The following is a 57,671-nucleotide window of genomic DNA, read 5'->3' on the forward strand; positions in this document are numbered from 1 at the left end:
CGGCTACGACGCCCTCGGCATGCGCGAACACCTGCGCCCAGTCTGCCAGCCGATGCGGCCAGCGCAGCAGGTCCGTCAGCGCCTGTGCGAATGGCAGGTCGGCAGGCGTCATCGGTCTCAGCAGCACGCCGTCGCCGGCGGGTGCATTCGGGGTCTGGTCGGGCATTGAAGGGTCTCGGTAACGAAGAGGATGTTCCTTCCATCTTGGACGACATCGGCGCACGGTGCCATACCGAAATCGACGTTCAACGCAACTTGCAAGCTTCGGCTGCCACGCGCCCGGGTTTTGCAATTCGCTGCGGTGCAGTGCCTGCGTACGCATACAAATGCTGTGCCAACCTGCCTAGGATCGATCGCCGCTCTTGCGGTGTTCTCGCAACCTACGCCCATGCAAGCCTTCGACCCGCGACAGATCCACGTGCCTTCGGGCCATTTCATAGGCGGGCGCCTCGTGCCCGACGCCGGCCGCATCGTGGTGCACAGGCCCTCCGATGCGCAGGCGCATGCCGAGCTTCCGCTGGCCGATGCCGACACGGTGGACGCTGCCGTGCGCGACGCATGGAGCGCCTGGCGCCACAGCGACTGGGCACGCCGCGCGCCGCGTGAACGCGCTCGCGTGATGCGCCGCTGGGCCGAGCTGATCGAGGCCGATGCGGCAAATCTCGGCCCGCTGGAAGCCGTGTGCTCCACGCGGCCGGTGCGTGACGCCATCGCGTGGGACGTTCCCTTCACGGCCGAGGGCCTGCGCTTCTTCGCCGAGTACGCGGACAAGCTCGGCGGCGAAGTCGCGGCAACGCGCCACGACCACCTCGGCATGGTGGTGGCCGAGCCTTATGGCGTCATCGGCGCGATCACGCCGTGGAATTTTCCGCTGGTCATGGTGTCGTGGAAGGTCGGCGCAGCGCTCGCGGCTGGCAACGCGGTGGTGCTCAAGCCATCGGAGCTCACGCCATGGTCGGCGCTGCGGCTGGCCGAGCTGGCCATCGAGGCCGGCGTGCCGCCGGGGCTGTTCAACGTCGTGCAGGGCGACGGCCGCACCACTGGAGACGCGCTTTCGCGCCACCCGCTGATATCGAAGATGACCTTCACCGGCTCCACCCGCACCGGCGCCGCCATCATGGCCGCCTGCGCCATGACCGGCCCCAAGCCGGTGACGCTGGAGCTCGGCGGCAAGAGCCCGCAGCTGGTGTTCGACGATGCGCCCGACGTGGACCGCCTGGCCGGCATGATCGCCGGCGCCATCACCGGCAACGCGGGGCAGGTGTGCGTGGCCGGGTCGCGGCTGATCGTGCAGCGCGGCATCGCAGAGGCGCTGGTGGAGCGCATCGCGGCACGCTTCGCGGCGATGCGTCCGGGTGCGACCTGGGACGACACGGCCACACTGCCGCCCATCATCTCGACGCCGCAGGCCGGCCGCATCCTGGAGATCGTCGATCGCGCGCGCGACGCCGGCGCCACCGTGCGCTGCGGCGGCGGCCTGTTCGACGGCGGCCCCGGCGGCGCCTACTTCCAGCCCACGCTGATCGAGGGCGTGGACGGTGCCAACCCCGCGGTGCGCGAAGAAATCTTCGGCCCGGTGCTCACGGTGCAGACTTTCGCCGACGAAGAAGAAGGCCTGGCGCTCGCTGCCCACGAGCACTACGGGCTGGCCTCCGGCGTGCACACCGCCGACATCGGCCGCGCGCTGCGGGCGATGCGCGGCATCAGCGCCGGCACGGTCTGGATCAACCGCTACGGGCGCAGCGCCGACTTCGTGATCCCCACCGGGGGTTATCACCAATCGGGCATCGGCAAGGACCTGGGGCGCCAGGCGGTCGAGGCCAACCTGCGCTTCAAAAGCGTGCTCATCGACTTCGCCGCGACGCACTGAGGTGCGCCGCCGCACGCATGGGGGGCAGACCGCATGGCATGCCGCCGCGCCCCCTTCAAACCGCAGCTTCATCGCGGCGGGCAACGTTTTTCCCTACAACTCCAGAGCGGCTGCGTGCTGCAATCAATTCGTAATGAGCTTGTCGCAATTGCCGTCCAAAGCAGGCGACCCGACCCGGCCGGCGACCGGTTTGAATGAACCCAAGGATTCGAGACCATGACCTTCAAGCCCAAGTACGTGACCTTCGACTGCTACGGAACGCTGACCCGCTTTCGCATGAAGGAGATGTCGCGTGAGCTCTTTGCCGATCGCATTCCGGCCGAACGCATGGAACAGTTCATCGCCGACTTCGCGGCCTACCGCTTCGACGAGGTGCTGGGCGCCTGGCAGCCCTACCAGGTGGTGCTGAAGAACGCAGTGCGGCGCCTGTGCCGCAAGTGGAAGATCCAGTACTTCGACCTGGACGCGCAGAAGATCTATGACGCGGTGCCCACCTGGGGCCCGCACGCCGACGTGGCCGCCGGCCTGGCCAAGGTGGCAAAAGAAATCCCGCTGGTGATTCTGTCGAACGCATCGGACGACCAGATCCAGAAGAACGTCGCGATGCTCGGCGCGCCCTTCCACCGCGTCTACACCGCGCAACAGGCCCAGGCCTACAAGCCGCGCCTGACGGCTTTCGAATACATGCTCGACTCGCTCGGCTGCAACCCGGAAGACGTGCTGCACGTGTCGTCCAGCCTGCGCTACGACCTGATGTCGGCGGACGACCTGGGCATCGTCAACAAGGTGTTCGTGAATCGCGGCCATGGGCCGGGCAACCCGGCGTACCGCTACACGGAGATTCAAGACATCGGCGGCCTGCCCGGCGTCGTCGGTCTCTGATCTTTCTTCTTTCTTGCAGCACCAGCCCCACGCCATGAAGCTCGACTCCTACTGGACCGATTCGGCGCCAGCCTTCGTCCCCGCGGCACATGAGTTGCCGGCGCAGGTCGATGTCGCGATCGTCGGTGGCGGCTTCACCGGCCTGTCGGCAGCTCTGGCACTGGCGCGGCGCGGCGCCCGTGTCGCGGTGCTGGAAGCCGGCACACGGGTGGCGGCCGAAGCGTCAGGCCGCAACGGCGGGCACGTCAACAACGGGCTGGCCGTCGACTACGCCGATGTGGCGGCCAAGGTCGGCGTCGAGCGCGCTCGCGGCTGGTATCACGCGTATGACGCCGCGGTCGACACGGTGGCACGGCTGGTGCGCGAGGAGGCCATCGACTGCGACTTCATGCGCCACGGCAAGCTCAAGCTCGCCACGCGGGCGAACCAGATGGCCGCGCTCGAGCGCAGCGCGCAACGGCTGGTCGACGACGGCGTGGACTGCGACGTCGAGATCCTCGACGCAGCGCGCGTGCGCGCCGAGGTGCAGAGCGAACGCTTCCACGGCGGCCTGCTCTACAAGCGCAGCGGCCAGATGCACATGGGCCGATTCGCGCACGGCCTGGCGACGGCCGCTCAGCGCAACGGCGCACAGATTCACACCGGCACCGAGGTGAGCCGCATCGAACGCATTGGCCAGGGCCATGCGCACCGGCTGCACACCGGGCGCGGCATGGTCACGGCGCAGCAGGTGCTGCTGGCCACGGGCGCGACGCGCCATGGCGGCTACGGCAGCTTCGGCTGGCTGCGCCGGCGCATCGTGCCGATCGGCAGCTTCATCGTAGTCACCGAGCCGCTGGGCGCCGAGCGTGCGCAGGCATTGCTCGCGGCGCGGCGCACGTACACGACCATCGCGAACATCCACCACTACTTCCGGCTAACGGCCGACCACCGTCTGGTGTTCGGCGGACGCGCGCGCTTCGCGGTCTCCAGCCCGCAGTCGGACGCCGCGAGCGGCGACATCCTGCGCGCGGGGCTGGCCGAAACCTTTCCACAGCTCGGCGCGGTGCGGCTCGACTATTGCTGGGGCGGACTGGTCGACATGACGCAAGACCGCCTGCCGCATGCCGGCGAACGCGACGGCCTCTACTACGCCATGGGCTACAGCGGCCACGGCACGCAGATGTCTGTGCACATGGGCGAACGCATGGCCGCCGTGATGGGCGGCAATGCAGGCGCCAACCCCTGGCAGGGCCGCGAGTGGCCCGCCATTCCCGGCCACTTCGGCCCGCCGTGGTTCCTGCCGGCGGTGGGCTTCTATTACCGGCTCAAGGACAGGCTGGCCTGAGGGCTTGCAGCAGTCATTTCTTTCGTTCGTTTCCGATTTCTTCCACCCCACGGCCTCCCAGGAGCACCCACCATGAGCGACAGCAGCAACAAGAGCTTCGAAAACCTCGTCGGTCCCGACGAAAGCCTTCGCGTGATGGCATCGCTGCGACGCGGCGCCTCGCGGCGCGACATCCTGACGATGCTGATGGCCGGCGGCATGCAGGCCACGCTGGCCGGCAGCCTGGCGGGCATGGCGGTGTCGGCCCACGCGCAGACGCCGCGGCGCGGCGGGCGCATCCGGGTGGCGGGCGCCACCGCCGCGGCAACGGACACACTCGATCCGGCCAAGCAGTCGAACCAGACCGACTACTCGCGCTGCAACATGATCTACAACAGCCTGACCTCGCTGGACGGCAGCCTGACGCCCCAGCCCGCGCTGGCCGAATCGTTCACCACGAAGGACGCCAAGACCTGGGTGTTCACGCTGCGCAAGGGCGTGGTGTTCCACGACGGCAAGCCGCTCTCGCCCGCCGACGTGGTCTTCTCGGTGATGCGCCACAAGGACCCGGCCACCGCCTCCAAGGCCAAGGTGCTCGCCGACCAGATCGAGAGCGTCAAGGCCACGGGCCCGAACGAAGTGACGGTGTTGCTGAGTGCGCCCAATGCCGACCTGCCGGTGATCCTGGGCACCTTCCACTTCCACATCGTCAAGGATGGCACCACCGACTTCAATGCCGGCATCGGCACCGGCCCCTACAAGCTGAAGGAATTCAAGCCCGGCATCCGCTCGCTGGTGGTGCGCAACGAGGCCTACTGGAAGCCCGGCAAGCCGTACCTGGACGAGATCGAGTTCGTCGGCATCGGCGACGAGAGCGCGCGCGTCAACGCGCTGCTGTCGGGCGGCATGGACCTGGTGGGTTCGGTCAACCCGCGCTCGGTGGAACGCGTGAAGGGCACGCCCGGCTTCGGCATCTTCGTGACCCAGTCGGGCCAGTACTCCGACCTGGTGATGCGCAAGGACGTGGGCCCCGGCGCCAACCCGGACTTCGTGCTCGGCATGAAGCACCTGTTCGACCGCGAGCAGATGAAGAAGACCATCGCGCTCGACTACGCAGTGGTCGCCAACGACCAGCCGATCGACCCGACCAACCGCTTCTACTTCGGCGGCCTGCCGCAGCGCCCCTTCGACCTGGACAAGGCGAAATTCCACCTGCAGAAGGCCGGCGTCACCGGCAAGGTGCCGGTGGTGGCGTCTCCCGCGGCGCTCTACTCGGTGGAAATCGCGCTGATGCTGCAGCAGACCGCGCAGCGTGCCGGGCTTGAGCTCGACATCAAGCGCATGCCGGCCGACGGCTACTGGTCGAACCACTGGCTCAACAGCCAGGTGGGCTTCGGCAACGTCAACCCGCGTCCGAGCGCTGACGTGCTGCTCACGCAGTTCTTCCAGTCGGGCGCGGCCTGGAACGAGTCGCGTTGGAAGAGCGAGAAGTTCGACCAGTTGCTGCTCGCCTCGCGCGCCGAGACTGACCTGGCCAAGCGCAAGCAGATGTATGCCGACATGCAGACCATGATCCACCAGGACGCCGGCATCGGCATTCCGCTTTTCCTGGCGAGCATCGACGGCCACACCTCCAAGCTCAAGGGGCTGTCGCCGATTCCGCTCGGCGGCCTCATGGGCTACAACTTCGCCGAGAACGTATGGCTGGAAGGATGAGCTCACCCCCAGGCTGCGCGCACTTCGTGTCGCTACGCCAACCCCCTTGCAGGGGGCAACACCAGCGGCCCGGCAAAGCCGGTTCCGCGGTGTTCCTCGAACGGGCCTGGCTTCGATGGGCGATGGGAGTGCGTGGCGAGCAAATGGATTCGCTGATATGAATCGACAGATCCTCAAGCTGCTCGGCCAGCGCATTGCGCTGGCGCTGCTGTCGCTGCTGGCGGTGTCGGTGATCGTGTTCTCGATCACCGCGGTGCTGCCCGGCGACGCGGCCCAGGAGCAGCTCGGCCAGGACGCCACGCCGGAGGCGCTGGCCGCGCTGCGCACGCAGATGGGCCTGGACGTGCCCGCGCCCAAGCGCTATGCGCAGTGGCTGCTGGGCATCGCGAAGGGCGATCTCGGTCGCTCGGCCACGACGCAGATGCCGGTGTCGGAGCTGGTTGCCAGCCGCCTGCCCAACTCGCTGCTGCTGGCCGCTGTCACGGCCCTGTTCTCGGTGCCGATCGCGCTTGCGCTGGGCATCGCCTCGGCGGTGTGGCGCGGCTCGTGGTTCGATCGCGTGGCCTCGACCTCGGCAGTGGCGGTGGTGTCGGTGCCTGAGTTTCTGGTGGCGACGCTGGCGGTGCTGGTGTTCGCGGTCAAGCTGCGCTGGCTGCCGGCGCTTTCCTTCGTCAGCGACATCGATTCGCTGGGCCAGATGCTGCAGGCCTTCGCGATGCCGGTGCTGGTGCTGTGCTGCGTGATCGTCGCGCAGATGATGCGCATGACGCGCGCCGCCGTCATCGACCAGCTCGAAGCGCCCTACATCGAGATGGTGCGGCTCAAGGGCGCCTCGCCGATGCGCATGGTGCTGGCGCATGCGCTGCCCAACGCGGTGGGCCCGATCGCCAATGCGGTGGCGCTCAGCCTGTCGTACCTGCTCGGCGGCGTGATCATCGTGGAGACCATCTTCAACTACCCGGGCATCGCCAAGCTGATGGTCGACGGCGTCTCGCAGCGCGACATGCCGCTGGTGCAGACCTGCGCCATGATCTTCTGCTGCGCCTACCTGATCTTGGTGACGGCCGCCGACATCTGCGGCATCGTCGCCAACCCGCGGCTGCGGCACCGCTGAGAAGAGGCAGCAAGCATGGAACCGTCCACTTCCCCCTCCTCTTCTCCGGCCGTGAACGCCACGGCCTCCATTGCCGTCGCGCCTCCGCCCGAGCCGAAGCGCGGCCGGCTGCACTGGCTCGCGGGCTTCGGCGTATCCGGCCTGCTCGGCCTCGCGGTGCTGCTCTTCTGGATGCTCGCGGCGGTCTTCGGCCCCTGGCTGCTCTCGTTCGGCACGGACACCACGGGCACCTCGAACGTCTTCATGCCGATCGGCGCGGCGCATTGGCTCGGCACCGACTACCTCGGCCGCGACATGCTGGCGCGCGTGATCGAAGGAGCGCGCTACACGGTCGGCGTCGCGCTGCTCGCCACGCTCGTGGCCAGCGGCACCGGCACCGTGCTGGCACTGCTGGCGGCAGCCAGCGGCCGCTGGATCGACGCAACGCTCAGCCGCTGCCTCGACACCCTCACGGCAATCCCGAGCAAGATGTTCGCGCTCATCATGGTGGCGGGCTTCGGCTCCTCGGTGCCGATGCTGGTGGTTACCGCGGCCATCATCTACGTGCCGGGCGCCTACCGCATCGCGCGCTCGCTGGCCGTGAACATCAATGCGCTCGACTACGTGACCGTGGCGCGCACGCGCGGCGAAGGCACGCTCTACATCATGCTGCGCGAGATCCTGCCCAACATCGTCGGCCCGATGCTGGCCGACCTGGGCTTGCGCTTCGTCTACACCGTGCTGCTGCTGGCGAGCCTGAGCTTCCTCGGCCTTGGCATCCAGCCGCCGGCCGCCGACTGGGGATCTCTGGTGCGCGAGAACATCGGCGCGCTGGCCATGGGCGGTGCTTCGGTGATCGTGCCGGCGCTGGCCATTGCGAGCCTGACCATCGCGGTCAACCTCGTCATCGACAACCTGCCCGGCGGCGCCGCGCGAGAAAGAGGAACACGCTGATGGGAGCACCACTCACTGTCCAGGGCCTGAGCATCTGCGCCGGCGCGAGCACACTGGTCGACAACCTGAGCTTCTCCGTGCAACCCGGCGAAGTGCTGGCGCTGATCGGCGAGTCGGGCTCTGGCAAGACCACCACCGCGCTGGCGCTGATGGGCTATGCGCGCCACGGCTGCCGCATCTCGGCGGGCAGGGTGCAGATCGGCGACACCGACGTGCTCGCGCTCGATGCCCGTGCGCAGCGCGCGCTGCGAGGGCGCACCGTCGCCTACATCGCGCAGAGCGCGGCGGCCTCCTTCAACCCTTCGCGCACGATCATGGACCAGGTGGTCGAGCCGACCGCGATCCACAGCCTGTGCAAGCGGGCCGAGGCGGAGGCAAAGGCAGTGCAGCTGTTCCGCGAGCTGGCGCTGCCCGATCCGGAAAGCATCGGCGCGCGCTATCCGCACCAGGTGTCGGGCGGCCAGCTGCAGCGGCTGATGGCGGCGATGGCGCTGATCGGCGACCCCGACCTCGTGATCCTCGACGAGCCGACCACCGCGCTCGACGTGACCACGCAGATCGAAGTGCTGCGCGCCTTCCGCCGCGTGGTGCGCGAACGCCGCGCCACCGCGGTGTACGTGAGCCACGACCTGGCGGTGGTGGCGCAGATGGCCGACCACATCCTGGTGCTGCGCAACGGCCGCATGCGCGAGCTGAACGCGACCGGGCAGATCCTCGCCGCGCCGGCCGACGAATACACGAAGAGCCTGCTGGCCGCCGCGCGGCCCGTGCCGCGTGCTTCAGCCGGGGCCACCGACGACGGCCGGGAACTGCTGCTCGAAGTGCGCCAGCTCTCGGCCGGCTACGGCCCGGTGGATGCGCAGGGACGCCCGGCCAAGCCGATCCTGCAGGACATCGACCTGAAGCTCTATCGCGGCCAGGCGATCGGCGTGATCGGTGAATCGGGCTCGGGCAAGACCACGCTGGCGCGCGCGGTGGCTGGCCTGCTGAAGCCCAGCCACGGCAGCGTGCTGTTCCACGGCCGCGAACTGAAGCCCACGCTGCAGCAGCGCGAGCGCGACGAGCTGCGCCGCATCCAGATCGTGTTCCAGATGGCCGACACGGCGCTGAACCCGTCGCAGACCATCGAGCGCATCCTGGCGCGGCCGCTGGAGTTCTACAAGGGCCTGCGCGGCGAGCCGCTGCAGCGGCGCATCCGTGAGCTGCTCGATCTGGTGAAGCTGCCCCAGACCGTGGCCGGACGCCTGCCGGGTGGCCTCTCGGGTGGACAGAAGCAGCGCGTGAACCTGGCACGCGCTCTCGCGGCCGACCCCGACCTGATCCTGTGCGACGAAGTGACCTCCGCGCTCGACACGGTGGTTGGCGCAGCGGTGCTGGACCTGATGGCGGAGCTGCGGCGCGAGCTGGGCGTGTCGTACCTCTTCATCAGCCACGACTTGCACACCGTGCGCGCGGTGTGCGACGAAATCGTCGTGATGCAGCACGGCCGCAAGCTCGCGCAGGTAGCGCGCGCCGACTACGACCGTGGCCCGCACCACCCCTACTACGAGCTGCTGGCGCGCTCGGTTCCCGAATTGCGCCAGGGCTGGCTCGACGAGATGGACCGCGCGGATCGCAACGCCGCGCTTGCATCATGAGAAAGACAGAAATGACACCGACCTTCCGCATCGCGCTGATCGCCGGCGACGGCATCGGCAAGGAAGTGATGCCCGAGGGCCTGCGCGTGGTGCAGGCCGCCGCGGCGCGCTTCGGCTTCGAGCTCGACTGCCGCACCATCGACTGGGCCAGCGCCGACTACTACGCCGCGCACGGCCAGATGATGCCGGACGACTGGAAGGAACAACTCAAGGGCGTCGACGCGCTGTACTTCGGTGCCGTCGGCTGGCCCGCGACCGTGCCCGACCACGTGTCGCTCTGGGGATCGCTGCTGAAGTTCCGCCGCGAGTTCGACCAGTACATCAACCTGCGCCCGGTGCGCCTGTTCGAGGGCGTGCCCTGCCCGCTGGCCGGCCGCAAGCCCGGCGACATCGACTACCTCGTGGTGCGCGAGAACACCGAGGGCGAATACACCTCGCTCGGCGGCGTGATGTACGAAGGCACCGAGCGCGAGATCGTGATCCAGGAATCGGTCTTCTCGCGCCACGGCGCCGACCGCGTGCTGAGGTACGCCTACGAGACCGCGCGTGCGCGCAAGCGCAAGCACCTGACCGTGGCCACCAAGAGCAACGGCATCGCGATCAGCATGCCCTGGTGGGACGGACGCGCCGACGCGGTGGGCCTCGACTTTCCTGACGTGACGGTCGACAAGCAGCACATCGACATCCTGTCGGCGCGCTTCGTGCTGCAGCCCACGCGCTTCGACGTGGTGGTGGCGAGCAACCTGTTCGGCGACATCCTCTCCGACCTCGGGCCCGCGACCACCGGCACCATCGGCCTCGCGCCGTCGGCCAACCTGAACCCCGAGCGCAAGTTTCCGTCGCTGTTCGAGCCGGTGCATGGCTCGGCGCCCGACATCTACGGCCAGAACATCGCCAACCCGATCGCGATGATCTGGTCCGGCGCGCTGATGCTGGACTTCCTCACGCAGGGGCAAGGCGCGGGGCGTGCGGCGCACGACGCGATCCTGGCCGCCATCGAAGCAGTGCTGCGCGACGGGCCGCGCACGCGCGATCTCGGCGGCACGGCCAGCACTACCGAAGTGGGCATCGCGATCGCCGAGCGCGTTGCCTCTGCCTGAAGAAATACCTTTCGACCATGACAACACTCGAACTCGAACACAAAGACCTGATGCCCGGCCGCCAACTCATCGGTGGCGAATGGCGCGAGGCCGGCGACGCCCGCCGCCTCGATGTGACGGACCCAGCGACCGACGCTGTCTTTGCCAGCGTGCCCGACGGCACGGCCGCCGACGCACGCGCGGCCGTCGATGCCGCGCACGCGGCCTTCCCCGCATGGCGCGCAGTGCCGGCCAAGCAGCGCGCGCAGATTCTCAAGCGCTGGAACGACCTGATGCTGGCGCATCAACAAGACCTGGGCAAACTGATCTCGCGCGAACAGGGCAAGCCGCTGGCCGAGGGCGTCGGAGAGATCGCCTATGCGGCCAGCTATGTCGAGTGGTTCGCCGAAGAGGCCACGCGCGCCAACGGCGAAGTGATTCCCGCGCCAGTAACGGGCCGCCGCATGCTTGCGCTGAGAGAACCTGTGGGCGTGGTCGCGGCGATCACGCCGTGGAATTTTCCCGCCGCGATGATCGCGCGCAAGATCGCACCGGCCCTCGCTGCCGGCTGCACAGTGGTGTGCAAGCCGGCCGAAGACACGCCGCTGACCTCGCTGGCACTCGTGAAGCTGGCGCAGGAAGCGGGCGTGCCGCCCGGCGTGCTCAACATCGTGACCGCATCGCGCGAACGCACGCCCGGAGTGGTGGACGTGTGGCTGGCCGACGCGCGCGTGCGCAAGATCAGCTTCACCGGTTCCACGCCCGTGGGCAAGCACCTGGCGCGGGCTTCGGCTGACACGCTGAAGAAGCTCTCGCTCGAACTCGGCGGCAATGCGCCCTTCATCGTGTTCGACGACGCCGACATCGACGCCGCGGTGGAAGGCCTGATGGCCGCCAAGTTCCGCAACGGCGGCCAGACCTGCGTGTGCCCGAACCGCGTGTTCGTGCAGACCCGGGTGCACGACGCGTTCGTCGACAAGCTGGCCGCACGGGTCGGTGCGCTGCGCGTGGGGCCCGCCACCGAGCCAGACTCGCAGATCGGCCCGATGATCAATGCGCGCGCGGTCGACAAGATCGAGCGCCATGTGCGCGATGCGGTTTCCAGGGGCGCGCGCATCGTCGTCGGCGGCGAGCGGCTGCGCAATGCGCGCTGCGACGGCCCCAACTACTACGCGCCCACCGTGCTGGTGAATGCCGACTCGACGATGGAATGCAGCTGCGAGGAAACCTTCGGCCCCGTGGTGCCGGTCACGCGCTTCGAGACCGAGGCCGAAGTGATAGCCGCCGCCAACGACACGCCCTTCGGGCTCGCGGCGTACTTCTATTCGACCGACGTGCGCCGCATCTGGCGCGTGGCCGACGCGCTGGAGTCGGGCATCGTCGGCATCAACGAAGGCGCGCTGGCGGCCGAGGCCGCGCCCTTCGGCGGCGTAAAGGAATCGGGCTACGGCCGCGAAGGCTCGGTGCATGGCCTGGAGGACTACATGCACATCAAGTACGTCTGCCAGGGCGGGCTGTGACGGCGCCGGCCTGAGGTGCGGCGGAATGGACGGCCCGGGTCGTCGGAATGACGGTTTCCGTTCTTCTCTCGACGATCTCGCCGCTTCCGTCCGTCGCACACACTTCCTAGACTCGGCAGCAGCACTGAAAAGGAAGTCATGAAACTCAAAGGCGGATTCACCAACTACGGGCAACAGATTGGCGTGCTGATGCTCGACACGACATTTCCCCGGCCCCCTGGCGACATCGGCAATGCGCTTTCGTACGACTTTCCGGTGCGCTACAAGACGGTCAAGGGCGCGGTGCAGAGCAAGATCATGGGCGACCAGCCTGCGGCGGACCTCCTCGCGCCGTTCATCGAAGCGGCGCGTGAACTCGAAGCCGAAGGCGTGCGGGCCATCACCACGAGCTGCGGGTTCCTCGCGCCGTTCCAGAAGCAGCTTGCCGCAGCCGTGAACATTCCGGTCTTCGTATCCAGCCTGCTGCAGGCACCGTTGATCCACGCACTGCTGCCACCGGGAAAGATCATCGGCGTGTTCACCGAGCGGGCCCATCATCTCAACGACGACCACTTCAAGGGCGTCGGCTGGTCGACGGAGAAGATCCCGGTGCAGATCCAGGGCATGAAGCCGGATGCGGTGTTTCCCGCCACCTACATCGGTGGCCGTCTCGAGCTGGACACGGATGTACTCAAGGAAGAGATGCTCGGGATGACCAGGGAGTTCATGCAGACCTGCCCGAACCCCGGGGCCATCCTGTTCGAGTGCACGAACATGTGCCCCTTCAGCTCCTTCGTTGCCGCCGAATCCGGATTGCCGGTGTTCGACATCAACACGCTGATCAACACCTTCTTCCTCGCGTCGAACCCGCGCAAGTATCTGTAGCTACTGAGCGAGCGACGCCACTTCCGCGCTGCCCAGCGCGCCGCTGTAGATGCGGAAGTCGTCGATGCGCCCCTGCAGATACGGATCGCTGGAGAACTGCGAGCGGCCCAGCCAGTTCTGCGTCGTCGCGCCGAGATCGAAGGGCCCCAGGCTCATCTGCGCGTTGGAGCCGGCCTCGATGCCGTCCACGTACAAGGTGCCGAGCGCGCCGGACACGGTTACCGCAACGTGCACCCAACGGCCGGTCGGCAGTGCCGCGGAACCGTCGATCACCTGCTCGTTGTAGCCGTGGACGGTGGAGATCGCGAAACGCGGCATACCGGTGCCGCTGCGGGTGGTCAGCATCATGTAGCGGCGCTCGCCCGAGCCGAAGTCGAAGACCCGCGACCAGGTCGAGAGGCTGTCGATGTACAGCCAGGCGGTGATGCTGAAATCGGCAAGGTCCTTCGCCACGCCTGCGGGCAGGACGACATGGCCGCCGCCCGTGCCGCCGAGGACGACCGCATTGCCTGTGCGTCCGGCAACCAGGGCCGCGCCGCCTTGCAGTTCGCTGGCGGCAAACCGGCCGGTCGCGTCGGCCACCGAAGTGCCGCTCGTTTCGTCGAACTTGAGCTGCATCAGCAGCTCGGCCTTGATCGCCGCCCGCTCTTCGTTGGAGGCGGCGCTCTCGCCCGACGCGGTCGCTGCGACGACCACGTAGTACCAGACATCTCCGGCGCTGACGCTGGTGTCCGTGAACGTGAGCGTGTCTGTGATGGCGGGGGCGATGGTGGTGTACGGCCCGCCCGCGGTGCTCGCGCGCTTGACGGCATAGCTCTGCGCATCAGGGCAGCCCCACCATGACAGCACCACCTGCGTGCCGCGCGCACGCGCAGTGAGCCCGCTCGGCTTTCCCTGTGCCGCGAGCGGATCACGCGTGAATGTCAGGGTTCCGAAACCCAGTTGGTCGCCATTGCCGCCGTCCGACTCCGGACGCATCTGGATGGCCTGCAGCGAGGCATAGGGCGCAGCGACGCCCAGGCGATTCGCATAGTGGTTGTAGACGCTTTCCCAGATGCCGCGCCGGTGCCCCTGGCCGGCAGTCGACAACACCGACTGCGTGCCCTGCTTGTTGATGTTGGTGAAGAAGGGCACGGTGTAGAAGTCACCAGTGCTGCTGTCGGTCAGGTTGGACTTGGCGACGTACTCGGCGCCGGCGAGAAAGCGGTTGTTCTCGTAGCCGTACGTGTCGTCGCCCTGGTTCCACGCCATCTCGTGGAACGCGCCAGCGAGGCCGATGCCGAGGGTGCAGTGGCCCTGGTCGCGGCCGCTCTCCTGCCACTGGCCGAGATAGCCCGGATGCACCTGGTAGACCGCCTGCAGGCCGGCCCCGTTGCCCTGCCCGGTCTTGTAGTAGCTCATCGCCTCGTCGTAGATGTCCTGCCGGTCGCACAAGACGCCGATGGCCAGCATCGCCGCCAGGGTGCACTGGTCCCAGTTGGCCCAGTAGTTGGTGATCTCGGAGCCGTTGTGGTTGATCAGGAAGCTGTGGTTCAGCGGATAGAACACGGTGAGCATCATGTTCTGGAAGCGCGCGAAATCGGTGGCGGCCCAGCCCTCGTAGGTGCGCATGATCTCGGCCGCATTGGCGAACTGGTAGCCGTAGATGCCCGCCGCCAGGAAGCGGTCCGCATTGCCTGTGAGCATGGTCAGCGTGGACGACCATTCATTCAGGAAGACCACAGCCAGGTCGGCGTAGCGCTTGTCCTGCGAGACCTTCCAGCGCAGCGCCAGTTGATAGGCGCGTGCGATGTCGATGTACATCTGCGCGAAGTTCTGGCCGTCGCCACCGCGGATCACCGTCGCCAGCGGGCGGGGCGTGGCGCCCAATTGAGAACGGCCATTGGAAGTCAGTGCGTTCCAGCCGCTGAGCCAGGGCTGCGCCTGGTCCTTGACCTTCTGGCGCATGCGTTCGAAGTCGGCTTCGGTGTGGAGCAAGCCGGGGTGGGCGAACTTGCGTGCTTCGACGGACGGGGTTGTCGATTCAGGGACAACGACATTGGTATCGACTACTGCATCGGTCGATGCCGCGGTTGTCTGCTGCCCAGCGCCCGAAGCACCAGTGCCCGCCGCCATCGAGAAACCACCGCCTCCGCCACCGCAAGCCGTCGTTCCCAATGCAAGGGCGCTTGCCGTGCCCAGAAAAAATACGCGGCGGTCCAGGGAGAAGCCGTTCTTGTCGTCCAACGAATGTGCCATCTGCCAAATTTTTGTAAAAATTTGATTCAGCAACATGCATGCCATTCGCTCTGCGCCGCGCAACCGTGTGCCATTGGTAGCACGGATGAATGCATTGAGCGTGGATTGCGTTGGCGAATCGTGCAATCCCATGACATTGCTGTCACAGGCGGCTTGCGACAGCGCCAGAAATGTCGGCTATCGAAGAAAGCGGCCGGGCGCGAACGGGAGCGGATCGATGTCGCAAGGCTCACCGTGCATCAGCGACGCCAGCATGCGGGCCGTTCCCGGACCGGTGCTGAAGCCGATGTGCTGATGGCCGAACGCGAGCCAGAGGCCGGGATGCCGGGGGCATTCGCCGACGATCGGCCGGCTGTCCGGCAGCGTGGGCCGGCTTCCCAGCCAGGCCTCCGGTTCGAGACGGCTCTCCAGCGGAAACGCTTCGCGTGCCGCGCGCTCTGCAAGGTCGAGCTGAGCGAGGTTCTTCGGCGCATCGAGCCGCGCGAGTTGCACACCAGTGGACAGGCGAAGGCCCTGCTCCATGGGCGACAGCACATAGGCGCCGCCGGTGTCGTACACGGGCCGTCCGAGCGAGGCGTTGCCCACTGCGCTGTAGTGCATGTGATAGCCGCGTTCGAACGCCATCGGCACGGAGATGCCGAGCGACTTCTCCACGAACTCCCGGGTCCATGGCCCCAGCGCGAGCACGACCTGCGACGCCTCGTGCACCGCACCGCTCTCCTCGCGCAGCTGCCAGGTATCGCCTGCACCGGAGCGGCCGACTCCGCCGACAGCCGCCTGCCTGATCTGCCCTCCGCGCGCGACGAAGAGCCTGGCGTACGCCTCCACGACCTGGCCGGGGCTGTCCACCGAATCGGTGTCCTTGATCCACAACGTGCGCGGAAAGAGAGGCTTCAGATGAGGCTCGAGGTCCGAGAGCTCCTTCGCATTCAGCACCTGCGTTGCAACGCCGAAGCGCTCGAAGGTCTCGCGTGAAAGACGGCTGCCAGCAAAGCCCTCTTCGCTGCGATAGAGAAACAGCCACCCGTTGGTGCGCAGCCGATGCGCCGCGCCCGCCTCGACAAGCAGGCGCCGGTGCTCCGCCATCGAGAGCCGGATCAACGCGTCCAGCGCGGCGGTGGTCTCCTGGAACACGCTGGCACGCGCACTGGCGAGAAAGCGCACGGCCCACGCGAGGTTCTTTGCGAGGAACACGGGGTCATAGCGAAAGCTCGCCGCGGTGTTCTTCAACAGCCTCGGCAGCACCGACCACAGCCCGGGATGGTTGAACGGCATCAGCGAGCTGCGCGCGATCACGCCGGCGTTGCCGTACGAGGTCTCGCGGCCCGGTGCCGTGCGGTCGAAGAGCGTGACCTCATGCCCTCTGCGTTGGAGTTCCAGGGCGCACGACACGCCGACGATGCCGGCGCCCAGAATGGCAACAGTGTTCTTCTTCATCCCCTCGATTCTCGTTGCCGGCAAACGCTAGGCCAGGTACGCAACGTCCTCGGGCTGCAGCGCCAGCGGATCGAGCTCCTTCCTGGCGAGCCACGAATACACCGGCGGCACGCGGTCGGCCAGCGATTCGACGCGAATGTCCATGAGGCAGGGACCGTCGTAGTCGAAGGCTTCGTCCAGTGCCGCAACCAACTGCTCGGGCGTCTCGACCGTCCATGCCTTGAGGTCGAAGGCTTCCGCAATGGCCTGGCCGCGTGGCGGCAGGAAGTCGACGCCGAAGCATTCGTCGTGGCCCTTGAGGCGGTGCAGGCCCTTGATCCAACCGAAGCAGCCGTTGTTGAACAGCATCAGCAGCGCTGGGATCTTCTTGCGCACCAGCGTCTCGAGTTCGCCGACGGTCATGTTGAATGAGCCGTCGCCGAACATGCCGATGGGGCGGCGGCTCTTGTCCGCATACCAAGCGCCTACCACCGCGGGAATGGCCGAACCGAGCCCGCCGAAGGCGCGGGGAATCACGAAGCGGGTGCGGCGGTCGCCGATGCGCAGGAAGCGCGTCATGTAGGGCGTCGGCGTGCCGGCATCCGAGAGGATGTGCACGGCCTTGCCGTGCTCTTCGAGGCGACGGTTGAACTCGCGCACCACGCGCTCGGGCCGCAGCGGCACGTCGTTAAGCGACAGCACCGACTCGGCATGCGACCAGAAGTTAGAACGGTACGCGTTGAGGTGGTCGACCCAGTCCTGGTGCTTCGAGGTGTCGAAGTCCACGGGTGCTTCTGTCAGCATCTGCCGCAGCACGAGTTGCGCGTCGCCGGCAATCGACAGCAGGTTCTCGTAGTTGTTGGCCAGGCGCTCGGGGTCGATGTCGATCTGGACGACGCGCTTGTTCAGCGTGGTCTTCGGAAAGGTCCACCCCACGGTGACCACGGAGCCCATGCGCGAGCCGACGAAGACGACGAGGTCGGACTCTTCGAGCGCGCGGTTGGCATGCGGATGAAAGCCGTTGTCGCCGATCACGCCGATGGCCAGCTGATGCTCGTCCGGCAAGGCGCCCTGGCCGGTGATGGTGTTGACGACCGGAATGTTCAGCCGCACCGCGACATCGGTCAGCACGCTGCCGGCGCAAGAGCGGTTCACGCCGCCGCCTGCCACGAACAGCGGCTTGCGCGCGCTCTTGAGCAGGGCGAACAGCGCATCGAGCTTGCCGGGCGCGGGCGCCATCGGAAATGCGGGGAAGGTCTTGCACTCGGGCTCGGCATGCAGCGAGATCGTGGCAGGGTCGATCTCGGCGAGCAGCATGTCTTCCGGGATCTGCAGGTGCACGGCGCCGGGCGTGCCGGAGCAGGCAACGCGAAAGGCACGCCGGATGATTTCGGGCAGCTTGTCCGCCGACTTGACCTGCACCGACATCTTCGTGACGGGCTCGAACAGCTTCGCGCAATCGAGCTCGGTGATCATGCCGCGGCCTTCGCCGGGCAGCGGGAGGTCGATGGTCAGCAGGATGACCGGCACCGAGGACGCGTTCGATTCGGCAACCGGCGGCAGCGAGTACATGGCGCCGGCGCCCGACGGGCATTCGAAGATGCCGGGTTTGTCGGTGAGGCGCGCATAGGCGTCGGCCATGTAGCCCGCGGAGCGCTCGTCGCGCGCCATCACGTGCTCGATGTCGCCTATGCGGCGCTGCAGCGCCTCGTAGAACGGGACGTTGGTGTCCCCGGGCACGCCGAAGAGAACGTCGACGCCGTAGTTGATCAACATTTGCACGAGCACATCTGCACCACGCATGGGTAGCTCCAGTTTCAGGAAGGATGAATGAAGAGACAGGGGCGGCCGCCGGCCCCATGCCGGGTGCCGGCGCCGCGAAGGCGAACGGATCAGGCGGATGGATCGATCAGGCGTGCGCTGGCTCGCCCTTGGGCCTTGGCGCGGGCGCGAACGACGCCACGCCCAGGCCCTGGTAGTAATGGCCGACCTTGGTGGCGAGGAACTGCCCGAGCGGCGCCTGCTCCTGCCCGACGAAGCCTTGCGCGGGGAGCTGGCCTTGCCGCAGCAGCTCGAACACGCCGACGACGCCGGCGGCCGTGGTCAGCTCGATGGCGGTGCGGTCCTTGCCGCGCAGCGGCGCTCCGAACACACGCCCGACGCGCGTCTCCTGCTCGAAGCGGCCGTCGCGCATGCCCGAGGCCGATGCAAACAGGATCACCACGTCTTCGCGGCTGTGCGGCACGGCGTGCTCGAGCACCTGGCGCAGCAGGTCGCGGCGCTCGATCAGGCGCAGGTCGTGCAGCAGGAAGTTCATCGCGTCGCGATGGCCGGGGTAGCGGATGGTCTTGTAGTCGAGGTTGCGGACCTTGCCTTCGAGGGTCTCGCACAGCGTGCCCAGGCCGCCGGAGGTGTTGAAGGCCTCGAAGGCTTCGGCATCGAGCGTGAAGGTCTCGTGCCCTTCCATCGGCTGCACCGACACCAGCTGGCCGTTCACGATGGCGTCGCACGGGTTGCAGTACTCGTTGATGACGCCGTCGATGCTCCATGTGAAGTTGTAGCGCAGACTGTTGGTGGCATTGCGCGTGAGCGCGCCTACGCGCAGGCGCAGGTCGTAGAGCTCGTCGAAGCGGCTGGCGAGGTAGCCGCCGAGCATGCCGATCACGCCGGGCGCCAGGCCGCTCTGCGGCATGAGGACCGAGGTCGCCGTCTTCGAGATCTCGCGGATGGCCTTGGTTGCCGCCACGTCCTCGGTGAGATCGAAGTAATGCACGCCGCATGCGGCGGCTTCGGTGGCCACGCGCTGCGCGAGGAAGAACGGCAGGCAGTTGATCACCACCGAGTGCGCGCGCAGCGTGGTGCGCAGGTCTTCGGTGCTTTCCACATCGAGCGCGATGCGCCGCACCAGCGGGTCGTTTTCGTCGCCGCGGCCCGGCCTCACGTCGGCCAGCGTCACGGGCAGGCGGTGGTATTCCGCAATCATGTCGGCCACGGTGCTGCCGACCTTGCCGGCACCCAGAACCAGAACTTTCTCGATCTTCACTTTGGTCATTTCGTTTCTCCTGCGGGGCACCGTCGCCCTGTAAAAGAACTGTAAAAGTGAGTCTTGGCAGTTGGTAGAGAGCAGATCGGCGAAAGGGCTGCACGCTTCGTCGATACGACGACGCTGTTCGTCAGCTTGAACTGTCGCAGGGGTGGTAATGACTTTCGGGTCTGAAGTCGCTGCGCGCAACGAAACGCCGCATGCCCTGCCGAAACCGGCGAAACGACGCGCCGGGCTGCATTTCGCCGAAGACGCCGACGGTATGACGAGAGAATTCCGTCGTCCTGACGATGTGCCGCGTTGATTGTGACAGTCCGGACTTCTAGACTTGGACCCGGGCTGGAAAGCGATACTTTCCTTTTCTTTTTGTGGCGAGCTTCTTGCTTGGAGTGAACGTGCTTACCAAACGAATCCTTTTCCGTGCCCTAGTGGCTGTGACAACCGTCTGCGCGCTGGGCTCGACCTTCGCCCAGGAATCCGCCGAAAGCTCGCTGGCCCGCGTGCAACGCACCAAGGTATTGCGCGTCGGTGCCGTCGCAGGCGCCATTCCATATTTCGCCAAGGACATCACCACCGGCAAGTGGGAAGGCTTCGGCCCCGACTTCGCGGAGAGCCTGGGGCAGAAGCTCGGCGCCAAGGTCGAGTACGTCGAGACCACCTGGGGCAACGCGGTGCTCGACCTGCAGTCCAACAAGATCGACGCGATGTTCGGCATGGCCCCCACGCCGGCCCGCAAGGAAGTGGTGGGCTTCTCCGACACGCTCTTCGACAACACCTACACGGTGGTGTGCAAGAAGGGCGTGCCGCAGAAGACCTGGGAGCAGCTGAACTCGCCCGACATGAAGATCGTGGTGGACGTCGGCTCCAGCCATGACCAGCTCGCCACGCGCGTGCTGCCCAAGGCCGATGTCTCGCGCCTGGAAAACTCGGGCGCCGCCACGATGTCGCTGCAGGCCGGCCGCTCCGATTGCCAGGTGCTCGTGATCCTGCTGGCCCAGCCGCTGCTCGCCAAGCGCGGCTCCATCGGCACCATGTACATCCCGCAGCCGGTCTACACCGCCCCGGTGAGCATCGGCCTGCGCAAAGAGACCGACACCGGCATGCAGAAGGCCGTCAACACCTGGCTGACCGATGTCCGCGCGAAGGGCGAAGTCCGCAGCATCATCCTGAAGAACATGGAGAAACTCGCGGGCGTGCCCGCCAGTGCCTTCCCGCCCGAAATCAAGTTCTGAGGACGCCCCGATGGACAGCGTGGAATCTTCGAGCGAGCCGAAGAGCCGCTCCCAGCTCGGCACCGCCCTGCTGATCGTCCTGGCCCTCGCGGGCGCCTGGGCCGCCCTGCGGCACTTCTCGGGCGGTGCCCTGGGAGGCGGTGCAGGCGGCTACGACTGGGACTTCGGCGTGCTCTGGAAATACCGCAGCCTGCTGGTGTCGGGCCTGCTCTACACCCTGCTCTTTACGGTGATCTGCGTGGTGCTGGGGCTGCTCGTCGGCCTGGCGACGGGCCTGGGCCGGCTGTCGAGCAACCCGCTCATCACCGCGCCGCTGCGCGCCTACATCGAAGTCTTCCGCTGCACGCCGGTGCTGGTGCAGCTCGTGTGGTTCTACTACGCGCTGCCGGTGCTGACCGGGCTCGAGATGTCGGCGGTCGTGGCCGCCACGCTGTGCCTGTCGCTGTACGGCGGGGCCTTCTATTCGGAGATCGTGCGCGGCGGGATCATCTCGATCGACGCTGGCCAGACCGAAGCCGCCAAGGCGCTCGGCATGACGCGGCTGCAGCTGCTGCGCCGCGTGATCCTTCCGCAGGCCTTCAAGAAGATGGTGCCGCCGCTGATGAACCAGTCGATCATGCAGCTGAAGAACACTTCGCTGCTGTCGGTGCTGGCCGTTCCTGACCTGCTGTATCAGGGCCAGGTCATCGCCCACGACACCTACCGGCCGCTGGAGCTCTACACCTTCATCGCCATCGCCTACTTCGCGGTTCTGCTGCCCATCACGATCTGGGCCAAGCGCATGGAATTCGGCTCCGGCCCGAAAGAGGTTTGACATGGCCCGCCCCCTGATCGAAATCGCCAACCTGAAGAAAGCCTTCGGGCAGAACGTCGTCCTGAAGGACATCTCGCTGCAGATCGAACGCGGCCAGGTGGTCGCGATGATCGGGCCCTCGGGCTCCGGCAAGTCGACGCTGCTGCGGTGCATCAACCTGCTGTCGATTCCGAATGCCGGGCGCATCACGGTCGGCGAGCAGACCATCGAGTTCGACGGCGCGCGCACCACGCTGCCCAGCGAGCGCAGCCTGGCGCGCTTCCGGGCCTCGACCGGCATGGTGTTCCAGCACTTCAACCTCTTCCCTCACATGACCGCGCTGCGCAACGTGATGGAAGGACCGGTCACCGTGCTGAAGACGCCCAAGGCGCAGGCCGAGGCCGAGGCGCGCGCGCTGCTGGCGAAGGTCGGCCTGCTCGACCGGGCCGACTACTACCCCGACAAGCTCTCGGGTGGGCAGAAGCAGCGCGTTGCGATTGCGCGCGCGCTGGCCATGAAGCCCACGGTGATGCTGTTCGACGAAGCGACTTCCGCGCTCGACCCGGAACTGGTCGGCGAAGTGCTCAACGTCATCAAGGGCCTGGCCCGCGAAGGCATGACGATGATCCTGGTGACGCACGAGATCGGCTTTGCGCGCGAAGTGGCCGACCAGGTGATCTTCATGCGTGACGGCGTCGTCGCCGAATGCGGCCCGCCGGGCATCGTGATCGACAACCCGCAGCAGGAATCGACGCGTGCCTTCCTGGGGCGCTTCAAGGCCTCGTCGGAAGCCGCGAGCAATAGCAGCAGCAGCAACGTCGTCGTCGCGGCCGTGGCGTGAGCACGCCGCCCTGGCACTCGGGCCAGTGCCACTGCGGCGCGGTCCGGTTCGATTTCTCGTCGGACCTCGTCAAGGGCGTTCAATGCAACTGCAGCTACTGCATCCGCAAGGCGGCGCTGCATCACCGCGTGACGGCGGACCGGTTCATCTTGAGGTCGGGGCAAGAAGAGCTGTCGGTCTACCGCTTCGGCACGCAGCGCGCCGCGCACTTCTTCTGCCGGCACTGCGGCATCCACACGCACTGCCACCCGCGCTCGGCGCCCGAGCAGGTGAACGTGAACCTGCACTGCGTGGACGAGGTCGCCACGATGGACCCCGCCATCGAGATCTCAACGTACGACGGCCGCAGCTGGGGCGCGTGACTTCGACGATGCACCCGACGACGGCCGCGATGCGGCGGCTTCGGCCACCAGCCAGTCGCGGAACGCCCGCACCAGGCGATTCTCTGCGGCGACTTCCGGCACCACGACGTAGTAGGCCCGCTGCGTCAGCAGCGCTTCGCGGAACAGCACGATCAGCCGGTCGGAGGCCAGCTCTTCCTCGACGAGGAACTTCGGAACCAGCGCAATGCCGAGGCCATTGGCCGCAGCTTGCGCGAGCATGGCGAAGTGCTCGAAGCGCGGGCCGCGCATTGCATGCGCCGCGCTCACCTTGACCTGCTCGAACCACTCCGACCACTGCATGGGACGCGACGACTGATGCAGAAGGCACTGGCCCGCAATGTCTTCGCGCGTGTGGATGCCGCTGCGGCGCTTGAACTCGGGACTGCACACCGGAACCACGCTTTCCCCAAGCAGGTAGTCGCAGGAGGCGCCCGGCCAGAAGTCGGCGCCGAAGTGAATCGCGGCATCGAAGGGCTCGCGCGCGAAATCGAAGGGCTCGGTGCGCGCCGCGAAGTTGACCGTCACGCCCGGGTGCAGCGCGGCAAAGCGCTTCATGCGCGGAATCAGCCATCGCGTGCCGAAGGTTGGCAGCACCGCGAGGTTGAGCACTTCGCCCATGCCGCCCATGGTCATCACGCGCTGTGTGGCGCCGGACACGCCATCGAGCCCGCTGCGAAGCTCTGCCGCATACACGCGGCCGGCCTCGGTGAGCACCACGCGCTGCCGCACGCGATGAAAAAGCGCCGTGCCGAGCTGCTCTTCGAGCAGCTTGATCTGCCGCGAGATGGCGCTCTGGGTCAGGTGCAGTTCCTGCGCGGCGCGCGAAATGCTGGCGTGGCGTGCCGCGCTCTCGAAGGCCAGCAGCTGGCCCATGGGGGGAAGAAATTCGCGTCTGAACATGATGATCAAAACGTAAGACTGTTGGCACCAATCTTGAATGCAGGGTGCTGGATGGCGGCCCGAGTTGATTCCAGTTTGACATGAAATCGTTCCGAGTTTTCGCTATCCACCATCCGTTGCTTTGACGATAGTGATGCCCCCGACACCGGCGCCCGGGCACTCGCTTCGATCGGGTCACAATCCATTCATTTCCGCTGCAGGGGCCGCCATGGACCTACGACTCGACGACCTGGACCGCCATCTGTTGACGCTGCTGCAGGCCAATGCGCGCGAGCCCGCCGCCAACCTCGCACGCAAGCTCAAGATCGCCAGGACCACCGTGGTCGCACGCATCGCGCGGCTGGAGCGCGAGGGCATCGTCTCCGGGTACGGGGTGCGCCTCGGCCAGCGGCTGGAGCAGGCCGCGGTGCGGGCCTTCTGCGGCCTCAGCGTCAATGCGAAGAGCGCGCCCATGATCATCAAGGCGCTCGGGCGCTTGCCCGAAGTGGAGGAGGTCTGGGCCGTGAGCGGCCAGTTCGACTACATGGTCCTGCTGCGGTGCGGCACACCCGAACAGCTGGACACGCTGCTCGACCAGATGGGGCAGATCGACGGCGTCAACCAGACGCAGACCTCAATCGTGCTGAGCCGCAAGATCGATCGCCGCAGCACGGTGGAGTGAATGGCAAGCCCCATGACAGCGATCCGCGATGCCGATGCCTTCCTCGGCGTGCTGATGCTCGACACGCGCTTCCCGCGGCCGCCGGGCGACATCGGCAATCCGGAGACCTTCAGTCGCCATGGCATCCCGGTGCGGTTTCATGTGGTCACGGGCGCTTCGCCCGAGCGCATCGTGAAGCAGGCCGACCCGGCGCTGCTGCAGCCTTTCGTCGATGCCGCGCGAGTGATGGTCGAAAGTGGCGCGGCGATGATCACGACCAGCTGCGGCTTTCTGGCTGCCTACCAGGACACGTTGGCCAACGCGGTGCCCATTCCCGTCGTCACTTCGAGCCTGCTGCAGTGCAAAGACTTCGCGCGGCCGGGCATCCTGACCTTCGATGCGGCTTCGTTGAGCCCCGCCATCCTGGCCATGGCCGGCGTGCCGCAGGCAACGCCCGTGCAGGGCATGGAGCCGGGGTGCGAGTTTCACCGGCGCATCCTCAACAACGAAACGCAGCTTGACCTCGAGGAGGCCGGCCGGAATGTGGTCGACGCCGCATGCCGCCTTGTAGGCCTGTCGCCATCGGTCGAGGACATCGTGCTCGAGTGCACCAACATGCCGCCCTACCGCGAGGCGATTGCGCGTGCGACAGGGCGGCGCGTGCACGACATCGAAACGCTGCTGGTCGCGCGTTGGGCGCAACGCGGGAAGACCCACAGCAAGTAAAGGCGCGCCGCAAGCCGGCCGCCTCTTCCGCCTCCCTGAATTCCCTGACTGCGGGCACGCCATCGGCGGCAGCCCGGGCACCGCCGACGGCCGAATTGCGCGACCAATACAGCCCCCACTTTGGTGCCAATACAGTTATTTATAACGATTTAAACCGTAAATGGAATGCCTTCAACAAGGCACCGTACGATCCGCTCGGGTTCAATTGTTTTAATTCTTCAATCTCCTTTTCAGGCAAATCCAGACAGTTAATCCTTTTTATTTAATTCGATAAATCATCAATCCCGAAAGGGATTTTTTGGCCCAACTGATGCCGAAGGCTGTTTATCGCCTCGGATTTCCTTTTCTTCATCTCATGGAGATTTTATGGACAGCAACTCCGGTCGATCGATATTTCCCGCGCCGCACCCCAGCATCGCGTGGATGGATGGTGAATTTGTCAATTGGGAGCAATGCACTTTGCATGTTCGCACCCAGGCTGGATTTTTTGGCGCAAACATATTTGAAGGACTTCGCGCTTATTGGGACGAATCCACTCAAAAATCGTACATCTTCCGCTTGGATGACCATCTGAAACGACTCGAGCAGTCGATGAAGATCATGCGGATGAAGTCGCGCTTCGATACGCCAACGCTCCGCCAGGCGACAGTCGACCTGCTGAGCCGCTGCGAATTTCAGGCGCACGCGCAAATCAACCTGTCGACGTATTTCAGATATTCCGGCCCCGGCGAGCCGCTGGTCGCCACCGAAGATACGGGCGCGCACATTACCGCAATTCCGCTGCCGCGCTCTCCAAAGATTGAGAAAGGGGTTGCCGCCGCAATTTCCACCTGGCGCCGAATTTCTGATGACTGCATTCCACCGCGTGCCAAGGTCGCGGCCAATTATCAAAACAGCCGCCTTGCACAAAACGAAGCGCGCGATAACGGTTTTGATATCGCAATCATCCTGAATAACAGGGGCAAGGTGTCCGAAGGCCCGGCGGCGTGCCTTTTCATCATCAGGGATGGCGTGCTCATTACGCCTCCGACATTCGCCGATATCCTGGAAAGCCTGACCCGCGACACGCTGATCGTGCTGGCCAGGGAAAAATTGGGGCTGCAGGTCGTGGAGCGCGAAATCGATCGCACCGAATTGCTGATTTCCGACGAAGTCCTGATGTGCGGCACCCTGTTCGAAATACTCCCCGTGACTTCCGTCGATCGCCTGCCCATCGGCGACGGAGAAGTGGGGCCCATCACCCGCCAGCTGCAGGCGCATTACCTGAAGACGGTGACGGGCGGATACCCCGAATATTCGTCCTGGTGCACCGAGGTGGCTGCGCCGCCCGCGGTGCTTCCACCCAAGGTCACGCTGACTCACCGGGAAGCCATCGAGTGGGTGGACAGCGCCGACAACGCCTACCCGTGGGCCAAGGCGAGCCTGGAGGACTTCAGCGGCTACCTGCGGGAGCCGAGCAAGTTTCCATGCAACTTCGCGCGCACGGCGTTCCGCACGAACACGCTGCATTTCGTCTTCGCGGGCTCCGACACCGATCCACTCGAACTCGCTCGCGTGCGCCAGGGGCTGCGCGAATACCTGAAGACGGTTTCGGTGATGACGGGGATCGAGGAATCCATGAACGTGCTGGTGATCCTGTTCAAGCCCGAAGCACAGGAGCAGCCGCTCGATCACTACCACCAGACCGCGTGGCACATCATGCAAGACTGGGTCGACAACGATCCCGAACCGTGGCCGCCCGAGATTCCCACCGACCCCGAGCAGCCGTTCTGGAGCCTGTGCTTCGCGGGTGTGCCGCTCTTCATCAACGTCAGCGCGCCGGCGCACCGGCACCGCAAGAGCCGCAATCTCGGTCAGTCGCTGGCCATGGTCACGCAGCCGCGGGCGGGTTTCGATCTGCTCGCCGGCCCCACGCCGGAGGGCGACAAGGTGAGGCAGCGAATCCGCCGGCAGGTGGAGCTGTACGACGGGCAGCCGGCGCCGGACGTCGTCGGCACCTATCACCGGGGCGACCTCGAGTGGAAGCAGTACGTCTTCACGGACACCAACGACGAGAAGCTGACCCGCTGCCCGCTGCACATCGACGCCGCAGCGCCCACGCTGCAACGCCGCACGGGCTGAAGAAGAAAGATGGAGAACGAATTGAACGGCTCCGATGTCATTTGCGAAACCTTGATCGCCTCGGGCGTCGAGGTCTGTTTTGCCAACCCGGGAACCTCCGAGCTTCACCTGGTGGCCGGCATGGAACGGCGGGCAGACCTGCGCTGCGTGCTGGGCCTGTTCGAAGGCGTGGTCACGGGCGCGGCCGACGGCTATGGCCGCATGACCGACAAGCCCGCCGCGACCCTGCTGCACCTGGGCCCGGGCCTGGGCAACGGGCTGGCGAACCTTCACAACGCCAGGCGCGCCAGGACACCCATCGTCAACATCGTCGGCGACCATGCGACGCACCACCTGCCCTTCAACGCTCCGCTGACGTCCGACATCGAGAGCCTCGCGAAGCCGATGTCGAATTGGTACGGACGCATCGGCTCCGTGCATGACATTGCCTCGACCGTTTCCGACGCGTGCCAGGCAGCAAGGTCGCTGCCCGGTGTCGCCACGCTGGTCGTGCCCGCGGAAGTCACCTGGGGCGATGCCGACCCGGTGCAGCCGCCAAGTCTTGCAAGATTCGCAGATTCACCGCCCCCTCCCGATCGCGAGAAGGAGCAACGGGCAGTGGCCCTGCTGCGCAGCGACCGGAAGACGGCGTTGTTTCTCGGTGGCCGCGCACTGCGGCAGGAAACCCTTGCGCTTGCTTCCGGGATCGCCCGCAAGACCGGCGCCAGCCTGCTGGCCCCCTTTGCGAATGCGCGCATGGCACGCGGGGCAGGCAGGCCCGTCGTGCCGCGCGTGGCCTACGCGACGGACCAGGCAGTGGCCCAGCTGGGGCAGTTCGATGCGATCGTCATGATCGACGCCGAGCAGCCCGTCGCGTTCTTCGCGCATCCGGGCATGCCGAGCCGCCTGCTTCGCGACGATTGCGAAGTGATCGAACTGTGCGAACCGGGAGGCGACGTTGCTGCGGCAATCGAGGGCCTCGCGGAATACTTCGCTTCGGTCCGGCTGGTCCTGGACGAGCCCCCACCTGCAAGACGCAGCGACCAGCCGCATCTTCCATTGGGCCCGTTGACGAACGAAGCGCTCGCGGAGTTGATTGCCCGGCTGCTGCCGGACAACGCCATCGTCTGCGATGAGGCTTTGTCTTCCGTGCCGCAGCTTTTTGCCAAGTCGTACGACGCGGCGCCGCACGACTGGCTGCAGATCACCGGTGGCTCGATCGGCATCGGGATTCCGCTCGCAACGGGTGCCGCCATCGCCTGCCCCGACAGAAAGGTGATCACGCTTCAGGCCGACGGCAGCGGCATGTACACGCTGCAGGGGCTCTGGACGCAGGCGCACGAGAAGCTCGATGCGATCACGATCGTTCTGGCCAACAGGAAATATGCGCTGCTGATCGACGAGATGCGGCGCATGGGCGTGAAGCCCCCCGAACACCAGACGCGCGGCAGCTTCGACCTCACCGATCCCATTCTCGATTGGGTCTCGCTGGCGAAGGGCATGGGCGTGGAAGCTGCGCGTGCTTCCACGGCGGAAGAGTTCATCAAGGTCTTCGTCGGCGCGCTGAAGCGCAGGGGGCCTTTTCTGATCGAGGCGGTCCTCTCATGAGAACGCGCTCATAGCGCAGACAGAAACTGCCAGAACCTGTCCGTGTCGCAATAGGCCACGTTGAAACGGAACCAGGCGCTGGCGGTGTCCGACGCGCCGAAGTACATGCCCGGGGCGAGCCAGATGCCTTGCCTGAGTGCGCGCGCCGTCACTTCCTTGGCCTCGGCAGGGTCGATCGGCAAACGCCCCCAGAGAAAGAGGCCTCCGCGCGGGCGATGGAACAGTTCCACACCGGCAGCGGAGAGCTTTCGCTCGATCTGCGTGTGCACATCCGCCAGGCGATGGCGCAGCCGTTCGAGATGCTGGCGATAGGCGCTGTCGACAAGAATCTGGTGAACGGCTTTTTCCGTGACCGCGGAAGAAGTGAGGCCCGTGACCATCTTCAAGCGCACCAGCGCTTCCAGAGTGGCCGCATCGGCCGCGATGAAACCCACGCGCAGCAGCGGTGAAATGGTCTTTGAAAATCCGCCGATATGAATGACCGGCCCGAGGCCCGCCATGGCGGCCAGCATCGGTGCATCAGGCGGGGCGAGCCCCCGGCTCACGTCGTTCTCGACGATGAGCATCTGCGTGCGCTGCGCAATCTGGAGCACCTTGTAGGCCATCGGCAAGGTGATCGACGTGCCCGTGGGGTTGTGCAGCGCGGAGCTCACGAAGAGGGCCTTCGGCTTGTGCTTCTGCACCAGGGCCTCCAGCACGTCGGTGTCCAGGCCGGCCGGTGTGCGAGGCACGAACAGCAGCCGCACGCGCGCGAGCTTCAGCCGCTCGAGCAGGTTGCAATAGCAGGGGTCTTCGACCACGACGACGTCGTCCGGCTTGAGCAGAAAGCGGATGACGAGGTCGATGGCCTGCGTGGCGCCTTGCGTGATCAACACCGAGTTGATGTCGGCAGGCACGCCGAAGCGCGCCAGTTCGAAGGCCACGCGCGACCGCAGGCTGGCATCGCCAAAGGGCTGGCCGTACCCGCCGACCTGGCTCTTCATCGTGCGGCTCAGCGATCGCAGGGCCCGGCCGAATTCGATGCCGTCGAGCCACCCCGACGGAAGCCACCCGCAGCCGGCCTTGATGGACGCCGTCTGGTCGGAGAACACCTCCGACAGTAGCCATGCATCGTTGGGGCCGGACGGCGGCACGCGCGGCTGCGGTGCGGGCTCCATCGTGACCTGGCTCGCCACGACGAATCCGGCGCCAGGGCGCGACGCGATCATGCCGAGCGACACCAGCCGCTGGTACGCCTGGGCAATGGTGAAGGTGCTGAGCTGCAGATGCATTGCCATCTGCCGCACAGACGGCAGCTTTTCGCCGGACAGAATCCTGCGTTGCCCGATCGCTTCGGCAATGCCGTCCACAAGCTGGCTGACCAGCGAGCTTGCGCGGCCTTTTCGGCGATCGATGGAGAGCTTCAACCCATGGTCGCTCAGCTCCACTGTGTCCCCACCGGCCATGGCTTGCGCACAGTGCCGGGGTTCGAGCACAGCCTGCTCAAGGCTTCGCCGCCACTGGAGCGAGCTGCTGTTTTGCACGTTTGTCGAGCGCCTGGAAATTGGCACCGAATGCGGGGCGCGGCAAGTAACGGCCCGCGCCCCGCTCCGCGCGCAGGTCGCCGTTGGCATACACCACGCGCCCCTGGCTGACGGTGTGCGTCGGAATGCCTCGCACAGTGCGTCCTTCGAAGATGTTGAAGTCGCCCTTGGAGTGCTGCGTTGCCGCGGAGAGGGTTCTGGAAGCCTGCGGGTCCCACAGCACGAGGTCGGCGTCAGCCCCCTCGGCGATCAGGCCTTTGCGGGGATACAGGTTGAAGAGCCTGGCCGCATTGGTCGATGTCACGGCGACGAATTCGCTGGGCGTCAGGCGACCGGAGTTGACGCCGGCATCCCAGATCACGGCCATGCGTTCTTCGATGCCGCCGCAGCCGTTCGGTATCTTTGCGAAGTCGTCCTTGCCGGCGGCCTTCTGGGCCGCGCAGAAGGTGCAGTGATCGGTCGCGGTGGTCTGCAGGCTGCCCGACTGGAGGCCGCGCCAGAGAAATTCCTGGTGCGCCTTCGAGCGGAACGGAGGGCTCATCACGTGTGCAGCGGCGCTGGCAAAGTCGGTCGCGCGATACACGCTCTCGTCGACCACCAAGTGGCCTGCAAGGACTTCGCCGTAGACCCGTTGCCCGGCCGCGCGGGCGCGCGCAATTGCGTCGGCCGCCTCCATGCAGGACACGTGCACGACGTAGAGGGGAACGCCCAGCACGTCCGCGATGGCAATGGCCCGCTGAGCCGCCTCGGCCTCGACCGCGGGCGGGCGCGACAGCGGGTGGCCCTCGGGCCCGGTGACGCCTCTGGCGGTCAGCTCCTGCTGGAGAAAGTAGACCAGTTCGCCGTTCTCGGCATGCACAGTGGGCATGGCGCCGAGTTCGAGCGCGCGGCGAAAGCTCTTCACCAGGATCTCGTCGTCGCACATGATGGCGTTCTTGTAGGCCATGAAGTGCTTGAAGCTGCTCACGCCTTCTTCATTCACCAGGGTGCCCATGTCGCGGTGCACGCTCTCGTCCCACCAGGTGATGGCGACGTGAAAGCCGTAGTCCGCGGCGGACTTGCGCGCCCATTCCCTCCAGGTGCCATAGGCTTCCATCAGGGACTGCTGTGCATTGGGGATCACGAAGTCGAGGATGGTCGTGGTCCCGCCGGCCAGGCCAGCGACCGTGCCGGTGAAGAAATCGTCCATCGTGACCGTGCCCATGAACGGCAGCTGCATGTGCGTGTGAGGATCGATGCCGCCGGGCAGCACGTACTGCCCGGAAGCGTCGAGCTGCACCGCGCCGGCCGGCGCGTGGTGGGCGGCATCGGCGCCGACAGCGGCAATCTGCCCGTCGACGCACAGCACGTCGGCTGCGAACTCCCGGTCGGCGTTGACGACGATCCCGCCGCGGATCAAGAGCGCGTTCGTCATGCTCAAGCCTCCGAAGGCCTGGCCTGTTGCGGCACCGTCGTCGGCTTCTGCAGCCGCATCGTCGCGACGTAGACGACGGTCGAGATGGCGATGCCCGCGAACCATGCGTAGGTGTAGATCGTCTTGAAGACCTCCGGCACGTCCGGAAAGACGCTCGGCAGCGCCGCATTGAGGAACCCGGGCAGGTTGGGCAGAACGCCGGCGATGAACGCTGCGATTGCGGCAGGATTCCACCCGTTCTTGTACCGGTACTCGCCATGGTCGCTGTACAGGTCGTTCACCTGCAGCTGCGTGCGGCGGATGAGGTAGTAGTCGGCAATCAGGATGCCGGCAATCGGCCCGAGCAGCGCGGAGTAGCCAATGAGCCAGGTGAAAATGTAGCCCTGCGTGGATTCGAGCAGCTTCCACGGCATCATCGCGACCGCGATTCCGGCCGTGATGTAGCCCCCGGTGCGGTATGAAATGGCCCGCGGATTCAGCGCCGAGAAATCGTAGGCCGGGCCCACCAGGTTGGCTGCGAGGTTGACGCTGACGGTGTCGACCAGCAGCACGATCAGCGCGATGAGCACGGCCGCGCCGGTCATGCGGCTGGCCAGGTCGACCGGGTCCCAGATCGCCTTGCCGTAGATCACGACCGTGGCGGAGGTGACGACCACCGCAAGCGCCGCGAGCAGGCCCATGGGAATGGGCAGCCCGACCGCCTGTCCGACGATCTGGTCGCGCTGCGATTTAGCGAAGCGCGTGAAGTCGGGAATGTTCAGCGCAAGGGTGGCCCAGAAGCCCACCATGGCCGTCAGCGACGGCCAGAAGACCGCAGCGAACTGACCCGCCTTCTTGCCGCCTTCGACGAACTGCGAAGGCTGCTGCAGGATCGGGCCCAGGCCTCCGGCGCGGTTGAGCGCCCACGCCAGCAGCACCAAGCAGATGAGGATCTTCAGCGGCGCTGTGTACGTCTCGAGCTTGCGGATCGATTCGATGCCGTGAATGACGAAATAGAACTGCAGGGCCCAGAAGACGAGGAAGCTCGCCAGCTGGAAGAAGTTGATGCCCAGCCAGGCGATCTTCTCGCCTTCGAGCGGATGCCCGATCAGCACGCCGACCAGCGTGTAGATCATCATCCCGCCGAACCAGGTCTGGATGCCGTACCAGCCGCATGCCACGAGCGCGCGCAGCAGCGCCGGTATGCGGGCGCCCCGGGTTCCGAACGAGGCACGCGCGAGCACCGCGTAGGGAATGCCGTACTTCACGCCCGCATGCCCGATCAGCAGCATGGGGATCAGCACGATGAAGTTGCCCAGGAAGACCGTGCCGACGGCCTCGGTCCAGGACATGCCGGTTTCGATCAGACCGGCGGCCAGGGTGTAGGCGGGAATGCACATCACCATGCCCACCCAGAGCGCGGCGAAGTGATACCAGCGCCAGGTGCGCTGATCGGCCCGTGTCGGTGCCAGGTCGTCGTTCCAGAGTCTCGAGTGGGCTTGCAAAGGTTCGCTTGATTTCATGATTTTTTCCTTTGAGAGAGTCACGTGGGGCTGGGGATTGAGCTTCTTCGATATGTCTACTATTTATCCGTATAAAACATATAAATAGGAACATTACATAGCAAGTTCGATGCCCAAACAAGCCCGATCAGCGGTCTATTGCGCGTGTTTTTGGTTCAATTGCGTTCAATTGCATCGATTTATCATGGGCGATCGGCTCCGCTCGGGAGCTTTCCCAAGGAACAGGGCATGCCCATTGGCCAACGCGCAAGAAAACGCCCCAAGCTCTCGGACCTCGTCGTCGAAGACGTGAAGCGCTGGATCGTTTCGGAGCGCAAGCAGCCGGGCGACCGGCTACCGAACGAGAAAGAGCTCGTCGAGCTTTTCGGCGTCTCGAAAAGCACGATGCGGGAGGGATTGAAGGCGCTGGAAGTGCGCGGCCTGATCAAGACGCGCACGGGCCCGGCCGGCGGTGCCTATCTCCAGCAGGTCTCGCTGGACCACGCATCAGAGCCGCTGCACTTCCACCACCTGGACGGGCATCACATCTACCAGCTGCGCAAGATCCTGGAGCCCGAACTCGCGGTCAGCGTCGTCGGCCGGCTCGACGCGAAGCAACTGGATCTGATCGAGCAGACCATCCGCCTGTGCGAGCAGGACCCTCGCAACGACATCGAGCTGCGCGCACAACGTGTCGCCGAGCTGGAGTTTCACAACCTGCTGGCGGACCAATGCCCTAACGCCTTGCTCGCCTTCATGTGCCGTTTTCTCAACGACCTGCTGCGCGACCTCATGGTCTACAAGAACGCGTGGGAGCACCGCCACTTCGGCGAGGCCAACCTGGGCTTTCACACCAGGCTGCTGCAGGCCTTTCGCGATGAGGACGCCGACGCCGTGCACCGCCTGATGACCGAGCACATGGTCGATGCCGAGACCCACATGCACGAGATGGAAGTGCACGTCGGCGTGCAGCAGTTGCTGATGCCCGCGGGTCGGCGCAATGCGTGACAGCGTGATGGGCCTGCCCAAAGAGAAAGAGCCGCTCCCTTTCGGGAAGCGGCTCTTTGTTCGTGAACCTGCGAAGGTCCGGATCAGAACGGAATGTCGTCGTCCATGTCGTCGAAGCCCGACGACGACTTGGCAGGCGCCTGGCGCGGAGCCGGCGCCGCAGCGCGCGGTGCCGCTGCGGGCGCGCGCGGGGCGTAACCGCCGCCGCCACCACCACCACCGCCATTGCCACCCTGCGAATAACCGCCACCGCCGCCACCTTGCGAGTAGCCGCCGTCGTCCTCGGGACCGCCCGACGGGCCGCCCTGGCCCTGACGGCTGCCGAGCATCTGCATCTGGTCGGCGCGGATCTCGGTGGTGTACTTTTCGATGCCGTCCTTGTCGGTCCACTTGCGCGTGCGCAGGCTTCCTTCGACATACACCTGCGAGCCCTTGCGCAGGTACTGGCCGGCGATTTCGGCCAGGCGGCCGTTGAAGACGATGCGGTGCCACTCGGTGGCTTCGCGCATTTCGCCGCTTTGCTTGTCTTTCCAGCGATCGGTGGTGGCCACTGTGACGTTCGCGACCTGGTCGCCGCTCGGGAAGGTACGCATTTCGGGGTCGCGCCCCAGATTGCCGACGACGATTACTTTATTGACCGATGCCATATGCACTGCCCCTGATAAGTAGATGAAGGAGGAGGTTGAGAAGAACCCTCGATTGTGCCCCAAGGCGACTGGCCACACTCTCGCCAAGTGCCAGAATGGACTTCTACGATGAACCGGGAACCAGACTTTTTCGAGCATCTGCGCGCCGAGCTGTCGAACGGCCGTGTCTGGCTCGACCGGGCCATCGTGCTGGGCTACGCCATCGCGGCCGGGCTGTTCGTGGTGGGCTTCACTCTGGCCAGCGATTGGGTTTTTGGCGAGTTCCACCGCTTCTACGCCGCCTGGCCCTGGGCGGTGCTGCTGACGACGCCGCTGCTCACGGCCGGCATCGTCTGGTTCACATTGCGCTTCTTCCCCGGCGCGGGCGGTTCGGGCATTCCGCAGATCAAGGCGGCCCTGAATCCAGCCCTGCCCGAGGAGCGGCGCTTCATTTTTGCCTCGCTGCGGCTCACGGTCGCCAAGATCGGGCTGGGCGCGGCGGGCTTCGCGGCCGGCCTGTCGATCGGGCGCGAGGGGCCTTCGGTCCAGGTGGCGGCGGGGGTGATGCAGCATGCGCGCCGCTGGCTCTCGCCCAACACCACCATCGACGGACGCGCGCTGCTGGTGGCCGGCGGTGCTGCGGGCATCGCGGCGGCCTTCAATGCGCCGCTGGCGGGCGTGGTCTTCGCCATCGAGGAGCTGTCGGGCCGACTCGAGGCGCGCTCCAGCGGCCTGATCATCACTGCCATCGTGCTGGCGGGCCTGGTGGCAGTGTCGGCCTTCGGCAACACCAGCTATTTCGGCGTGATCCGCGTGCCCCGGCTGGGCTGGAACGTGCTCGGCCCCGGCCTGCTGGTCACCTTGCTGAGCGGCGCGGCCGGCGGGCTGTTCGCACGGCTGCTGATCGCCTCGCTCACGGGCGCGGCCGGGCGCTTCAACCGCTGGCGGGCGCGCTTTCCGGTGCGGTTCGCCGCCGTCGGCGGGTTGGCCGTGGCCGTCATCGGGCTGGCGACAGGCGGCGTCACCTTCGGCGCGGGCTCCGAGGCGGTCAAGCAGATGCTGCAGGGCCACGACGAGCTTACGCCGCTCTACACCGTGCTCAAGTTCATCGCCACCTGGCTCACGGCCTGGTGCGGCGTGCCGGGCGGCATCTTCGCGCCGTCGCTGTCCATCGGCGCGGGCATTGGCGACGCGGTGGCCCGGCTGGCCAGCAGCGACCAGGGGCCGGCGCTCATCGCCATGGGCATGGCCGGCTTCCTGGCGGCGGTGACGCAAGCGCCGCTCACCGCCTTCATCATCGTCATGGAGATGGTCGACGGCCACTCGATGGTGCTGAGCCTGATGGCCGCAGCCATGCTGGCCAGCCTGGTCTCGCGGATGATCAGCCGCCCGCTGTACGACACGCTGGCCGAGCACATGGTCGGCCGGGCAATAAGCAGTACGGGCAGTACGGGCGGCGGGGGCAGCACCGAGCCTGTGCATCCGCCCAAGCCTCCAGAGCCCGGCCACTCGCCATGAAATGCGCGGCGGTCTATCATGTCCGGTTGCCCTCGGACGATCGCCCCCTTGAATTCAATATCCACTGAAGACACCGCAGCCGACGCCGAAAGCGCACGTGACGCGGAACGCGAACGCGCCACCTACCTAGGCGCCGTGCTCGCGCAGCAGCGCATCAGCATCCGCGGCGCGCGCACCCACAACCTGAAGAACGTCGACCTCGACATTCCGCGCAATAAGCTGGTGGTCATCACTGGCCTGTCGGGCTCGGGCAAGTCGAGCCTGGCCTTCGACACGCTGTATGCCGAAGGGCAGCGGCGCTACGTCGAGAGCCTGTCGGCCTATGCGCGGCAGTTCCTGCAGCTCATGGACAAGCCCGACGTCGACGTGATCGAGGGCCTCTCGCCCGCCATCAGCATCGAGCAGAAGGCCACCAGCCACAACCCGCGCTCCACCGTGGGCACGGTGACCGAGATCCACGACTACCTGCGCCTGCTGTACGCCCGCGCCGGCACGCCCTACTGCCCTGACCACCATCTGCCGCTGCAGGCGCAGACGGTGTCGCAGATGGTCGATGCCACGCTCGCCCTGCCCGGCGAGCCGCGGCTGATGATCCTAGCGCCGGTGGCGCGCGAGAAGAAGGGCGAGTTCCTCGAGCTCTTCGCCGAGATGCAGGCGGCCGGCTACGTGCGCTTTCGCGTGGACGGGCAAACCTACGAATACAACGACCTGCCCAAGCTCAAGAAGACCGAGAAGCACGACATCGACGTGGTCATCGACCGCCTGCGCGCGCGCGCCGACATGCAGCAGCGGCTGGCCGAGAGCTTCGAGGCCGCGCTGCGCCTGGCCGAAGGCCGCGCCATCGCGCTCGAACTGAGCGCCGAGGGCGCGGCTGATAAAGAGCACCTGTTCAACGCCAAGTTCGCCTGCCCGATCTGCCACTACTCGCTGTCAGAGCTGGAGCCGCGCCTCTTCTCGTTCAACTCGCCCGTGGGTGCCTGCCCCAGCTGCGACGGCCTCGGCCACCGCGAGGTGTTCGATCCGGCGCGCGTGGTGGCCTTTCCTTCGCTGTCGCTGGCCAGTGGCGCCATCAAGGGCTGGGACCGCCGCAACGGCTACTACTTCAGCATGATCGAGAGCGTCGCGAAGCACTACAAGTTCGACGTTGACGCGCCCTTCGAGTCATTGCCCGCCTCGGTGCAGCAGGTGCTGCTGCACGGCTCGGCCGCCGAGGAGATCAAGTTCAACTACACCATGGAGTCGGGCAACTTCGCGGGCAAGAAGCTCACGAAGAAGCATCCCTTCGAGGGGATCATCCCGAACATGGCGCGGCGCTACCGCGAAACCGATTCGGTGATGGTGCGCGAAGACCTCGCGCGCTTTCGCAACCTGCAGCCCTGCCCCGACTGCGGCGGTTCGCGGCTGCGGCCCGAGGCGCGCAACGTGTTCCTGGTCGACGAATCGAACCGCCCCGCCGACGGCAGCGAACCACCGCGCATGGCCATCTTCGAGCTCAGCCGCCTCACGCTGCGCGATTCGCTCGCCTGGTTCCATACGCTCAAGCTGCGCGGCGCCAAGGCCGACATCGCCGACAAGGTGGTGCGCGAGATCGGCCTGCGCCTGAAATTCCTGAACGACGTGGGCCTGAACTACCTGAGCCTGGACCGCAGTGCCGAGACGCTCTCGGGCGGCGAGGCACAGCGCATCCGCCTCGCGTCGCAGATCGGCTCGGGCCTCACGGGCGTGATGTACGTGCTCGACGAGCCCAGCATCGGCCTGCACCAGCGCGACAACGACCGGCTCATCGGCACGTTGAAGCATCTGCGCGACATCGGCAACAGCGTGATCGTGGTCGAGCACGACGAGGACATGATCCACGCCGCCGACCACGTGATCGACATGGGCCCCGGCGCGGGCGTGCATGGCGGGCGCGTGATGGCGCAGGGCACGTATGCCGAGGTTTCGTCGAATCCAGATTCGCTCACCGGCCAGTACCTGTCGGGCACGCGCAAGATCGAAGTGCCGAAGCACCGCACCGCGTGGCTGCCCGTGGTGAACAAGCCTGCGTTCAACGAAGGCAAGAAGGCCTCGCGCTTTCCGCCGAGCCCCGCGGCCGAGCGCCGCGCTGCGCGCGAAGCTGCCCACCTGGCCACGCAGACCGACCTGCAGGAAATTCGCGTCGTCGGCGCCACCGGCAACAACCTGAAGAACGTGAGCGTCGCCTTCCCGGTCGGCCTGCTGACCTGCGTGACGGGCGTGTCGGGCTCGGGCAAGTCGACGCTGGTGAACGACACGCTCTACACCGCCGTTGCGCGCACGCTGTACCGCGCGCACGAAGAACCGGCCGCGCACGAATCGGTCGAGGGCATCGAGTATTTCGACAAGGTCATCAACGTCGACCAGAGCCCCATCGGCCGCACGCCGCGCAGTAACCCGGCCACCTACACGGGCCTGTTCACGCCTATCCGCGAGCTGATGGCCGAGACCAACACCGCGCGCGAGCGCGGCTACGGCCCGGGCCGCTTCAGCTTCAACGTGGCGGGCGGACGCTGCGAGGCCTGCCAGGGCGACGGCGTGGTGAAGGTCGAAATGCACTTCCTGCCCGACGTGTACGTGCCCTGCGAGGTCTGCCACGGCCAGCGCTACAACCGCGAGACGCTCGAGGTTCTGTACAAGGGCAAGAACATCGCGCAGATCCTCGAGATGACGGTCGAGACCGCGCACGAGTTTTTGAAGGCCGTGCCCACCATCGAGCGCAAGCTGCGCACGCTGCTCGACGTGGGCCTGAGCTACATCAAGCTCGGCCAGTCGGCCACCACGCTCTCGGGTGGCGAGGCACAACGCGTGAAGCTCGCGCTGGAGCTCAGCAAGCGCGACACCGGCCGCACGCTGTACATCCTCGACGAGCCGACCACCGGCCTGCACTTCGCCGACATCGAGCTGTTGCTGAAGGTGCTGCACCAGCTGCGCGACGCGGGCAACACCATCGTCGTGATCGAACACAACCTCGACGTCATCAAGACGGCCGACTGGCTCATCGACATGGGGCCCGAAGGCGGCGCTGGCGGCGGCATGGTGGTGGGCGAAGGCACGCCGGAAGACATCGCGGCGAACGAGGCGAGCCACACGGGGCGTTATCTGAAGCGGCTGCTGTAGCCGCTTTTCCCCCTCATCCTCAGGTCGTCGTCTGCACGTGCAGCCGGCTGGTCTTGCAGCGGTGCAGTGCGCGGTAGTGCTCCAGCGGCCGGCCGTTGGCCCCGTAGGCAATCGATTCGATGCGCAGCAGCGGCTCGGGCTGCGGCAGGTTGAGTAGCCTGCAGGTTTCGGCGTCGGGCAGCACGGCGTCAATCCAGCGTTCGGCGCGCACGAGGCGCAGGCCGTACTGGCGGCGCATCACGTCGTACAGCGAGCGGTCGTCCAGGCGCGTGCGGTGCAGGCCCGGTGCGAGGTCCGCTGGCACCACGGTTTCCACCAGCAGGCGAAGCTCGCCATCGACGCTGCGCAGGCGCTTTAGCGCGACCACTTGCGTGTCGTCACTCAAGCCGAGCGATGCGGCCTCCTGCTCGGTGGGCGCGCGCAGTTCCTGCGTGAGGATCTGCGTGCGCACCGAGCGGCCCTTGCGCTCCATCTCGTCGGAGAAGCCGAGCACGGTAGAGACGAAATCCTCGTCGCGCTCGCGCGCCGAGACGAAGGCGCCGCGGCCCTTGATCTTGTAGATGAGGTTGTTGCGCACCAGGTCGGCCAGCGCCTCGCGCACCACGATGCGCGAGATGCCGAACTGCTCGCCGAGCTCGGCTTCGGACGGCAGCTTGGCGCCGATGGGCAGCGCGCCCTGCAGGATCTGCAGACGAAGCGCATCGCGGAACTGGGCCCACAGGGGCGACTCGGAGTCGCGATCGAGCACGGTCGAAGTTTCGGTCGAAGAGTTCACGTTGAGGGCTGGCCCAAGGCCTGAGGAGTCATCAATGATGCATCGAAAGACGGCGGCGCATCGGCCACCACCGGTGAAAGCCGCACGCCGTGGCGCTCGCGCAGGGCGGCGGAGCAGGCTTGCAGTTCGCGGTGCGCCTGCGCTGCGTCCCAGCCGAGCGCTTCAGCCGCAATGCCCGCCATTTCAGCCAGCGCGGCATCGGTGACGAGCCCGCGAATCGCCAGCAGCGTGCGGCGGATCACGAGGTCGTCGAGATGCACCACGCCGGTTTCGAGGCAGAGGTACGAAAGCTCGGCCACCGAGTAATCGGGCGCGTGCTGCAGCGGCACGTCGCCCGAGGCACCGAGGCGCTGTGCCAGCGGCAGCGCCTTCGATCCGTAGCGGCGCAGCAGCACCTGCGCGCGCGTGCGGCCCAGGCCGGAGGTGGCAACCATGCGATCGACGAAGCGCTCAGTCGCCTGTGCATCGGCAGGCAGCTCCGCACCGCCGCCGATGGGCAGCAGCTCTGTCGATGCAGTGCGCGGGCGGCCCAGCTGCTGCAGCACTTCGTTGGTGGCTTCTTCAGCAAGTGCGCGGAAGGTCGTCCACTTGCCGCCGACGAGGCCGACGATGGGAATGTCGCGCGTCGCATTCGGCGGGTCGAGCACCACCGAGTGATCGCGCGAGATCTGGCCGGGCTTGTCAGCGTCGGAGCGCGCGAGCGGCCTCACGCCGACATAGGTGTACACCACGTCGCCGCGCCCGAAGGACAGGTTCGGGAACACCTCGGCCAGCACATCGAGCAAATAGTCGACCTCGGCCGGCTCCGTCACGATCTGGTCGGGGTCGTCCACTGGAATGTCGGTGGAGCCCACCAGCACGCGGTCGAGGAAGGGATAGACGATGCACACGCGCCCGTCCACCGCCTCGAAATAGGCCATGCGGCCTTCGAGTGCATCGCGCAGCGCGGGATGGTCGAGCACGAGGTGCGAGCCCTTCGTGCCCATCACGCGCGAGCCCGCGCCCCCGAGCACTGCCGTGCTGCGGTCGAGCCACGCGCCACTGGCATTCACCACGGTGTCGGCCGTCACGCGCACCAGCGCGCCGGTGATCTCGTCGCGCAGCGTGAGGATGTTGCCCGCGCAGCCCATCACGCGGCAGTAGTTGGCGGCGGCCGAGCGCGGCTGGTCGCGGCAGGCGTCACCGATCAGCTCGAGGATCAGCCATTCGGGGTGGCTGATCCACGCGTCGAAGAAGGTCGCGGTCCAGCGCACCGCGGCACGAAACAGGCTGCGGTCGTTCTGCGGCACGCGGCTGATGCGGTGGTTGGGCATCACGCGTTGGCGCCGGCCCAGCAGGTCGTACAGGCGCAGGCCTGCCGCCACTGCCAGCAGGCCGCGCGTGCGCTGCGGCGGCGTGCGGCCGAAGAACTTGAGCGCGCTGCTCATCAGCCCGCCGAAGAAGCTCGACAGCGGCACCACCGTCTTCAGCGGCTGCACAAGGTGCGGCGCGTTGCGCAGCAGCAGGTTGCGCTCCCGCGTGGCCTCGGCCACCAGCGAGAAGCTGCCGTTTTCCAGGTAGCGCAGGCCGCCGTGGATCATGCGAGACGGCGCGCTGCTGGCGCCCGCGCTGAAGTCGCCCTTGTCGACGATGAGGCAATCGACGCGCTGCAGGCACAGGTCGCGGAACACGCCCACACCGTTGATGCCGGCGCCGACGATCACTGTCGAGAAGTGGCGGTCCGCAAGCGAAGCAGGACGCACGAAGGGCAATTGCCAGGCGCTCATTTCACGCCTCCCGCCAGATGGGAAAACACAGGAGACATGGTGTCGATCAGTTCGTTGAAACCGGCGTTGAAATCGGCATGGGCACGCGCCTCGGCGGCATCGGGTTCGACCGTGTCGCAGGGAGCGAGCAAGGCGCTGCCCTGCGCGGCGTGGTCGATGCCTTGCGACATGGCGGCGTAGATGGCTGCGCCGCGCGCGCCGGTTTCGTCATCGGCGCAGCGCTCGACCGGGTGGCCGAGAAAGCCGGCGAGCAGGCGCACAAGGCGCGTGTCGCTCGCACCACCGCCGAGCACCGTCGATGCGGACACGGGCAAGCCGCAGGCTGCGAGGCGCGCCGTGTGTCGTGCGTGCAGCGCGGCGACCGAATCGACCACCGCACGCGCCATGTCGCCACGCGTGTGATGGCTCTTGAGCCCGACGAAGCCCGCCGTCACGCCCCCACCGCCGTTGACGAAGGGCAGGAAGCGCAGGCCGCCCGCACCCAGCGGCACCGACATCGCCAGGTCGACGACAGCGCGCGAATCGGGCAGCCCCAGCACGCCGGCCAGCCATGCGATGTTGGCCATCGACGACGGGCTGTTCTCCATGTAGAGCCGCTTGTCATCGCGGCCGAAGTTCACGACGGCGGCAACGTCGGGCTTGGGCTCGATCACCGGCCCGATCACCGCGTTCACGCACCAGGTGCCGAAGACCGACACCGCGCGAGCACGCCCTTCGGCGCAGATCGCGGTCATCGAGGCGAGCAGGTCGATGGCCCCCATCGCCACGGGAATGCCTGCGGGCAGGCCGCACAGCGCGGCTTCAGCAGGCCGCAGCTTGCCCACGACCTCGCCGCTCGGCACCAGCGGACCGAAGACGTGCGGCCCGAGGTCCGCGATGCCCGATGCATCGAAGGCCGCCTGCGACCACGTGCCGGTGGCAATCGACACCAGCCCCGCGGTGCTCGCGTCACTGGCATCGGTCGCGATCTCGCCTGTCAGCAGAAAGCCGAGGTAGTCCTTGGCGAACAGCAGCCGGCGCACCGCGCCGCGCTGCACGGCATCGGTGCCCAGCAGCTCGGCCGCGATCACGGTGGGTTGGCCGGGCCACGGCCTGCAGCCGACATCCGCGAACAGCGTCTCGCCGTGGCTCAGCGAGAGCGAACGCGCACGCGCATCGGCGCGCTGGTCGGTCGAGGCCACGGCCCGTCCGCCCACGAGCTCGTTGCGCGCATCGAGCGCATAGAGCCCCGCGCCGTGGCCCGTGCAGCCGATGGCGCGGACCTCGGCCACGCGGGCGCCGAGCTGGTGGGCGACGTCGCGCAGCACATGGGTCAGGGCCGCGCGAATGGCAGTCGCGCTCACTTCGCATCCCCCTCCAGGCAGCCGGTCGTGCGGCAGTGGCATTCGGGACAGGGCGATGGAGCGGCCGCTCCCGGCTTCGAGGGCCAGGGCTTTCAGGCTGCTCGACCCCATGTCGATGCCGATCAGTATGTTTGGCTTCATGTCATAACAGCTTCGGCGGAATAAAAGCGCGTTGCCAGTAGCGTTTCCCCTAGTTATCCCGTCAAACGGGCAGCGCGTACATTCTAGCCTGTCATAACAACTGTCGTGACGCAGAGGATCAAGGCGCTGCCCTGAAAAGCAGCATCGCAAGCTGAGCCCACCCAACGTGAGGAGACAAAAAATGAGGCGTAATTTCCTGAAGTCCGCCGCGGCAGCCGGCATCGGCCTGGCTGGCGCAAGCGCATTCGCGCAGCAACAGGCAGCAGCCCCCGCCGCTGCAGGCGGCCTGCGCGGCAACCCCAGCGACGTCTACGTGATGAACGTGATGGTGTCGGGGGTCGAGTACTGGTTTCCGGTCTACGAAATGATGAAGCAGCTCGGCCGCACGCTGGGTGTTCGCACCCGCTACACCGGCACGCCGGAGTACGACGTGAACAAGCAGCTCGCGTCCTTCGAGCAGGAGCTGGCGCGCAAGCCGGCCGGCATCCTGCTGCACCCGATGAACCCCGACCCGTTCATCGAGCCGATCAACCGCGCGGCGGCGATGGGCATCCCGGTCGTCACCTTCGCGGCCGATTCGCCGAACTCCAAGCGCACATCCTTTGTCACCTCGGACAACGACCGCGAAGGCACGCAGGCCGCCGACGCCATCGCGGCCTCGCTGGGCGGCAAGGGCGAATACGCCGTGCTGGAGAACCCGGGCCAGGACAACCACGACCGCCGCATCGCCGCCTTCGTGAACCGCATGAAGACCAAGCACCCGGGCATGAAGCTGGTCGGCCGCGCAGCCAGCAACCAGGACCCGAACAAGGCCTACCAGGCGGTGCTGAGCCTCGCGCAGGCCAACCCGAACCTGGGCGCGCTCTTCATGCCCGAGGCCAACTCGGCGCTCGGCGCGGCGCAGGCCAAGGTCGAGACCAAGAAGAACATCAAGGTGATGTGCTGCGACGTGAACGCCAAGATCCTCGACATGATCAAGTCGGGCGACGTGTTCGGCGCCATCAACCCGAACCAGGGCATGCAGGGCTACATGGGCATGATGATGCTGTTCCTGGCGAAGAACCCGACGCTCATCGACCCGATGAACGACGCCAAGCGCAACGGCACCAACCCGATGGCCGTGCCCTTCCTGGACAACGGCCTTGCGGTGGTCAGCAAGGCCAACGCCGACGACTTCTACTGGGACAAGTACCTCGCCCGCCGCGGCACCAAGGGCATCGGCGAGTGAGTGAGCACAACGCAATGAGCGCATTGCTCGAACTGAAGGGCATCAGCAAGCGCTTCGGCGCTTCGCGCGCGCTCTCGGGCGTGGACTTCACGCTGCACCGCGGCGAGATCCACGCCCTGTGCGGCGAGAACGGCGCGGGCAAGTCCACGCTGATGAACATCATCGACGGCATCCACCGGCCGGACGAGGGCACCATCTCGCTCGACGGCCAGAAGGTCGTCATCGACGGCCCGGCGCATGCCATGCGCCTGGGCATCGGCCTGGTGCACCAGGAGATCGCCTTGTGCGGCGACGCCACCGTGGCCGAGAACATCTTCATGCCGGAGATCAACGCCGGCAAGCACGCGTGGATGAACTACGCGAGCCTCAACGAACGCGCAGCGAAGGTGCTGCAGCGGCTGGGGCAGGACGTCGATCCTTCCGCGCTGGTGAAGGACCTGAGCATTTCCACGCAGCAACTCATCGAGATCGCCAAGGCGCTCACACTCGACTGCAAGGTGCTGATCCTCGACGAGCCCACCGCTGCACTCACCGACAACGAATCGGCCGCGCTCTTCAGGGTGCTGCACGACCTCAAGGCGCAGGGCATTGGCATCATCTACATCAGCCATCGCATGGCCGAGATCTTTGCGCACGGAGACCGCGTCACCGTGCTGCGCGACGGGCGCGACGTGCACAGCGGCCCTCTCTCCGAGCTGAACGCCGACGACCTGGTGCGCCGCATGGTCGGGCGCGACCTGGGCAACTACTACCCGCCGAAGCAGCAAGAGCCTGCTTCAGGCGAACACGTGCTCGAAGTGACCGACATCGCCGACGGCGAGCGCGTGCACGGCGTGTCCTTCACGCTCAAACGCGGCGAGATTCTCGGCATCGCGGGCCTCATGGGCGCCGGCCGCAGCGAGCTCGCCGAAACCGTATGCGGCCTGCGCCCCGCGCACAGCGGCACCGTGCGCCTGCGCGGCAAGCAGCTCACGATCCGCAAGTACAGCGACGCGCTGCGCGAAGGCATCGCCTACCTCAGCGAAGACCGCAAGGCGGCCGGCGTGTACCTCGACTTGCCCATTGCACAGAACATCGCATCGATGGCGCTGAAGCGCGTCAGCTCACGCTTCGGCCTGCTTCAACGCTCGGCCGAACACAAACTGGCCGTGGAGCTCGGCGCCAAGCTCAAGCTGAAATCCGACGGGGTCGACATCGACGTGGCGAGCCTGTCGGGCGGCAACCAACAGAAGGTGGCCATCGCCAAGCTGCTGGCCACCAACCCTTCGGTGCTGCTGATGGACGAACCCACGCGCGGCGTGGACGTGGGCGCCAAGTCGGAGATCCATCACATCCTGCGCGAGCTGGCCAGCCAGGGCGTGGGCGTGATCGTGATCTCTTCGGAGCTGCCCGAGATCATCGGGCTGTGCGACCGCGCGCTGGTGATACGCGACGGCCGGCTGGCCGGTGAAGTACGAGACAACGAAATGACGGAAGAGGCGCTGCTGCGGCTGGCCTCTGGACTTTGCGAAGAGGAAACGACAGCATGAACTACCCGGCACAACTCGACGCGGGGGCCGCCCCTGGCCTCCCGCCGCGACAACAGACTGGAGGAGGAGGCCCCGTGAAACCCGCCAGCAAACTCGGCAGCATGCGAGAGATGGGCCTGTTGCTCATCATCGCGGCGCTGTGTGTGGGCATGAGCTTCGCGTCGCCCTACTTCCTCACGTGGGACAACGTGCGCGCGATGCTGCTGTCGTTCTCCATCGAGGGCATCGTGGTGGTGGGCATGACGATTTTGCTGATCGTCGGCGGCATTGACCTGTCGGTGGGCTCGGTCGTGTGCTTCGCGATGGTGGTCACGGGCAAGCTCTTTCTCATGGGCTTCGACCCGTGGACGGCGGGGCTGGTGGCCATCGGCGCGAGCGCGCTGATCGGCGCGATGATCGGCGGCTGCGTCACGCGCATCGGCCTGAACCATTTCATCGCCTCGCTGGCCTTCATGGTGATCGTGCGCGGCCTGTGCCTGGCGCTCACGCAGGGCACGCCGCAGTCGTTGTTCTCGCTGCCGGCCGAGTTCAAGTTCATCGGCCAGGGCACGCTGTTCGGCATTCCGGCCGTCATCCTTATCTTCCTGGTGATCGTGGTGGCGAGCGACTTCGTATTGCGCCGCTCGACCCTGCTGCGCCGCGTGTTCTACACGGGCAGCAACGAGAAGGCCGCGCTGTACTCGGGCATTCGCGTGGGCAACGTGAAGTTCTGGGTCACGGTGCTGTGCTCGGCCTCGGCCGGCCTGGCCGGCGTGATCTACACGGCCCGCTTCGGCGCCGCCACGCCGACCTTCGGCATGGGCATGGAGCTCAACGTGATCGCCGCCGCGGTGATCGGCGGCGCCAGCCTCAAGGGCGGCTCGGGCACGGTGCTTGGCGCGGTGCTGGGCCTGGCGCTGCTGTCGGTGGTGACCAGCTCGCTGATCCTGCTCGACGTGTCGCCTTACTGGCAGGACGTGATCAAGGGCCTCATCTTGCTCGCGGCCGTGACCATCGACCACCTCATGAACACGAGAAAGACCAAGCGATGAACAACGCATCGACGATGAAGAAGACCACGCTCGGCCCCTCGGGCATCGAATGCTCGGCCATCGGCCTGGGCACCTGGGCCATGGGCGGCTGGATGTGGGGCGGCGGGGACAACGCCGCTGCCGTGCTGGCCATCCAGGCCTCGCTGGACGCGGGCGTGAACCTGATCGACACCGCACCGGCCTACGGCCTCGGGCGCTCCGAAAGCATCGTCGGCACTGCGCTGAAAGGCCGCCGCCACGAAGCCGTGATCGCCACCAAATGCGGGCTGGTGTGGCACACGCAAAAGGGAACGCACTTCTTTGAAGAAGACGGCCACCCGGTGTACCGCTACCTCGGGCGCGAGTCGATCATCCACGAGGCCGAAGAAAGCCTGAAGCGCCTGCAGACCGACTACATCGACCTCTACATCACGCACTGGCAGGACAGCACCACGCCGGTCGAAGAGACGATGAGCACGCTGCTCGAACTCAAGAAGCAGGGAAAGATCCGCGCCATCGGCGTGAGCAACGTGAGCCCCGAGACGCTCGCCGAGTACCTTCGCTACGGCCCGGTCGATGCGGCGCAGGAGCGCTACAGCCTGATCGACCGCGAGATCGAGCAGACGCTGGTGCCGCTGTGCAGCGAGAACAACGTGGCGGTGCTGGGCTACTCGTCGCTGGCGCTGGGCCTGCTCGCCGGCCCCATCGACCCCGAGCGCAAGTTCAACGGCGACGACCAGCGCGCGAGCAACCCGCGCTTCAGCGCCGGGAACCGCGGGAAGCTGAAGGCCTTCTTCGAAGAGCTGGAGCCGCTGCGCAAGCAGCTTGAATGCTCGTTCGGCCAACTCATGATCGCGTGGACGCTGGCGCGCGGCAGCGTCTCCGTGGCGCTGTGCGGCGCGCGCGTCAGCAAGCAGGCCATCGAGAACGCAGGCGCCGGCTCGGTACACCTGCGCGACGACGCGCTGCAGCTTATCGACACGGCGGCCAGCAGGCATCTGCTCGCGCTGGCCTGACTCACCTTTTCTGTCACACAACCAAACAAGCAAGGATTTCTTTCGTATGTCGAAGGACAAGACCGCACGCCTGAACCGGCTGCTGAACAACGGGCGCTGCCTGGACATCGCACTCGACCACGGCGTGTGCAACGAGCCCTCGTTCCTCAACGGGCTCGAGGACATGCCGCAGGTGATCGACAAGCTGGTGGCCGCCGGCCCCGACGCGATCCAGCTCAACTACGGCCAGTCCGACCTGCTGCAGGACCGCCCCGGCCGTGACAAGCCCGCGCTGGTGATGCGCATCGACATGGGCAACCCCTACAACGCCACCGCGCATCGCGTGATGTGGGCCCTGCTGCAGAACGAGCACGACCCGGTGCTGCCTGCCGTGCAGCGCGACGCCGCCTGCGTGGTCGTCAACCTCTTCATGCTGCCGGACGAGCCCGACCTGTTCCGCCAGTGCGTGCAGAACATCGCGCGCGTGCGCGCCGACTGCGACCGCTACGGCATGCCGCTGATGATCGAGCCGCTGGTGATGCAATCGCCGACACCCGGCAGCCGCTACATGGTCGATGGCGACGCCGAGAAGATCGTCACGCTGGTGCGCCTGGCACGCGAAATGGGCGCCGACATCGTCAAGGCCGACCCCACCACCGACCCCGCCGACTTCCACCGTGTGGTGCAGGCCGCGCGCTGCCCTGTGCTCGTGCGCGGCGGCGGGCGTGAAGACCTGCAGCAGGTGTTCGCGCGCTCGCGCGTGCTGATGGACGAAGGCGCCGTCGGCATGGTGTACGGACGCAATGTGTACCAGCACGCCAATCCGTCGGCGGTGGTCGATGCGCTGATGGCCATGATCCACCGCGGCGCAAGCGCCAAGGAGGCATGGGACATCTATGAATCGGGCGGCATGAAGTGAGCTGACGCCACCCGATCAAGGAGAGAGCGAGAGAGGGAAGAAGAGGAAGCAAAAGCTGTACGGCGGGCGACGCATGCGTCGCCCGCCGGGGTGCGTCCTGCGCGCGCGCTTTTGCCAGAAGAAAAAAGACGGAGCGAGTTGGCCGAGAAAAAGGGTTCCCCTGCGGACTTCAAACAACCTGGAGGCAACGATGAAAATCCGGTATTACTTGATGGCGTTCCTGCTGCCGTTCGTCACGCTGCTGACGCACGCGGCAATCACCGGGGTCAGTCCGATGACGACCCTGAACAACATGGCGGCGGCGGTCTCCGCGGCCGTTGCCGACCCGCTCCCGCTGCAGGGGCCGGGCCTGGGCAATCTCACCTACACGTCGGCTGAGCTGTTCAAGCCGGTGTCGATGATCACCAGCCCCGCACACCCGCTCGATCCGGCGCACAGCAGCGCCTACGAATCGCGCGAGGTGCCCGCCACCTACCCGGGTCGCAAGGACTACGGCATGAACGCGGGCATCATGGTCAACGGCTACTTCCTCACCTCCTTCGCGCCGGACAGCGGCCTCGGCCCGGGCGGCTTCCTGCTGTACGACGTGTCGAACCCACGCCAGATCCAGCTGGTCAAGAAGATCTACGAACCCGAGGCCCGCACCCAGGAGTTCCGCGAAACGCACTCCTTCGGCACCGCGAAGATCGGCGGCAAGACGTACGTGGTGCTGCCCAGCATCAACGGCGTCGAGTTCTGGGACTTCACCGACGTCAACGACATCAAGCAGGTGAAGAAGCTGGCGCTGCCCGGCGTCAACGGCGGCGACTACGAGAACGTGGCCTGGCAGCTCTGGTGGCAGGCGCCCTACCTGTACGTGGCGTCGGCGGGCCGGGGCATCTTCATCGTCGACGCGCGGGACCCCGCGAACGCCGTGATCGCCAACCGCGGCGCCGGCAAGCCCAATCCGGTGCCCACCGGCGAACTCGGCGGCTTCCGCATCGGCCCGATCTTCACAATGGGCAACCACATGGTGCTGACCGCGATGGAAGGCAGCGGCGGTTTCGCGAGCCTGGACATCTCCGACCCGCTCAACCCCAAGGTGCTCGATTCCATCGTGGGCACCACGCCGTTCTACTACGCGACCTGCTTCGACGGCAGGAACCTGCATGCCTCCGCGCGCAACAGCGGCGCCAAGATGTACAGCTACGACCTGAGCGACCGCTCGCACTTCGTGGCCGAGGACAACCGTCTGGTCATCGACGAACAACTGTACTGCGCCACGCAGGACAACTACGTCATCCAGGGCGCGCAAACGCGCATCCACAAGGTCGACGTGAGCAATCCGCTCAACCACGTGGAGGTGGGCCGCGGCAGCATCCTGCGCGAGGACGACCCGAACTTCTCGCATTCGGACAACGGCCAGGTCGCGATGTTCGGCAACCTCGTCTTCGTGGGCAACGACCACGGCTCGGGCAGCGGCTTCGTCGTGCACTCGGTGGACCCCGACACCACGAAGCCCGAGGTCAAGCAGGTCTCGCCCGCCAACGGCGCGAAGCAGCAGGCGCTGACATCGCGCATCGGCCTGGGCATGACGGACAACATCCGGCCCGAGAGCGTGAACTCCAACACCTTCATCGTGCGCCCGGTCGGCGGCAACACGCTGGCCGGCACTTACAGCGTGCAGCTGGGCATCGTCAACTTCCACCCCGAGCAACCGCTCTCGCCCGGCACCAGCTATGAAGTGTTCCTGCCGGCCAACGGCGTGAAGGACTATGCGGGCAACGCCATCGGGGCGGACTACAAGTCGACCTTCAACACCGGCAACGCGACCGACATCAACCTGATGCACTACTGGACGCTGGCGGGCAACCTCTCCGACCAGATCGGCAACAACAACGGCACGCCCGCAGGCGGCGACGCGTTCGAGAGCATCGGCATGAACTTCGCGAACCGCACCGCCGGTGTGCCGCTGAAGAACGACTCCGTCGCCACAGTGCTCGGCGGCACCGCGTCGCTGAGCTTCTACATGAAGACCACGCAGGCGGGCGGACCCAACTCGTGGACCGCGCCCGGCATCTTCGGGCGCGACCAGTCCGGCGGAGCGGACGACGTGTTCTGGGGCTGGTTCGACAACGGCGGGCGCATCAAGCTGTCGATCGGCAACGACGCGGGCACCACTTCCACGGCGGCGGTGAACGACGGCGCCTGGCACCACGTGGTGATGACGCGCGACGCGGCCTCGGGTGCGCAGGCCGTGTACGTCGACGGCGTGAAGACGATATCCACCGGCCCCACCGGCAACAAGGGCCTGTCGAACAAGTTCAACCTGCTGGGCCAGATCCAGGGCAACGCAGCGCTCTTCAAGGGCACGCTGGCAGAGGTGCGCGTCTACGGCCGCGTGCTCTCCGACAGCGAGGTGAGCACGCTGCGCGGCCAGGCCATCATCGGCGACCCCGGCATCGGCGGCGGACCGAAGATCGTCAACGGCCAGCTGGTGTTCAACCCGGCCACGCTGGGCAGCAGCGGCGCGCAGTTCCGCTGGAACTTCGGCGACGGCACGCAGACGGCCTACTCGAGCCAGCCAAACTACACCTACACCTACACGCGCCCCGGCCACTTCACGGTGACGCTGACGGTGAAGGACAGCAGCGGCCGCGAAACCTTCTACACCTACAACCTCACCGTGATCGTTCCGACCACGGCGCGGGCGCCCACGCACACCACCAACATCGCGGGCGACGTGAACTCGGTGTATTCGGTCAACCCCGACAGCGGCACGGTCGCCGCCATCAACGCACAGACCCTGGCCAAGCTCTGGGAGACCCGCGTTGGCGACGAGCCGAAGACGCTGGCCGTCGGCCCCGACGGCCGCATCTGGGTCACGGTGCAGGGCGAGGACAAGCTGGTTGCGCTCAGCGCGGCCGACGGCGCCATCTCCGCCACCGTGCCGCTCGCCTACGGCAGCGGCCCCTACGGCGTGGCCTTCACGCCCGACGGCGCGAAGGGCCTGCTGACGCTGGAGAGCAAGTCGGTGCTGATGAGCTTCGACCCGAGCAATGGCGCCACCACCGGTGCGGTCGCGCTCGATGGCGCGCTGCGCGGCATTGCCGTCAACTCCGACTCGCAGGTGGCCTACGTCACGCGCTTCAAGTCGAAGATGACGGGCGGCCAGCTGCACAAGGTGAACCTGCAGAGCATGAGCGCCATGACCACCATCGCGCTGCCGGTGGACACCACCACGGTGGACACCGAGAGCCGTGCGCGCGGCGTGGCCAACTACCTGAGCCAGGTGGTGATCTCGCCGGACGGCAGGCGGGCGGTGCTGCCTTCGAAGAAGGACAACATCGTGCGCGGCAAGTTCAGGGACGGCAACAACCTGGTGCACGACCAGACGGTGCGCTCCATCCTGTCGCAGGTCGACCTGCAGGCGGTGGCGGAGAAGTTCGACGAGCAGATCGACTTCGACGACCGCGCACCGGCGCGCGCCGCGCTGTTCTCCGCGTCGGGCGACTACCTGTTCGTTGCGCAGATGGAAGGCAACCGCGTTGCCATCGTCGATCCGTACAGCCGCGCGGTGCGCGGCGAGATCAACGCCAGCAGCGCGCCGCACGGCCTGTACCTGGACTCGGCGCGCAAGCGGCTGTTCGTCAACAACTTCCTGGCGCGCTCGGTGTCGGTGCACGACGTGGCCTCGGTGCTGAGTTCGGAGACCAATGCCGCGACCTTCCTGCAGAACGTGTCGACGGTGGCGCAGGAGCCGATGGCGGCCGCGGCGCTGCGCGGCAAGCAGGTGTTCTACAACGCCTCCGACCGGCGCATGAGCAAGGACAACTACATCTCCTGCGCGAGCTGCCACGCGGACGGCGGCGACGACGGCATGGTGTGGGACTTCACCCAGCGCGGCGAGGGCCTGCGCCGCACCATCAGCCTGCAGGGTCGGCGCGGCCTGGGCCACGGCAAGCTGCACTGGACGGCCAACTTCGACGAGGTGCAGGACTTCGAGAACGACATCCGCAACGAGTTCGGTGGCACCGGCTTCCTGACAAATGCGGACTTCGCGGCCACCTCCGACCCGCTGGGCGCGCCCAAGGCCGGCAAGAACGCGCAGCTCGACGACATGGCGGCCTACCTGGGTTCGCTGAGCAAGTTCATGCGCAGCCCGGCACGCAACGCGGACGGCAGCCTGAGCGTGGATGCGACGCGCGGCCAGACGCTGTTCAGTTCGGCGCAGTGCGTGACCTGCCACTCGGGCGGCACCTTCCGCGACGGCCTGCGGCACGACGTGGGCACGATCCAGGCATCGTCGGGCAAGGGCATGAACCAGCCGCTGGCGGGCGTGGGCTTCGACACGCCGACGCTTTCGGGCACGTGGAACACCACGGCGTTCTTCCACAACGGCCAGGCGGCCACGCTGCAGGACGTGCTCGCCAGCGGCCACGGCAACGCCTCCAGCCTGCCGGGGGCCGACCAGGTGGCGATCCGCGAGTACGTGCGCTCGCTCGACACCGCGCCGGCCGTCGTCGCGCGCATCCGCTCCGACCTCAACCCCACGATGTGCGTGAACATCAAGGGCGCGGCGACCACCAGCGGCACGACCGCCGTGCAATGGCCGTGCGGCAACGCCGGCAACGAGAAGTTCACGGTGAACAGCCTGACGGGCGGCTACGTGCAGTTCGTGGCCGAGCACAGCGGCCTGTGCCTGGCGCAGAACGGCACCGCGACGACGAACGCGCCGGTGGTGCAGCTGGCGTGCACTGCCGGCAACACGACGCAGTGGAGCCTGGTCGGCGGGACGGTCCGCAACCGCGCATCGGGGTCGTGCCTCGACGTGCCGAACGGTTCGACGACGCAGGACACGGCACTCATCACGTGGACCTGCAACGGCGGCAACAACCAGAACTGGACCCAGTTGCCCTGAGGCTCTGACGCTCCCCTGAAAGCCGGCCGCAAGAAGCGGCCGGTTTTTTTTCGTGCTGCCCATGACCTCCCACGTCATGGACCGTGCGCACCCTCTCTGGGAAAGTACCTCCATCGAATCAATCAACCAACCAACCAGGAGAAAACACCATGACCGGCTTCAACATCCTTCCCCTCGCAGTCGCCTTGCTGATCGGCGTCGCGGCCCTCGGCTCCTGCCTCGGCATCGGGCTGGTCGGCCAGAAGTTCCTGGAGAGCACCGCGCGCCAGCCCGAGCTGGTCGACACGCTGCAGACCAAGTTCTTCCTGGTGGCGGGCGTGACCGACGGAGCCTTCATCATCGCCACCGGCATCGGCCTCTGGTTTGCCACTGCCAACCCCTTCGGCTGAGCAGGAACGAGACGGCGCACTGGCACCATTCGTGCTAGCACTGTTGACACCGAATTGTTTACAGTTAAAGTATTTAGCTATCAACGGTTTGATGTCGCTGGTGCCGCATGGGGCGGTGCCGGTGCGTTGTTTCATCCTTCCTTGCCGGAGAACCCATGAGCCACCTGCCCCTGAAGTCGCCCGCGCTGCCGCGCACCCTGCTTTCGCTGCTGCTGTGCGGCGCAGCCCTCGGTACCGCGGTGTCGGCCGCTGCCGCACCCGTCAAGGTGGGCCTGGCCCTCGACATCTCGGGGCCGTTCGCGGCATTGGGCGCCGAGGCGCGCGACGGCTTTGCGCTGGGCATCAAGCAGCTGGGCGGCAAGCTCGGCGGGCAGGACGTCGAATTCGTGCAGGCCGACATGGCCGGCAGCCCCGACCAGGCCAAGCAGCTGGTCGACCGCATGATCCAGCGCGACAAGATCGACATCTTCAGCGGCCCCATCGGCTCCAACGTGGCGCTGGCCGTGGGCCCGACGCTCTTCAACGCCAAGGTGCCGTACCTCTCGGCCAACGCCGGCCCGAGCCAGTTTGCGGGCGCGCAGTGCAATGCCTACTTCTTCGGCACCGCCTACCAGAACGACCAGTTCCACGAGGCCGCCGGCAAGTTCGCGCAAGACCGCGCCTTCAAGAAGATCGTGCTCATCGCTCCCAACTACCCGGCCGGCAAAGACGCCCTGGGCGGCTTCAAGCGCCAGTTCAAGGGCCAGGTGGCCGACGAGCTCTACACCAAGCTCGGCCAGATCGACTACGCCGCCGAACTCGCGCAGCTGCGCGCGGCCAAGCCCGACTCGATCTACTTCTTCCTGCCCGGCGCGATGGGCATCAACTTCATCAAGCAGTTCGTGGGCGCAGGCCTGTCGAAAGACATCACGCTCGTGACCAGCGGCTTCTCGGCCGACGAGGACGTGATCGGCGCCGTGGGCGACCCGATGCTCGGCCTGTTCAACACCTCGCACTGGGCGCACGACCTCGACAACGCGGCCAACAAGGCCTTCGTGGCCGCGTTCCGCAAGGAATACAACGGCCGCTACCCGTCGGTGTACGCGGCGCAGGCCTACGACGCGATCCTCGCGATGGACGCCGCCGTGAAGCAGGCCGGCGGCAACGCGCAGAACCGCGAAGCCGTGGTGGCCGCGCTGAAGAAGGCCAACTACGCCTCGACGCGCGGCAGCTTCAAGTACGCGAACAACCACTATCCGATCGAGAACTTCTACCTGCGCGTGATCGGCAAGGACGCACAGGGCAAGGTCACGAACAAGCTGATCAACACGGTTCTCACGAACTACGGCGACTCGTACGCCGACAAGTGTCCCCTCAAGTGAGCGGCATCCTCGTTCTCGAGCAGCTGCTCAACGGCCTCGGCTACGGGCTGATGCTGTTCCTGCTGGCTGCTGGGCTCACGCTGGTGTTCGGCATCATGGACGTGCTGAACCTCGCGCATGGCTCGCTCTTCATGGCCGGCGCGTATGTGGCGGCCGAAGCGCACACGCGCACCGGCTCGTTCGCGGCGGCCATCGTCATCGCGGTGGCGGTCACCGTCGTGGTCGCGCTGCTGCTCGAGGTGCTGCTGATGCGCCGCCTCTACACACGCGACCACCTCGCGCAGGTGCTCGCCACCTTCGGCGTGATCCTGGTGGCCGACGACATCGTGACGATGGCCTGGGGGCCCTCGCCGGTGATGGCGCCGACGCCGGCCGCGCTCTCGGGGCCCGTCAACCTGATGGACGGCCTGCCCTACCCGGCCTATCGCCTCGTCATCCTCGTCGGCGGCCTGCTGGTGGCGCTGGCGCTGTACCTGCTGGTGAACCACACGCGCATCGGCATGCGGGTGCGCGCGGGCGCCTCCGACCGGCCGATGGCCGAGCTGATGGGCGTGCGCGTGGGCCGCATCTTCAACGGCGTGTTCCTGCTCGGTGCCGCGCTGGCCGCGCTGGCGGGCGCGCTGATGGGCCCGATCGTCGCGGTACAGGTCGGCATGGGCGAGGCCATCCTGATTCCGGCGCTCGTCGTGCTGGTGATCGGTGGCATCGGTTCGGTGCGCGGCGCCTTCGTGGCTGCACTGCTCGTGGGCGTGGTCGACACCGTGGGGCGTGCCTTCGTGCCGATGCTGCTGCGTGCCACGCTGCCGCCGGCCACCGCGGCCGACCTGGGGCCGCTGTTCGCCGAAGTCGCGATGTACGCGCTGATGGTGGTCGTCCTCATCTTCCGGCCCTCGGGGCTTTTCTCGGCACGCGCATGAAGACAACGACATCCTCACGCTACATCGGCCTCGGGCTGCTCTTCGTGCTGCTCGCGGCGTTCCCGCTGGTCGCGCCCGTCTTCGGGCTCGAGTTCTACATCGGCTTCGTGCGGCGCGTGCTCATCGTGGCGCTGGCGGCCGCGAGCCTCAACTTCATCCTCGGCTTCGGCGGCATGGTGGCGCTGGGGCATGCGGGCTTCATCGGCATGGGGGCCTACACGGTGGTGGCGCTCAGCGACGCGGGCGTGATGTCGGGCTGGATCATGTGGCCCGCAGCCGCTCTGGTAGCCGGCCTTGTTGCCGCGCTGATCGGCACGGTGGCGCTGCGCACGCGCGGCGTGTACTTCATCATGACCACGCTGGCCTTCGCGCAGATGCTGTACTTCGTGGTGGTGTCGCTGCGCCGATATGGCGGCGACGACGGCTACACGCTGATGTCGCGGCCCACGCTGCTGCCGGGGCTGGACCTGGGCAACGAAGCCAACTTCTACTGGGTGGTGCTGGCCATCGTGGCGCTCGCGCTCTGGTGGCTGCACCGCGCGACGCAATCGCGTTTCGGCCATGCGCTGATGGGCATCCGCGACAACGAGACGCGCATGCGGGCGCTGGGCTATCCGGTGTTCCGGCTGCAACTGGTGGCGTTCGCCATCGCGGGCGCCATCGCGGGGCTGGCCGGTGCGCTGCTCGCAGGCGGCAACGGCTTCGTGAGCCCGGCGACGATGCACTGGACGCAATCGGCCACGCTGCTGGTGATGGTCGTCATCGGTGGGCTGGGGCGCAGCTGGGGTGGGCCTGTGGGCGCTGTTGTCTGGCTGGTGCTCGAAGAAGCGTTGAAGCAGCACACGGAGCATT

Annotated in this window: 44 protein-coding genes (2 of these 44 running past the window's edge); 31 read left to right on the plus strand and 13 right to left on the minus strand. The window is 66.6% G+C overall.

From position 1 onward, the window contains the following. Positions 1–166 carry the beginning of a GNAT family N-acetyltransferase gene (locus ACSFBF_RS23935; protein WP_435471348.1) on the minus strand. The gene continues 713 nt to the left of window position 1, outside the view, so only the first 166 of its 879 coding nucleotides appear in the window; the start codon lies at positions 164–166; its stop codon lies off the left edge, out of view. Between the two features lie 222 nt (positions 167–388). Here ACSFBF_RS23935 and ACSFBF_RS23940 point away from each other — a divergent pair, with 222 nt between their 5' ends. From ACSFBF_RS23940 to ACSFBF_RS23985, 10 genes are all read left to right on the plus strand, one after another. Continuing rightward, complete coding sequence (locus ACSFBF_RS23940) at positions 389–1,870, plus strand: aldehyde dehydrogenase family protein (RefSeq protein ID WP_435471350.1); 1,482 nt, start codon at positions 389–391, stop codon at positions 1,868–1,870. Positions 1,871–2,086: 216 nt separating this feature from the next. Next, complete coding sequence (locus ACSFBF_RS23945) at positions 2,087–2,752, plus strand: haloacid dehalogenase type II (RefSeq protein ID WP_435471352.1); 666 nt, start codon at positions 2,087–2,089, stop codon at positions 2,750–2,752. Between the two features lie 34 nt (positions 2,753–2,786). Continuing rightward, positions 2,787–4,079, plus strand: a complete 1,293-nt coding sequence (locus ACSFBF_RS23950) for an NAD(P)/FAD-dependent oxidoreductase (protein WP_435471354.1) — start codon at positions 2,787–2,789, stop codon at positions 4,077–4,079. Between the two features lie 72 nt (positions 4,080–4,151). Then, positions 4,152–5,774, plus strand: a complete 1,623-nt coding sequence (locus ACSFBF_RS23955; protein WP_435471356.1) for an ABC transporter substrate-binding protein — start codon at positions 4,152–4,154, stop codon at positions 5,772–5,774. Between the two features lie 157 nt (positions 5,775–5,931). After that, positions 5,932–6,888, plus strand: a complete 957-nt coding sequence (locus tag ACSFBF_RS23960) for an ABC transporter permease (protein WP_435471358.1) — start codon at positions 5,932–5,934, stop codon at positions 6,886–6,888. Between the two features lie 15 nt (positions 6,889–6,903). After that, positions 6,904–7,821 carry an ABC transporter permease gene (locus tag ACSFBF_RS23965; protein WP_435471360.1) on the plus strand — a complete coding sequence of 306 codons (918 nt, stop codon included), beginning with the start codon at positions 6,904–6,906 and terminating at the stop codon, positions 7,819–7,821. Continuing rightward, positions 7,821–9,458: an ABC transporter ATP-binding protein gene (locus ACSFBF_RS23970; RefSeq protein WP_435471362.1), complete on the plus strand. Its 1,638-nt coding sequence runs from the start codon at positions 7,821–7,823 to the stop codon at positions 9,456–9,458. Before ACSFBF_RS23965 ends, ACSFBF_RS23970 begins: the two co-directional genes overlap by 1 nt. Positions 9,459–9,469: 11 nt before the next feature. Continuing rightward, positions 9,470–10,558 (plus strand): tartrate dehydrogenase, encoded by a 1,089-nt coding sequence (locus ACSFBF_RS23975; RefSeq protein ID WP_435471364.1) that lies wholly within the window; start codon positions 9,470–9,472, stop codon positions 10,556–10,558. Between the two features lie 17 nt (positions 10,559–10,575). Continuing rightward, on the plus strand, positions 10,576–12,057 hold the full coding sequence (locus ACSFBF_RS23980; RefSeq protein WP_435471366.1) for an NAD-dependent succinate-semialdehyde dehydrogenase: 1,482 nt from the start codon (positions 10,576–10,578) through the stop codon (positions 12,055–12,057). 138 nt (positions 12,058–12,195) lie between these two features. Next, positions 12,196–12,921, plus strand: a complete 726-nt coding sequence (locus ACSFBF_RS23985) for an aspartate/glutamate racemase family protein (RefSeq protein ID WP_435471368.1) — start codon at positions 12,196–12,198, stop codon at positions 12,919–12,921. On the opposite strand, the gene ACSFBF_RS23990 is transcribed toward ACSFBF_RS23985, so the two are convergent. The 4 genes from ACSFBF_RS23990 to ACSFBF_RS24005 form a co-directional block, all read right to left on the minus strand. Further along, positions 12,922–15,159 carry a LamG-like jellyroll fold domain-containing protein gene (locus ACSFBF_RS23990; protein ID WP_435471370.1) on the minus strand — a complete coding sequence of 746 codons (2,238 nt, stop codon included), beginning with the start codon at positions 15,157–15,159 and terminating at the stop codon, positions 12,922–12,924. Between the two features lie 177 nt (positions 15,160–15,336). After that, positions 15,337–16,596 (minus strand): NAD(P)/FAD-dependent oxidoreductase, encoded by a 1,260-nt coding sequence (locus ACSFBF_RS23995; RefSeq protein ID WP_435471372.1) that lies wholly within the window; start codon positions 16,594–16,596, stop codon positions 15,337–15,339. Between the two features lie 27 nt (positions 16,597–16,623). Then, on the minus strand, positions 16,624–18,378 hold the full coding sequence (locus ACSFBF_RS24000) for a thiamine pyrophosphate-binding protein (protein WP_435471374.1): 1,755 nt from the start codon (positions 18,376–18,378) through the stop codon (positions 16,624–16,626). Between the two features lie 106 nt (positions 18,379–18,484). Next, complete coding sequence (locus ACSFBF_RS24005; RefSeq protein ID WP_435471376.1) at positions 18,485–19,627, minus strand: saccharopine dehydrogenase family protein; 1,143 nt, start codon at positions 19,625–19,627, stop codon at positions 18,485–18,487. 425 nt (positions 19,628–20,052) lie between these two features. On the opposite strand from ACSFBF_RS24005, the gene ACSFBF_RS24010 reads away from it, so the two are divergent. The 4 genes from ACSFBF_RS24010 to ACSFBF_RS24025 are packed head-to-tail and all read left to right on the plus strand — an operon-like array spanning position 20,053 to position 22,846. After that, complete coding sequence (locus ACSFBF_RS24010) at positions 20,053–20,850, plus strand: transporter substrate-binding domain-containing protein (RefSeq protein ID WP_435471378.1); 798 nt, start codon at positions 20,053–20,055, stop codon at positions 20,848–20,850. 10 nt (positions 20,851–20,860) lie between these two features. Further along, positions 20,861–21,664 carry an amino acid ABC transporter permease gene (locus ACSFBF_RS24015; RefSeq protein ID WP_435471380.1) on the plus strand — a complete coding sequence of 268 codons (804 nt, stop codon included), beginning with the start codon at positions 20,861–20,863 and terminating at the stop codon, positions 21,662–21,664. 1 nt (position 21,665) lies between these two features. After that, the gene (locus tag ACSFBF_RS24020; RefSeq protein WP_435471382.1) at positions 21,666–22,484 is read left to right on the plus strand and encodes an amino acid ABC transporter ATP-binding protein; all 819 of its coding nucleotides are present in this window, start codon (positions 21,666–21,668) and stop codon (positions 22,482–22,484) included. Beyond that, entirely contained in the window at positions 22,481–22,846 is a 366-nt protein-coding gene (locus ACSFBF_RS24025) for a GFA family protein (protein ID WP_435471384.1), read from the plus strand. The genes ACSFBF_RS24020 and ACSFBF_RS24025 overlap by 4 nt, the downstream gene beginning before the upstream one ends. Here ACSFBF_RS24025 and ACSFBF_RS24030 read toward each other — a convergent pair. Continuing rightward, positions 22,814–23,767 carry a LysR family transcriptional regulator gene (locus tag ACSFBF_RS24030; protein WP_435471386.1) on the minus strand — a complete coding sequence of 318 codons (954 nt, stop codon included), beginning with the start codon at positions 23,765–23,767 and terminating at the stop codon, positions 22,814–22,816. The genes ACSFBF_RS24025 and ACSFBF_RS24030 overlap by 33 nt on opposite strands. A gap of 208 nt (positions 23,768–23,975) precedes the next feature. Between ACSFBF_RS24030 and ACSFBF_RS24035 the strand changes: the two genes are divergently transcribed. From ACSFBF_RS24035 to ACSFBF_RS24050, 4 genes are all read left to right on the plus strand, one after another. Further along, positions 23,976–24,428: an Lrp/AsnC family transcriptional regulator gene (locus ACSFBF_RS24035; protein ID WP_435471387.1), complete on the plus strand. Its 453-nt coding sequence runs from the start codon at positions 23,976–23,978 to the stop codon at positions 24,426–24,428. A gap of 12 nt (positions 24,429–24,440) precedes the next feature. Further along, on the plus strand, positions 24,441–25,133 hold the full coding sequence (locus tag ACSFBF_RS24040) for an aspartate/glutamate racemase family protein (protein WP_435471389.1): 693 nt from the start codon (positions 24,441–24,443) through the stop codon (positions 25,131–25,133). 366 nt (positions 25,134–25,499) lie between these two features. Beyond that, positions 25,500–27,254, plus strand: a complete 1,755-nt coding sequence (locus ACSFBF_RS24045) for a branched-chain amino acid transaminase (RefSeq protein WP_435471391.1) — start codon at positions 25,500–25,502, stop codon at positions 27,252–27,254. A 21-nt stretch (positions 27,255–27,275) separates the two neighbouring features. Continuing rightward, positions 27,276–28,841 (plus strand): acetolactate synthase large subunit, encoded by a 1,566-nt coding sequence (locus tag ACSFBF_RS24050; RefSeq protein WP_435471836.1) that lies wholly within the window; start codon positions 27,276–27,278, stop codon positions 28,839–28,841. Positions 28,842–28,849: 8 nt separating this feature from the next. Here ACSFBF_RS24050 and ACSFBF_RS24055 read toward each other — a convergent pair whose 3' ends face one another. The 3 genes from ACSFBF_RS24055 to ACSFBF_RS24065 are packed head-to-tail and all read right to left on the minus strand — an operon-like array spanning position 28,850 to position 33,280. Next, entirely contained in the window at positions 28,850–30,286 is a 1,437-nt protein-coding gene (locus ACSFBF_RS24055) for an aminotransferase-like domain-containing protein (RefSeq protein ID WP_435471393.1), read from the minus strand. A 37-nt stretch (positions 30,287–30,323) separates the two neighbouring features. Next, on the minus strand, positions 30,324–31,778 hold the full coding sequence (hydA, locus tag ACSFBF_RS24060) for a dihydropyrimidinase (protein ID WP_435471395.1): 1,455 nt from the start codon (positions 31,776–31,778) through the stop codon (positions 30,324–30,326). Between the two features lie 2 nt (positions 31,779–31,780). Continuing rightward, entirely contained in the window at positions 31,781–33,280 is a 1,500-nt protein-coding gene (locus tag ACSFBF_RS24065) for an NCS1 family nucleobase:cation symporter-1 (protein ID WP_435471397.1), read from the minus strand. A 228-nt stretch (positions 33,281–33,508) separates the two neighbouring features. On the opposite strand from ACSFBF_RS24065, the gene ACSFBF_RS24070 reads away from it, so the two are divergent. Next, entirely contained in the window at positions 33,509–34,267 is a 759-nt protein-coding gene (locus ACSFBF_RS24070; protein WP_435471399.1) for a FadR/GntR family transcriptional regulator, read from the plus strand. A gap of 83 nt (positions 34,268–34,350) precedes the next feature. On the opposite strand, the gene ssb is transcribed toward ACSFBF_RS24070, so the two are convergent. Further along, positions 34,351–34,914 (minus strand): single-stranded DNA-binding protein, encoded by a 564-nt coding sequence (ssb, locus tag ACSFBF_RS24075; RefSeq protein WP_435471401.1) that lies wholly within the window; start codon positions 34,912–34,914, stop codon positions 34,351–34,353. Positions 34,915–35,022: 108 nt separating this feature from the next. On the opposite strand from ssb, the gene ACSFBF_RS24080 reads away from it, so the two are divergent. Then, positions 35,023–36,411, plus strand: a complete 1,389-nt coding sequence (locus tag ACSFBF_RS24080; RefSeq protein WP_435471403.1) for a chloride channel protein — start codon at positions 35,023–35,025, stop codon at positions 36,409–36,411. A gap of 18 nt (positions 36,412–36,429) precedes the next feature. After that, positions 36,430–39,546, plus strand: a complete 3,117-nt coding sequence (uvrA, locus tag ACSFBF_RS24085) for an excinuclease ABC subunit UvrA (RefSeq protein ID WP_435471405.1) — start codon at positions 36,430–36,432, stop codon at positions 39,544–39,546. Between the two features lie 19 nt (positions 39,547–39,565). Here uvrA and ACSFBF_RS24090 read toward each other — a convergent pair whose 3' ends face one another. The 3 genes from ACSFBF_RS24090 to ACSFBF_RS24100 are packed head-to-tail and all read right to left on the minus strand — an operon-like array spanning position 39,566 to position 43,571. Then, positions 39,566–40,321, minus strand: a complete 756-nt coding sequence (locus tag ACSFBF_RS24090; protein ID WP_435471407.1) for a GntR family transcriptional regulator — start codon at positions 40,319–40,321, stop codon at positions 39,566–39,568. Further along, the gene (locus ACSFBF_RS24095; RefSeq protein ID WP_435471409.1) at positions 40,318–42,087 is read right to left on the minus strand and encodes a glycerol-3-phosphate dehydrogenase/oxidase; all 1,770 of its coding nucleotides are present in this window, start codon (positions 42,085–42,087) and stop codon (positions 40,318–40,320) included. The genes ACSFBF_RS24090 and ACSFBF_RS24095 overlap by 4 nt, the downstream gene beginning before the upstream one ends. After that, positions 42,084–43,571 (minus strand): FGGY family carbohydrate kinase, encoded by a 1,488-nt coding sequence (locus tag ACSFBF_RS24100; RefSeq protein WP_435471411.1) that lies wholly within the window; start codon positions 43,569–43,571, stop codon positions 42,084–42,086. The genes ACSFBF_RS24095 and ACSFBF_RS24100 overlap by 4 nt, the downstream gene beginning before the upstream one ends. A 181-nt stretch (positions 43,572–43,752) precedes the next feature. Here ACSFBF_RS24100 and ACSFBF_RS24105 point away from each other — a divergent pair, with 181 nt between their 5' ends. The 10 genes from ACSFBF_RS24105 to ACSFBF_RS24150 form a co-directional block, all read left to right on the plus strand. Then, positions 43,753–44,799: a substrate-binding domain-containing protein gene (locus ACSFBF_RS24105; RefSeq protein ID WP_435471413.1), complete on the plus strand. Its 1,047-nt coding sequence runs from the start codon at positions 43,753–43,755 to the stop codon at positions 44,797–44,799. Positions 44,800–44,813: 14 nt separating this feature from the next. Further along, positions 44,814–46,328 (plus strand): sugar ABC transporter ATP-binding protein, encoded by a 1,515-nt coding sequence (locus ACSFBF_RS24110; protein ID WP_435471415.1) that lies wholly within the window; start codon positions 44,814–44,816, stop codon positions 46,326–46,328. Next, a complete protein-coding gene (locus ACSFBF_RS24115) occupies positions 46,325–47,359 on the plus strand; it encodes an ABC transporter permease (protein WP_435471417.1) in 1,035 nt (344 codons plus the stop codon). Before ACSFBF_RS24110 ends, ACSFBF_RS24115 begins: the two co-directional genes overlap by 4 nt. A 14-nt stretch (positions 47,360–47,373) precedes the next feature. Further along, positions 47,374–48,354, plus strand: coding sequence for an aldo/keto reductase (locus ACSFBF_RS24120; RefSeq protein WP_435471838.1), 981 nt, complete (start codon positions 47,374–47,376; stop codon positions 48,352–48,354). Positions 48,355–48,400: 46 nt separating this feature from the next. Then, positions 48,401–49,252 carry a class I fructose-bisphosphate aldolase gene (locus ACSFBF_RS24125; protein ID WP_435471419.1) on the plus strand — a complete coding sequence of 284 codons (852 nt, stop codon included), beginning with the start codon at positions 48,401–48,403 and terminating at the stop codon, positions 49,250–49,252. A gap of 190 nt (positions 49,253–49,442) precedes the next feature. Continuing rightward, positions 49,443–54,152: an Ig-like domain-containing protein gene (locus ACSFBF_RS24130; RefSeq protein WP_435471421.1), complete on the plus strand. Its 4,710-nt coding sequence runs from the start codon at positions 49,443–49,445 to the stop codon at positions 54,150–54,152. Positions 54,153–54,301: 149 nt separating this feature from the next. After that, positions 54,302–54,541 (plus strand): F0F1 ATP synthase subunit C, encoded by a 240-nt coding sequence (gene atpE, locus ACSFBF_RS24135; RefSeq protein WP_012745530.1) that lies wholly within the window; start codon positions 54,302–54,304, stop codon positions 54,539–54,541. 155 nt (positions 54,542–54,696) lie between these two features. Next, positions 54,697–55,902: an ABC transporter substrate-binding protein gene (locus tag ACSFBF_RS24140; protein ID WP_435471423.1), complete on the plus strand. Its 1,206-nt coding sequence runs from the start codon at positions 54,697–54,699 to the stop codon at positions 55,900–55,902. Then, positions 55,899–56,819, plus strand: a complete 921-nt coding sequence (locus ACSFBF_RS24145; RefSeq protein ID WP_258351677.1) for a branched-chain amino acid ABC transporter permease — start codon at positions 55,899–55,901, stop codon at positions 56,817–56,819. The genes ACSFBF_RS24140 and ACSFBF_RS24145 overlap by 4 nt, the downstream gene beginning before the upstream one ends. Further along, positions 56,816–57,671: the 5' portion of a branched-chain amino acid ABC transporter permease gene (locus ACSFBF_RS24150; protein ID WP_435471425.1), read on the plus strand. The gene runs 137 nt beyond the window's last position; 856 of the gene's 993 nt are visible here — the first part of the coding sequence; the start codon lies at positions 56,816–56,818; its stop codon lies off the right edge, out of view. The genes ACSFBF_RS24145 and ACSFBF_RS24150 overlap by 4 nt, the downstream gene beginning before the upstream one ends.

The organism is Variovorax nivicola (assembly GCF_051216475.1).
GTDB lineage: Bacteria > Pseudomonadota > Gammaproteobacteria > Burkholderiales > Burkholderiaceae_C > Variovorax.

Excerpts from the sequence above, each read along its gene's own strand:
- ssb (WP_435471401.1), bottom strand. The coding sequence starts at position 34,914 with ATGGCATCGGTCAATAAAGTAATCGTCGTCGGCAATCTGGGGCGCGAC.
- ACSFBF_RS24080 (WP_435471403.1), top strand. The coding sequence starts at position 35,023 with ATGAACCGGGAACCAGACTTTTTCGAGCATCTGCGCGCCGAGCTGTCG.
- ACSFBF_RS24005 (WP_435471376.1), bottom strand. The coding sequence starts at position 19,627 with ATGACCAAAGTGAAGATCGAGAAAGTTCTGGTTCTGGGTGCCGGCAAG.
- ACSFBF_RS24065 (WP_435471397.1), bottom strand. The coding sequence starts at position 33,280 with ATGAAATCAAGCGAACCTTTGCAAGCCCACTCGAGACTCTGGAACGAC.
- hydA (WP_435471395.1), bottom strand. The coding sequence starts at position 31,778 with ATGACGAACGCGCTCTTGATCCGCGGCGGGATCGTCGTCAACGCCGAC.
- ACSFBF_RS24100 (WP_435471411.1), bottom strand. The coding sequence starts at position 43,571 with ATGAAGCCAAACATACTGATCGGCATCGACATGGGGTCGAGCAGCCTG.
- ACSFBF_RS23970 (WP_435471362.1), top strand. The coding sequence starts at position 7,821 with ATGGGAGCACCACTCACTGTCCAGGGCCTGAGCATCTGCGCCGGCGCG.
- ACSFBF_RS23965 (WP_435471360.1), top strand. The coding sequence starts at position 6,904 with ATGGAACCGTCCACTTCCCCCTCCTCTTCTCCGGCCGTGAACGCCACG.
- ACSFBF_RS23985 (WP_435471368.1), top strand. The coding sequence starts at position 12,196 with ATGAAACTCAAAGGCGGATTCACCAACTACGGGCAACAGATTGGCGTG.
- ACSFBF_RS24110 (WP_435471415.1), top strand. The coding sequence starts at position 44,814 with ATGAGCGCATTGCTCGAACTGAAGGGCATCAGCAAGCGCTTCGGCGCT.
- ACSFBF_RS23950 (WP_435471354.1), top strand. The coding sequence starts at position 2,787 with ATGAAGCTCGACTCCTACTGGACCGATTCGGCGCCAGCCTTCGTCCCC.
- ACSFBF_RS24070 (WP_435471399.1), top strand. The coding sequence starts at position 33,509 with ATGCCCATTGGCCAACGCGCAAGAAAACGCCCCAAGCTCTCGGACCTC.
- ACSFBF_RS24015 (WP_435471380.1), top strand. The coding sequence starts at position 20,861 with ATGGACAGCGTGGAATCTTCGAGCGAGCCGAAGAGCCGCTCCCAGCTC.
- ACSFBF_RS24030 (WP_435471386.1), bottom strand. The coding sequence starts at position 23,767 with ATGTTCAGACGCGAATTTCTTCCCCCCATGGGCCAGCTGCTGGCCTTC.
- ACSFBF_RS24120 (WP_435471838.1), top strand. The coding sequence starts at position 47,374 with ATGAAGAAGACCACGCTCGGCCCCTCGGGCATCGAATGCTCGGCCATC.
- ACSFBF_RS24130 (WP_435471421.1), top strand. The coding sequence starts at position 49,443 with ATGAAAATCCGGTATTACTTGATGGCGTTCCTGCTGCCGTTCGTCACG.
- ACSFBF_RS23995 (WP_435471372.1), bottom strand. The coding sequence starts at position 16,596 with ATGAAGAAGAACACTGTTGCCATTCTGGGCGCCGGCATCGTCGGCGTG.
- ACSFBF_RS24055 (WP_435471393.1), bottom strand. The coding sequence starts at position 30,286 with ATGGCCGGTGGGGACACAGTGGAGCTGAGCGACCATGGGTTGAAGCTC.
- ACSFBF_RS23980 (WP_435471366.1), top strand. The coding sequence starts at position 10,576 with ATGACAACACTCGAACTCGAACACAAAGACCTGATGCCCGGCCGCCAA.
- ACSFBF_RS23940 (WP_435471350.1), top strand. The coding sequence starts at position 389 with ATGCAAGCCTTCGACCCGCGACAGATCCACGTGCCTTCGGGCCATTTC.
- ACSFBF_RS24040 (WP_435471389.1), top strand. The coding sequence starts at position 24,441 with ATGACAGCGATCCGCGATGCCGATGCCTTCCTCGGCGTGCTGATGCTC.
- ACSFBF_RS24095 (WP_435471409.1), bottom strand. The coding sequence starts at position 42,087 with ATGAGCGCCTGGCAATTGCCCTTCGTGCGTCCTGCTTCGCTTGCGGAC.
- ACSFBF_RS23975 (WP_435471364.1), top strand. The coding sequence starts at position 9,470 with ATGACACCGACCTTCCGCATCGCGCTGATCGCCGGCGACGGCATCGGC.
- ACSFBF_RS24140 (WP_435471423.1), top strand. The coding sequence starts at position 54,697 with ATGAGCCACCTGCCCCTGAAGTCGCCCGCGCTGCCGCGCACCCTGCTT.
- ACSFBF_RS24115 (WP_435471417.1), top strand. The coding sequence starts at position 46,325 with ATGAACTACCCGGCACAACTCGACGCGGGGGCCGCCCCTGGCCTCCCG.
- ACSFBF_RS23960 (WP_435471358.1), top strand. The coding sequence starts at position 5,932 with ATGAATCGACAGATCCTCAAGCTGCTCGGCCAGCGCATTGCGCTGGCG.
- ACSFBF_RS24125 (WP_435471419.1), top strand. The coding sequence starts at position 48,401 with ATGTCGAAGGACAAGACCGCACGCCTGAACCGGCTGCTGAACAACGGG.
- ACSFBF_RS24105 (WP_435471413.1), top strand. The coding sequence starts at position 43,753 with ATGAGGCGTAATTTCCTGAAGTCCGCCGCGGCAGCCGGCATCGGCCTG.
- uvrA (WP_435471405.1), top strand. The coding sequence starts at position 36,430 with ATGTCCGGTTGCCCTCGGACGATCGCCCCCTTGAATTCAATATCCACT.
- ACSFBF_RS23945 (WP_435471352.1), top strand. The coding sequence starts at position 2,087 with ATGACCTTCAAGCCCAAGTACGTGACCTTCGACTGCTACGGAACGCTG.
- ACSFBF_RS24020 (WP_435471382.1), top strand. The coding sequence starts at position 21,666 with ATGGCCCGCCCCCTGATCGAAATCGCCAACCTGAAGAAAGCCTTCGGG.
- ACSFBF_RS24000 (WP_435471374.1), bottom strand. The coding sequence starts at position 18,378 with ATGCGTGGTGCAGATGTGCTCGTGCAAATGTTGATCAACTACGGCGTC.
- ACSFBF_RS24035 (WP_435471387.1), top strand. The coding sequence starts at position 23,976 with ATGGACCTACGACTCGACGACCTGGACCGCCATCTGTTGACGCTGCTG.
- ACSFBF_RS23955 (WP_435471356.1), top strand. The coding sequence starts at position 4,152 with ATGAGCGACAGCAGCAACAAGAGCTTCGAAAACCTCGTCGGTCCCGAC.
- ACSFBF_RS24045 (WP_435471391.1), top strand. The coding sequence starts at position 25,500 with ATGGACAGCAACTCCGGTCGATCGATATTTCCCGCGCCGCACCCCAGC.
- ACSFBF_RS23990 (WP_435471370.1), bottom strand. The coding sequence starts at position 15,159 with ATGGCACATTCGTTGGACGACAAGAACGGCTTCTCCCTGGACCGCCGC.
- atpE (WP_012745530.1), top strand. The coding sequence starts at position 54,302 with ATGACCGGCTTCAACATCCTTCCCCTCGCAGTCGCCTTGCTGATCGGC.